This is a genomic window from Microcoleus sp. EPA2 (genome assembly GCA_020882975.1).
In the GTDB taxonomy this organism is placed as follows: domain Bacteria; phylum Cyanobacteriota; class Cyanobacteriia; order Cyanobacteriales; family Microcoleaceae; genus Microcoleus.
On record JAHRFD010000009.1, the window covers coordinates 107,264 to 157,858 of the forward strand.

General features: G+C 44.2%; 31 protein-coding genes. 18 read left to right on the forward strand and 13 right to left on the reverse strand.

From position 1 onward, the window contains the following. Positions 1–206 (reverse strand): hypothetical protein (locus AAFP14_RS11030; protein WP_341732305.1); only part of this gene is annotated, 206 nt, incomplete at its 3' end. Here AAFP14_RS11030 and AAFP14_RS11035 point away from each other — a divergent pair. The 3 genes from AAFP14_RS11035 (at position 187) to AAFP14_RS11045 (ending at position 13,339) form a co-directional block, all read left to right on the forward strand. Next, the gene (locus tag AAFP14_RS11035; protein WP_341732306.1) at positions 187–12,222 is read left to right on the forward strand and encodes a DUF4114 domain-containing protein; all 12,036 of its coding nucleotides are present in this window, start codon (positions 187–189) and stop codon (positions 12,220–12,222) included. The two genes, AAFP14_RS11030 and AAFP14_RS11035, sit on opposite strands and share 20 nt — an antisense overlap. Positions 12,223–12,230: 8 nt before the next feature. Next, positions 12,231–12,392: a hypothetical protein gene (locus AAFP14_RS11040; protein WP_341732307.1), complete on the forward strand. Its 162-nt coding sequence runs from the start codon at positions 12,231–12,233 to the stop codon at positions 12,390–12,392. A gap of 182 nt (positions 12,393–12,574) precedes the next feature. Next, a complete protein-coding gene (locus tag AAFP14_RS11045) occupies positions 12,575–13,339 on the forward strand; it encodes a hypothetical protein (RefSeq protein ID WP_341732308.1) in 765 nt (254 codons plus the stop codon). A gap of 127 nt (positions 13,340–13,466) precedes the next feature. Here the strand turns inward: AAFP14_RS11045 and AAFP14_RS11050 are convergent, their stop codons facing one another. Both AAFP14_RS11050 and AAFP14_RS11055 read right to left on the reverse strand, forming a co-directional pair. After that, complete coding sequence (locus tag AAFP14_RS11050; protein ID WP_341732309.1) at positions 13,467–13,796, reverse strand: XisI protein; 330 nt, start codon at positions 13,794–13,796, stop codon at positions 13,467–13,469. A gap of 50 nt (positions 13,797–13,846) precedes the next feature. Next, positions 13,847–14,353: a XisH family protein gene (locus AAFP14_RS11055; protein WP_341732310.1), complete on the reverse strand. Its 507-nt coding sequence runs from the start codon at positions 14,351–14,353 to the stop codon at positions 13,847–13,849. Between the two features lie 362 nt (positions 14,354–14,715). Here AAFP14_RS11055 and AAFP14_RS11060 point away from each other — a divergent pair, with 362 nt between their 5' ends. After that, positions 14,716–15,159 carry a retroviral-like aspartic protease family protein gene (locus AAFP14_RS11060; protein WP_341732311.1) on the forward strand — a complete coding sequence of 148 codons (444 nt, stop codon included), beginning with the start codon at positions 14,716–14,718 and terminating at the stop codon, positions 15,157–15,159. A 230-nt stretch (positions 15,160–15,389) separates the two neighbouring features. After that, positions 15,390–16,439, forward strand: a complete 1,050-nt coding sequence (locus AAFP14_RS11065) for a GNAT family N-acetyltransferase (protein WP_341732312.1) — start codon at positions 15,390–15,392, stop codon at positions 16,437–16,439. A gap of 189 nt (positions 16,440–16,628) precedes the next feature. Here AAFP14_RS11065 and AAFP14_RS11070 read toward each other — a convergent pair whose 3' ends face one another. Continuing rightward, on the reverse strand, positions 16,629–17,189 hold the full coding sequence (locus AAFP14_RS11070) for a type II toxin-antitoxin system Phd/YefM family antitoxin (RefSeq protein ID WP_341732313.1): 561 nt from the start codon (positions 17,187–17,189) through the stop codon (positions 16,629–16,631). 91 nt (positions 17,190–17,280) lie between these two features. Here AAFP14_RS11070 and metH point away from each other — a divergent pair, with 91 nt between their 5' ends. Further along, on the forward strand, positions 17,281–20,844 hold the full coding sequence (gene metH, locus AAFP14_RS11075; protein ID WP_341732314.1) for a methionine synthase: 3,564 nt from the start codon (positions 17,281–17,283) through the stop codon (positions 20,842–20,844). 295 nt (positions 20,845–21,139) lie between these two features. On the opposite strand, the gene AAFP14_RS11080 is transcribed toward metH, so the two are convergent. After that, positions 21,140–21,763 (reverse strand): hypothetical protein, encoded by a 624-nt coding sequence (locus AAFP14_RS11080; protein WP_341732315.1) that lies wholly within the window; start codon positions 21,761–21,763, stop codon positions 21,140–21,142. A 349-nt stretch (positions 21,764–22,112) separates the two neighbouring features. Continuing rightward, positions 22,113–22,439, reverse strand: coding sequence for a YbjQ family protein (locus AAFP14_RS11085; RefSeq protein WP_341732316.1), 327 nt, complete (start codon positions 22,437–22,439; stop codon positions 22,113–22,115). A 153-nt stretch (positions 22,440–22,592) separates the two neighbouring features. On the opposite strand from AAFP14_RS11085, the gene AAFP14_RS11090 reads away from it, so the two are divergent. Further along, entirely contained in the window at positions 22,593–23,693 is a 1,101-nt protein-coding gene (locus tag AAFP14_RS11090; RefSeq protein ID WP_341732317.1) for a tetratricopeptide repeat protein, read from the forward strand. Positions 23,694–24,062: 369 nt separating this feature from the next. After that, positions 24,063–25,760, forward strand: coding sequence for a beta-carotene ketolase CrtO (gene crtO / locus AAFP14_RS11095; protein ID WP_341732318.1), 1,698 nt, complete (start codon positions 24,063–24,065; stop codon positions 25,758–25,760). Between the two features lie 173 nt (positions 25,761–25,933). On the opposite strand, the gene AAFP14_RS11100 is transcribed toward crtO, so the two are convergent. Then, positions 25,934–26,392: a HEAT repeat domain-containing protein gene (locus AAFP14_RS11100; RefSeq protein WP_341732319.1), complete on the reverse strand. Its 459-nt coding sequence runs from the start codon at positions 26,390–26,392 to the stop codon at positions 25,934–25,936. A 243-nt stretch (positions 26,393–26,635) separates the two neighbouring features. On the opposite strand from AAFP14_RS11100, the gene AAFP14_RS11105 reads away from it, so the two are divergent. The 5 genes from AAFP14_RS11105 to AAFP14_RS11125 all read left to right on the forward strand — a co-directional run bounded on the left by AAFP14_RS11105 (position 26,636) and on the right by AAFP14_RS11125 (position 32,957). Beyond that, positions 26,636–27,730, forward strand: coding sequence for a saccharopine dehydrogenase family protein (locus AAFP14_RS11105; RefSeq protein ID WP_341732320.1), 1,095 nt, complete (start codon positions 26,636–26,638; stop codon positions 27,728–27,730). Positions 27,731–27,830: 100 nt separating this feature from the next. Further along, entirely contained in the window at positions 27,831–28,178 is a 348-nt protein-coding gene (locus AAFP14_RS11110; protein WP_341732321.1) for a hypothetical protein, read from the forward strand. 350 nt (positions 28,179–28,528) lie between these two features. Further along, complete coding sequence (locus AAFP14_RS11115; protein ID WP_341732322.1) at positions 28,529–29,050, forward strand: hypothetical protein; 522 nt, start codon at positions 28,529–28,531, stop codon at positions 29,048–29,050. Positions 29,051–29,357: 307 nt separating this feature from the next. Continuing rightward, the gene (locus tag AAFP14_RS11120) at positions 29,358–30,692 is read left to right on the forward strand and encodes a hypothetical protein (protein WP_341732323.1); all 1,335 of its coding nucleotides are present in this window, start codon (positions 29,358–29,360) and stop codon (positions 30,690–30,692) included. 378 nt (positions 30,693–31,070) lie between these two features. Beyond that, positions 31,071–32,957 (forward strand): PAS domain S-box protein, encoded by a 1,887-nt coding sequence (locus AAFP14_RS11125; protein ID WP_341732324.1) that lies wholly within the window; start codon positions 31,071–31,073, stop codon positions 32,955–32,957. Positions 32,958–33,489: 532 nt separating this feature from the next. Here AAFP14_RS11125 and AAFP14_RS11130 read toward each other — a convergent pair. Beyond that, positions 33,490–33,807: a hypothetical protein gene (locus tag AAFP14_RS11130; protein ID WP_341732325.1), complete on the reverse strand. Its 318-nt coding sequence runs from the start codon at positions 33,805–33,807 to the stop codon at positions 33,490–33,492. 112 nt (positions 33,808–33,919) lie between these two features. On the opposite strand from AAFP14_RS11130, the gene AAFP14_RS11135 reads away from it, so the two are divergent. From AAFP14_RS11135 to AAFP14_RS11155, 5 genes are all read left to right on the forward strand, one after another. Then, the gene (locus AAFP14_RS11135) at positions 33,920–34,819 is read left to right on the forward strand and encodes an ion channel (RefSeq protein ID WP_341732326.1); all 900 of its coding nucleotides are present in this window, start codon (positions 33,920–33,922) and stop codon (positions 34,817–34,819) included. 126 nt (positions 34,820–34,945) lie between these two features. Continuing rightward, complete coding sequence (locus tag AAFP14_RS11140; protein WP_341732327.1) at positions 34,946–36,121, forward strand: metallophosphoesterase family protein; 1,176 nt, start codon at positions 34,946–34,948, stop codon at positions 36,119–36,121. An 82-nt stretch (positions 36,122–36,203) separates the two neighbouring features. After that, on the forward strand, positions 36,204–39,245 hold the full coding sequence (locus AAFP14_RS11145) for an SMC family ATPase (RefSeq protein WP_341732328.1): 3,042 nt from the start codon (positions 36,204–36,206) through the stop codon (positions 39,243–39,245). 49 nt (positions 39,246–39,294) lie between these two features. Further along, positions 39,295–40,464 (forward strand): pyridoxal phosphate-dependent aminotransferase, encoded by a 1,170-nt coding sequence (locus tag AAFP14_RS11150; RefSeq protein ID WP_341732329.1) that lies wholly within the window; start codon positions 39,295–39,297, stop codon positions 40,462–40,464. A gap of 3 nt (positions 40,465–40,467) precedes the next feature. Then, positions 40,468–42,351 (forward strand): aminopeptidase P family protein, encoded by a 1,884-nt coding sequence (locus AAFP14_RS11155; RefSeq protein ID WP_341732330.1) that lies wholly within the window; start codon positions 40,468–40,470, stop codon positions 42,349–42,351. A gap of 362 nt (positions 42,352–42,713) precedes the next feature. On the opposite strand, the gene AAFP14_RS11160 is transcribed toward AAFP14_RS11155, so the two are convergent. From AAFP14_RS11160 to AAFP14_RS11180, 5 genes are all read right to left on the reverse strand, one after another. Further along, positions 42,714–44,447, reverse strand: a complete 1,734-nt coding sequence (locus tag AAFP14_RS11160) for a GUN4 domain-containing protein (RefSeq protein ID WP_341732331.1) — start codon at positions 44,445–44,447, stop codon at positions 42,714–42,716. Between the two features lie 10 nt (positions 44,448–44,457). Further along, entirely contained in the window at positions 44,458–45,579 is a 1,122-nt protein-coding gene (locus AAFP14_RS11165) for a CoxE (RefSeq protein WP_341732332.1), read from the reverse strand. Continuing rightward, positions 45,576–46,517: an AAA family ATPase gene (locus tag AAFP14_RS11170; protein WP_341732333.1), complete on the reverse strand. Its 942-nt coding sequence runs from the start codon at positions 46,515–46,517 to the stop codon at positions 45,576–45,578. Before AAFP14_RS11170 ends, AAFP14_RS11165 begins: the two co-directional genes overlap by 4 nt. Next, on the reverse strand, positions 46,502–48,343 hold the full coding sequence (locus AAFP14_RS11175) for a CHAT domain-containing protein (RefSeq protein WP_341732334.1): 1,842 nt from the start codon (positions 48,341–48,343) through the stop codon (positions 46,502–46,504). Before AAFP14_RS11175 ends, AAFP14_RS11170 begins: the two co-directional genes overlap by 16 nt. 172 nt (positions 48,344–48,515) lie before the next feature. Next, positions 48,516–50,405, reverse strand: a complete 1,890-nt coding sequence (locus AAFP14_RS11180; protein WP_341732335.1) for a ThiF family adenylyltransferase — start codon at positions 50,403–50,405, stop codon at positions 48,516–48,518. Positions 50,406–50,595 lie beyond the last annotated feature (190 nt).

Genomic DNA, 50,595 nt, shown 5'->3' on the forward strand with positions numbered 1-50,595 from the left:
GCGATCGCACCTGTTTCTCCTGGTACTGAATCTGTATCGAAAACCGAAGTTGTTACTTCAGATAAGGCTGTAACGCCAGCGGTGAAGATTGAAGAGGACAAAAAGGCGATCGCACCTGTTTCTCCTGCTACTGAATCTGTCGATAAAACTGAGGTTCTTACTTCAGATAAGGCTGTAACAACTGCGGTGAAGATTGAAGAAGACAAAAAGGCGATCGCACCTGTTTCTCCTGCTACTGAATCTGTGTCGAAAACCGAAGTAATAACTTCAACAAAACTCACAAACGAGGGTTCAGAAACCGGGTTTTTATCGACAAATACTTCGTCACAGCCAACTGATTCGCTAAAAAACCCGGTTACTTCAGTCGCAGCAGATCAACCGTCTTCAGAAACAGCTTTAACTGAAAGTTCAACAAAAACTAATACAAATCAGTCAACATTAGAAACTACTAACGCTCAAAATCCAGTTATTCTGCCAAACATAGAAATTACTCAATCAAATTTAAATATTCCTACAACTAACTCATTGTCGAATCTCACGCCCGGAGTATGGACTGTTGGCGAAACGGGTCAAGTCAGCTTTGATTTCCTCGTTGATGCCGGTCTTTATGAGGGAGAAATTGCGATCGTTAATTTATCGGGAATGGAGCAATATTCGCTCGATTCCGATGCTTTTAAACAAGAAGCAATTAAACGTGCTTTAAGTAATTCAGAATTGGGTTATATTGCGATTAGCGATCGCCTGGAAGGTGCGAGATTTAGCGGTGAATTTGGCGAACCAAATGTTAATCATGGTCAATACCAAGGTATCAAAACTTTTGCGATGCCACCAGGGGCAAAATTTGCTGTGATGTTAGTTCCTAATAGCACCGTGCAAGAGATATCGGAATCTCCCAGTCTTTGGGCGGATAAAACTCCCCTATTTTCAATTCCAGCAGCCAATCCCGAAAGTCAAGGAATGCTGGCTGATTTCACTGGCAAAGGTAATACTTTTGGTTGGGAAGATATACCAGGAAACCAGGCCGATCGCGATTTTAATGACTTGATTTTTGCGATCGATGGCGCGACTGCAAACGTACCAGAAATCGCAGCAAATGTCAATGCTAATACTCAATGGCTGGAGTCAAAAGCAGGTCAAGAAGTTCTCAATAAAGCCCTAGTTAACGATCGTCCTCCTGCGATTAAACCCGTTGCAGATGTGGCATTAACTCCCGCACAGCCTACACGCACGATCGACCTCACTCAAGTATTTGTCGATCCGGAAGCTAGCACTTTAAAGTATGAATTAGTTGAGGGTAACAGTTCGTCTTTAGCTGTTAGTTTGCAGGGCAATAATTTACAACTTACAGGATTGCCACAATCGGGAATAACAGATGTCGTAATTCGAGCAACGGATGCGTCGGGTAATTCTGTCATTCATAACTTTGCAGCTACTACTAGCAATCTTCCTGGGGAATCTATTGCCAATATAGATAATGCCCTGACAGATTTTACAAAAATTCTCAATCAAAGTTCGCAAACTTTCAGCGAAGTTTTGAGCAGCGATGCAGGAGTAGAATCTCTGGGAAAACTGGCAACTGTATTAGAACAATATCCCGATGCTCTATCGTTATTTAATAAGCCAGATTCCCTCGCTAAACTCGGCATCAGTCAGAGCAATCTGCTGACAATCAAACAATTGCTGCAAAGTCCAGAAGTAGCGGCGGAATTCGGGCTATCAGTGTCTTTAGGGGAAGCTTTGAGTCATCCTGATTCGACGGAACTGGATGAGTTTTTGTTGAATGCTGATGAGGCGATTTCTCTGCTTCCCTCTGATGCTCAGCAGCCGAAAATTGGGTTTATTGATTTTACTGAAGGACAGCACATTCAGCGGGTGACTTCGGCATTTTCTTCGATAAATTCTCTGGCTAAATACGATACTTTTGCGGTCGATCGCGGGAATTGGGCGGAGCAATTGAGGCGGTTTGTAGATGGAGTGAAAGCCAAGGGTGAAAATCGGGCGATCGCCAATTTAAGTTTCGATTTATCCCAATTAGATGATATCGGCATTACGACTCGTTACGAACTCACTCCTGAAGAGCAAACCGCGATTCAATACGCCCGCGAAAATAACGTTTTGCTAGTTGTTTCCGCAGGTAATACTGGCGGTGTAATGTCAGCTTTGGGGCAAGCTAGCAAGCAATTTGATAACATTATTACTGTCGGTGCTGTCAATCAATTTGAGTCGAAAACTGACTATTCTGCCTACGGTGACGGACTTGATTTAATGGCTCCTGGGGGTTCGTGGAGCAACGATGCTAATGCTTTTGTCGGTACTTCGCGATCGGCATCCTATGTAACAGCAGCAGCTTCTTTAGTTTGGGCGGCAAATCCAGCATTAAGTTTGACACAAGTCAAGCAATTGCTGATAGATACCGCAGCGGATTTGAATGTACCTGGATGGGATAAAGAAACGGGATCGGGATTGATAGATGTGAAAAGTGCGATCGATCGCGCTTTGTCACTTGAACCAAAACCCCTAGAGCCAGTAAAACCAGGGTTGCAGGTAAGTTTATTCAGCGGAGAAGGCCGCGTTGAAACCTTAGCAAGAGCGGCATCGGAGCCAACTCAAAAGGCGATTTCTGAGTTAGAAAAAGCTCAGCAAGATTTACTCGAACAGTGGCAAGTATTAGCAGATTTGGGCAATCCTTCTCTCAGTTTATCAGATTTGCAAGCTGACTCTGTTCAGAAAATTGCTGATGCTTTGAATAAGTATCGAGAAGTTAGTACGCAGGCTGGAATTACTGACGCTCACCACCAGCAAAGAGTAGAAGAATTAGCCCTTGCAACAAGTCACTATCTGATTGAAAACGACCGACTGCAAAAGCTTTTAGCCCAGCGCAAGGAACTTGAGGAAAGATTAGCTAAACTTGGGAAAGATAAATCGGCTTTAGAGGCAGAAACTCAAAAACTGTTAGAAGCCATTCAAGCACAAATTGCCAAAGCTGAAACAGATTTGACAAAAGCTCAAGCTAAATTGCTCAATCCTTTTGCCAATGTTGGCGATAATTTGCAGACAGATCCCGCACCTTGGCGCGAAGCTGCAAATAAACAACAAGAATTTGCCTCTAATTTCCAGGCTCAAGCTGCGATTCAAAATGCAGAAGCGGCGAGATTTAGTGCGATTTCCAACAGCATTAACCCCACCCGCTGGCAACCTGTTGGTTCAGAAAAGGGCCTATCGGGCCGCCGGCGAGAAATTTGGGGTTGGGCAAATGACCCAAACTTGTCAAGACAGAAAAATCAATCGCAATGGCAATCCCAAATTGCTACTCAAAATTCTCAAAGTTTACAGCAGTTATCACAGAAAGCAGCACAGCAGCAAGGTGCTTTAAATCAGTACGCTCAATTCCTAGAAGCAAAACCAACTAATCTCGGTGAAGAAGGTCTCGATAAAGCTGGTAAAGTGCTGCAACTTTTGCAACAACAGGCCGCAGAACAAGCAAAGATTGCTGAAAACTATACCAATTTAGCGGCTATTGCTGGGTCGCGCCAGCAACAAAATCAAATTCAAGCTAATTGGCACAATTCTCAAATTAATCGTAGGGAACAAGTAGGTACTAAACGGACTGGTAGTTCTGGAAAAAATACCGAACCTGTTTATGGATGGGTACACTATCCCGAACATATTGGGCCGCGGGATATGGCTCAACAATTAGCCTATGGAGCAGCTTCGGAGTCCCAAGCTTACGCACAGTTAGCGCAACAAGCACAGCAACAAGCAAGGGCGCTGCAAGAACAGGCAAGAAAGTTAGAAACTGGAATTAAAGATTGGCCAGTTTTGAAACAGGGAATCGACTATGAAATTGCGGCGGATGCCTTGCGATTACAAGCGGAAAAAGATTTGTTGGCTTTGCACGATCCGGTACAGCAGCAAAAGTTAGAAACGCTGCTTCAAGAAATCAATTTAGCTGAAAAAGAACTACAAAGACTGGAAAATGAAAAGATTCCCGCGCAACAGCAGTTAACCGATGCAACCGAAAATCGGTTGAAAGCAAGTCAGGCTGAGTTAGAGGCAATTCAAGCTGAGAAAGCCGAAGCTGCGAAGAATTTGCAAAACTTCTTAGAAACTGCTGGTTTCTTGTTGCCCTATCGCGAGAGATTGTTGGCGGTTGACAAACAAATTGAGAAATTAGAATCGGAACAATTGGATGCGTTCAAGACAGTTTTAGAGTTGCAGAATCAATTGCAGAAAAATCCTAGCAATAGCTTGCAGCAACAATTGAACAACTGGCGAAATTATTTGCAGAATTTAGAGCAAGAATTGACTTGGGCGAAGTTGCAACGCGACCAATTAGCAATGGCTTTGGCTGATTCGCCGGAAAGATTGGCAATAGCTGACTTAATCAAACAATTAGAAACCGCACCTGCATCTCTCAATCCTCAAGCTAAAATTGCATTCTTGAAGTCGATCGAGGGTAGTGGCGCGAATTTCTTAGCTGGGTTTGATAATTTAGCTAGTCGCTTAACTCAAGGGAAAACTGAGCAAGCACAAACTGAGAAATCTCTCGCAGCACTCCAGAAAGAATATCGCGAATTGGGTTTGAAGAAAGCCGATTTAGAAGATGTTCAGATTCCGGCTAAACAAAAGCAAATTGTTGATAAAGACAAGGAAATTGAAGGGACGGAAAGTGCGATTTCCCAAACCAAATCGAATCTATCGACAATTTCCGCAGCACAACTGACGGATATCCCAAGTGCGATCGCCTCTACAGATACCGCTATTCAGCAGCAAAAATCAGCCGTACAAGGCTATCAAAATCAAATCAGCCAAGCTTTTGCTGCTGCTAATTCATTGGAACAGCAACGGCAAGCTAATCAAAATGCAGCTAATTACTGGAACAGTCAGATTTATGTGTTTAATGCCGATGCTTATCTAGCTTATAACCCTGATGTTGCAAAGGCTTTTGGCTGGAACCCAAAATTAGCTTATCAACACTATCTCTCCTATGGCAGATACGAAGGACGATTGCCTAATCCACAAGCAGCCGTGTATCGAAATAATCATCAAGCTACTGCTAATTATTTGGCACAACAGCGAGATTTAGCTACCTCAAATGCACAACAACTAAATGCCACTTTGCAGCCTCAAATTGCCACGGCTCAAAAGCAAATAAGCACACTGGAAACAGATAGGAAACTCTTAGTTCAGCTATCACAATTAAATACTAAACTGTCCCAACAACAACAGCAGCGGGATAATCTTGTCAAAGATTTAGAAAAGCTGAATCAACAAAAAGCTGATACCGAACAAAAACTGATTGACAAATATCGGGAAATTGAACTTACCAGTCAATACTTGGAGCAAGTTGAAGGTGAAGTCGATCGCCTGCAAAGTCGCCTCGATGTTCTCAATCGTACTGGTGTTTTACAAACTAAGTATCAGCAGGATTGGAACGCATGGCAGCAAGCAAATCAAACTCAAGTAACTGCCACAGAATCTTTATTAGCCACCCGTCAAGCTGGAGCAGCAGACAGGCAACAATTGGCAGATTTGCAGTCACAATTAAAGCCCGCTCAAGAGAATTTGCAAAAAGGTCGATCGCTCCAAACATCCCTTGCTGATACTCAACAAGCCCTCGCTTTTACCAACTTACAAATCGGCAACCAAAATTTAGTAATTCAAAGTGCGATCGATAACGATGCCGGCCTCGCAGCAGCGGAACGATATCAATTGAATTTAGCTGATGCCAGTCGGCAAAAAACCTGGTATTGGAACGGCAGTGCTTGGGCTTACAATGCTGGGGAAGCGGCCGCATATCGCAGTCATTTGCAAGCAGCTTCATTTATCGCAGATGAGCGGAACAAATTGTGGCAGCGCCGTCAAGATGCAGCGAAAAAAATTAACGAATTAACTCAGAAAGCGGCAGATCAACAGTCACAAATTGCCAGTTTTAACTCCCAGTTACAAGCCTTGGGAGGGATGACACAACTTGAGGCAGGTTTTAATGCGGTACAAAGTGCGATCGCATCTGTGAATCAGCGCTTGCAACCCCTGCAAAATCGCGAAAATCAACTGATTCAAACCATCAAAAATGCAGCATCTCAGGCCGCAAATCTGGCCGCAGAAATGGCGCAAACAACTCAATTAAAATCAACTTCACTGCGTCAGCTAATTGGTTTGGGAATGCTGGCTTCCGAATCCGATGTTGATTTCTTCGCAACACAAGTCGAGCCGCAAATCAACACTCATTTGGAAAAATTGCGCGGTCAAGGCCAAGATTTGACAAATCAAATCAACAGCATTAATGACTTAGTTGCTAATTGGGAACAACAACTTGCCAATACAACCGATCCGGTGAGTCAGGAATATCTGAAGAATTTGATTCAACTATCAAAATCTCAGCTTAGTAGTTTAGAAGCATTACAAGCATCGAGTCAAACTGCCGCTGACGATTTAGAAAAATTGCTGAAACAAGCAACAGAAGCGCTGCTTCCCTTGCGCCAAAAGCAAGAATTAGAAATCCGCCAGAAGCTAGAAAGCAATGAAAATCGCCTCAATGCTTTGCAGTCTCAGCTCAATTCCGAAAACGCGGCTGAAGCGGCAATTAAAGATGACACTGTGCTAGCTCATGCCCAACTTACCGACCAAGTTCGCCAAGATTTAACTAATAGCGTCAACAACAAAACTCAAGAGCTATTAGAGGGCAACCCGATGACTAAAAAATTGGGTGATAATCAGCAAAAATTGTCTGAATCTGTTGATACTTTGATATCGGAAATTGATAGTGAATTTGCCGATCCCTACGGCGCATATCAGCGGAGTGAGGCGAATCTGGAGGATGGGATTAAGACTCTTGGGGTTGTGGAAAATCGTGCGGATGCACTGGATGATAGTGTTACTTCTACTGAGGGGGCGATCGAGCGAATTAAACTCCGCATTCAGCAGGATGAAGAGTTGTGGCAAGAAATTGCTCCGATTGCGATGCGTTACGGTGTTGAGTCGCAGGAATTGAAGGATTATCAGCAACAGTATCAAGCGATATTAGAAGCTAAATCACCTAAGTTAGCTCAAGCTCAGACTTTACTCACCAATGCTGAATCATTGCAGAAACAGGCTGCATCGGAGTCCAACCGCTCTACAATTCTGACTCAGCAAATTACAGCCCTAAAAAATACACTCCCAACACAAATCAGGAATTTATTGGAGCAATCGAACCAAATCAATAATGTTCAGGGGATATCTCCTTTTGGTCAAAAGTTAAACATCAATCTGGCCAACCAATTGACATCAATTTTGAAGGCTTATCCTTATGCTGACATTATCAACCAGATAAATTCGCTGCAACAACAAGTTCAAGCGGCTCAAAATCAATCTTCAGCCCTAACTCAACAAGCAACTAACTTGCAGAAACAGGCTGATATTCTCAAAGAACAGGCTAATGATGATGTTAACGCAGAAGTAAAAACATTGCGTTCAAAATTCTTAGAAGAGCATCCAGACAATGGCACTGCGATCGATTTATTGAAAGGATCAACTTTAGAAGGACGCAGCCCAAATCAGCACATATCCAAATTGTTAAATTCAACAGTGGATGAATTGTTAGCTGCTGAAGCTGTCGAAGGGCGAAATCCAAATCAAGCGCTATTTGATAAAGCAAAAGCCGAACAAGCATCTCACGAAGCGCAAGGTTATGCAGCTTTAGCATACGCAAATTGGCTCGAACAACGAGCAGCTTATCATTGGTCTGTCAGTCGCAAAAATGGGCCTTACTGGTACGAGCAACGCTGGGTTAAAAGACGCTCTGGGAAAGGTTATTGGGAGACTGTTACTCACGTCGATCACGATTGGATTCTTTGGAATAACTATTCTCAGCTATTTCCCCAGGTGCGGCAACAAGGAATTGCACATCTCGTAGAAGCCGATAAATGGCGCAAGGAAAAAGAGCGCATCGAACCGCTGGCGAAACAGTGGACTGACGCAAATAATGCGGCAAATCAAGCCCAACCTCCTGTTAAAGAAGCCCGCGATTTATTTGCACAATTAGAAGAGGCTCGCAAGTCGATTCCAGGTGACAAAATTCAACTAGAATTATTAGAAAATCTGTTGCCAACGCTGAAGCAACAGTTAGAACAAGCGGAGTCTGAAGCCGCAGCCCAAAATGCTAAAGTGCAACAACAATGGGAAGAGTACGATACTAATTCTGAGGAGTATCGCGCTGCTGTTGCTGATATCCTGGAACGTCGCGGCGAACTGAACAAACAAGCCATAGAAACTCAGCAAGAAATTGCCGAATCCGAAAAATGGGTTGAGCGGCAAAGTGTAGCGCTATCAGCGGAATTAGCAGGCACAAAAGCACTAATTGATTCGCTGAAACAGCAACAGCAAGCAATCACCAATCAAATAGCAAAATTTGTCCAACAAGGTGCTACTGTAGACGGTTTGCAAGACTTATATAGCAAAGAAGCACAGTTAAAACAAACCTTGCAGCTAGTGACAAATAAAGCTGCAATTCTCACCGCACAGCAAACCACCCTGACCCAAAAACGCACGCTGTTAACAGCACAAAATGAGGTAATTATTGCCGAACAAAGGTTACTTGATGCCTACACCAAAGACCCCGATGCCGACACCAGCAATTTACAAAAACAATTGCAAGATGCCCGCGCTGCTTTAGCCGAAGCCCAGCGCTTAGCAGAACAAGCTGAAGCTGCTAGCAAGATTCTCACCGCGCCATTGCAACAGTTGAAAGAAGATTTGTTGGTGCAAAATGACGAACATCTCAAGCAAGCAAGGGAAAATCAACAGATTTTGAAAGCGTTGGTAGAAGCAACTCAGGCGAATGCTAACTACACCATTCAAGCAGCACAAAAGCAGCAAGAAGTCAATAACTTTGAGTTCCAGATTTTGCAGCGATTGCAGCAAGCAACTGACGCGGGTTTCAAAGAAGCGAAAGCGCTGTTAGATGTGGCCAAGAACAACGACATGGCGACGGCGGCAGAGATTTACTATCGCGATTACAGCGACTTAGCGAGCGATCGAGGTAACAAAAGCAGTCCCGGTTTAGCGCAACCTCAAGACCGAATCTTAGCCGATCGCTATTATCAGGAAATGCTGAATAACCGGGAGTTGCAGCGCCGTGCTCAAGCACAAGCTGATGCCTTTGGAGCAGCGAGAAAAACTGCTGAAGCACAGATGAAAACGCTGCAAGCACAGCAAGAAACGGCTGCTAAAATATTGAGCGATTTAAATGACAAAATTGCCACTACCCAGGAGGAAAGGGAGAAAAAAGAACAGGAATTAGCCATTGCACAAGCACGTTTGGATGGGATTACTCGCATCCGCGAACAAACGGAACAAACTTTTATTCAGTTAGTAACCATCGAAAAACTGAATTTAGCCCAAGCGCAATTAGAGCAAGAGATTGCCGAATCGCGGCAGAAGGGAATTGATGAAGCAGTGCAAGCGAGGATGGAGCGAGACAGAGTAGAAACGGCACGTCAGAGAACAGAAACTGTTGCCAAAATCGAACTGTTGCGGCAACTGCAAGCGGAAGACAATCTGCGGCAATCGTTAAATGAGGCGCGGGGAAATCTGGGAATGACTACCCTCGAAGCAACGGACGATCCGGTGCAATTGCAAACACAATTAGCGGGACTTCTGGCATCGCTGAAAGATTTGGAAACTCAGCAGGAATCTGATTTGCCGGCGGATTTGAAGGCGTTGTTAGCAGAAGCGCGGGGCGATATCCATGAAGCGCTGCAAGGCAAAGAAGCGGCGAATATTCAGGAAAATCTGCTGAAGGCAATGGACGGTTTGATCGGGCAAATTGAGCAGTACAAAACTGAGATAAATCGCATCGATTTAGAGGAACAGTGGGATACTCAGTTGTTGCAAACTGCCCAAACTGATTTGCAAGGTGCTTCTCAACAATTGTTGAAAGAGTTGCAGCGTGCTGAGGAATTATCGGGTGAAAAGCAGGTGATTGAGCCGCTGTATATGGAGGCTTTGACTAAGGTTGCTTATGCGGAACAAGCGGTGGGTATTTCTGAGGATTTGGCTAAGCAGTCGAAGGAGATGTTGGAGCAAATTATCAAGCAGCGGGTTGCGGAACGGAAGGCGCGGAAGAAGGCTTTTTGGAATAAGATATTGGGCATTGTTTCAACTGTTTTGTCGCTCCTTGGTGCGGTTCTGACTTTTGTTCCTGGTGCTAATTTGGTAGGTCTGGCTTTGGGTGCGATCGGTGGTGCTATTAATGTGGTGCAAGCTGCTATTAATGGCGACTGGATGGGAGCGATCTTTAGTGCAATTATGGCTGGCGCAAGTTTTGTTGGTGGTGCGATCGGTAATGGAATCAAAGCAGGTCAGGCAATGGTTATGGGTATGACTAAAGCCGTTGCTCAAAAAGTTTTCACCACTATAAAAGCTTTCCAATCTTTGGCTTCAGGTGCTTTCAACGGCGTGCGAAATCTCTTGTCTGGTGACAAGATTATGGGTTTCCTTCAAATCATGGGTGGACTTGCTGGTGCTGCTACCAGTGGCATTTCTGGCTTCGTTCAAGGTGGATTAAGTGACCTGAGTGACATTGGAAAATTTGGCTACAAAGTATTAGAGTCCCTATCTAAAGCTCCCACTTTAATTTATGGAGGGATTAAAGCGATTCAATCAGGAGATTGGGTTGGCGGGATTGGGAACATGATTAAAGGTGTTGTCTCGTTAGGGAAAACTTGGACGAATGATTTTAATGATGGTAGTGAATCTCCAGGGGAGAAAATTGCCAACATCTTAGAAAACGTTAGTTCTGTTGGTATTGGTGTTAGCAAGTTCATCACAGGTGGTTTAGAGGGAGTGTTAGAAGGGTTAGGTGATATTCTGGATGGATTGGGGGATGATATTCAGAAGTGGGTTGAGAAGATTTTAATTCCTAATTCGGAGGAATATCAACAGTCTCAAATTCCATCTGAACAAATGACTGAGGAAGAATATTTTAAGTGGTTGGGAGAACATCCTGAATTATTAATGTCTAATTTTCTACCAAATCAGGAATCTGGCGAGCAACAAGAAGTTTTAAATCAAATCATCAAAGTAGTTTTAGACGAAGGAGCTAAGGAGCTAAATAATCTCATCGGTGGTACTCCAAACTGGGAAATGCTCAAAGAGAGTAACCGTGAACAAATCAAAGAAATGTTGGTTAAGTATCTAGTTATAAGTGATTTGTTGGATATCAATCAGAAAGAATTTTTCACGGAAATGTTATCCAAAAATTCACGCTTGGAAAAAAATATAAACCAACTATCTGAAAAAGATCCAGAAATAAAAATGCTACTCGGTCAGCAAAATTTATCTGGAGTAAAAGCAAACCTTTTGAGTATTTATCATGTCCCGCAGACTAAATTTGGACATCGGAATCCCTCGCAGAAAAGTCCAGCTTTAATGTTTCTGAATGGTAAATTAATTTCAGATGCGTGGATTAACTCTTCAGGTAGCGTTCAAACAAATGGTGTTAACAAGACTAAGCTCTTCAATGCTTTAAAAGGTATGGGGTTGTTAAATGCTAATTCTGTTTTCTATCGAATTCCAGGATATACATGGAATACCCAGAAGGTTGTAGATGGAATTGAAAAATTCTCTGCCCTGGATTATCCCGAAATACCAGGTCAGAAAGGAAATATCAATTTGATTGTCACTTACAATGCTATTCCTAGTAGTAAAGGTCATTATAATACGGCTGAACGATTTGCCGATGATGCTGGTAAATATCTTGCTGAACTCACCCAAGCATTTTACGATAAAGGAATTTCTCATCAGTACGTTACAGGTCATAGTTTAGCTAGTGTTGTAACACTTTCAGCGATTAGTAGTAATGCAAAAATTGAGAAGGCATTTATCTATCAACCTGCCGTTCCTCAAAAGGATATTAAACCTGCTAGCAAGTATGGTATAGGGATAGAAAATAATAATTATTTTCAACGTTTTTATTACACAACGAGTTCAACAGATCAAGTTCTCCAATTAGCGCAATCAACAGCGAATTTGAGTAGTGCATTGGGTAGGGGCGATCAATTCGGCAATGGCCCAGTTAATAACATTTCTTCAAAATTTAATTATAGTTCCGATATTTCACATCAAGTTCAAGATCATGGAGGATATATTAATCCTCAAACAGGAGGCAAACAAGAATGGAGTCAGTCTAGCGATCTTCAGGAAAGGATATTGGAAATATTACAGTCTAATCAGCAATGAAGGTAATTATGTCTTCTCAAAACATCCTGCAACAATTCAAAAAACTTCCACTTCTTTTTACAAGCGATTCTCGATCGCCCCCAGCACCCTACGCGATCGCCCTTAGCAAAAATCTCAACAAACAGAAACCTGTGCGATCGCACCTAATTCCTTCAACTTATCGCCCATAAAAGAGGTATAACCCGATGATTTATTTGCCAATTACCTAAGCCCAGATAAAAGAGCGATCGCCATTGCAAAAGATATGCGATCGCTTTCTCGCCAACCCTCTATTTCTAGGCTTGTGCGATCGCCTTAACAAAACTTAGAGATTAGAGGAATAATCGTTCAAAACTTATCTGAAGGAATTTATATGTCTCTTCTCAAAAACTCCAAAATTATGTTGATAGCAGCTTTCATTTTGGGTATGGCCGCTAAACCCAGCTTCTCTGCCGTTTTCAACGTTGCCTCTGACTTTTCCCTAACTAATAATCCCAACGGCGCTTGGCGTTACGGCTGGTCATCAAGCCTTGGATCTAACTTCAACCTGTATAGCAACGTAGGAAAGCTGACTCCTACCATTGACTTGTGGTACGATTCTGCAAAAACTGGGTCGCCTTTTGTCTCCCACAACTCAACCGCAACCGAAGACAATTCTCATCCGACAATAACGTACCAACCCAGTCAATTAAGCTTTCACCCCGGTTATTACGGAGAATATAGCATTGTCCGCTGGATTGCGCCTGAAGCGGCAACCTACTCACTTGCTACAATGTTTACCGGCCTCGATCGTGTTGGGCCGACTACAACAGATGTTCACGTTCTTCATAACAATATTGTACTTTTCAGTAACTTGATTAACGGCTTTGGTGCTTCTAGTAGCAAATCATTTGCGACGGCTGGGACAATTCAAGCTGGTGACACAATTGATTTTGCTGTTGGTTATGGCAGCAACCAGAATTACTTGTTCGACTCGACGGGTCTGGATGCCACTATTTCAACGACACCCGCAGCCGTTTCTGAATCCGTACCCGAACCTTCTACTGTATTAGGTGGATTGGCGTTTAGTGCTTTTATTGCCAAAATGCGGATGAAACGCAAACGGCAACAGAAAACCCTGGAATCCACTGGTAGTTGATAAAAAATCGCGCGGTCGCACCTCTCCCAGAAACCGGGTTTCTTTGATCACCTTTGCATCCTACCGAAATATTTAGGAAGAAACCCGGTTTCTTGATCCTACGCGATCGCCCCTTCAGAATCAACATTCAAGCCACTGCAAACCCTGTAAACTGTCGCACATAAGGCCCTCGAAATCCCAAAACAATATCCGTTTTCGGTACACCTAATTCCACCAATTCGTTAGCAATTCCTGCTTCAGTTAAATCGCGCTGAATCCAAATTTTCCCATCTTTGATATCCACATGAACCACGCAACCATAAACCCGCTCTTGATTTTCCCAACCTACATGAACCAAAAGATAGCGATCGCTCTCTTTATCAAGAATTAACTCTTTTTCTGTATCCTCAGATAAATGATTGGCTGTATGTCTTTTTAAGACAGTCTGGACTAACTCTGAATAGTTTATTCCTTCCATAAAATAATCTCCTGTTGGCTTGGCTCAAAAACAAGTAACTTTAACCGATGTTAGGCAATAACTTCCTGAATAAATTGGATTAGAAAAAATTCCCGATAAACTTCAGAAGGAACAGCTAAATATAAAAGGCGATCGGGTTGTTTTTTTCTCAGCGCTGAACGATAGTTAAGCGTTTGTCCTAAAGCTGTATGAAATTCACTCACCTCCGACTTACCTACAAAAGATTTAATCTCTACTGCTATTTTTTGCCCCTCCTTCTCTGCTGCTAAAAGTCGTTCGGCTGCCAAATCGATATAAAATTCAATTCCATCAACTGTAATTGACAGCGGATCGTGAGTAATCTTCCAACTATCTTTTTCTAAAGCTGAACGAACTACACCGTGAAATATATCTTTTGCTGGCATAAAAAACAAAATTAAAAGCGATCGCCTGGATAATTCTATTTTACTAAATTTTTTAGACTTTTCGCGAAAGTAACCGAGATTGTTAAGAACTCCCGGTTTCTTTCTCCGCGCGATCGCACCCCAGAAACCGGGTTTCTCCAATAACTTTTGCATCCCACCGAAATATTTAGGAAGAAACCCGGTTTCTTAATCTACGCGATCGCCTCTCAAATCAGCAGCTTAATTAAGTTAGAAATTGAATTTGGACAAATTTTTCATAGAATGCTATAATCTAAGCTAGATTTAATCCGGGAATCAAGACCTATGAACATCACCTTAAAACCCGAACAATCCGAGTTAATACAACAAAAACTCAACAGTGGTAAATACAACAATCTAAAAGACTTGTTTGAGCCAGATGCAGATGAATAATATTTAAACAACGAATACCTGGTTTCAAAATTAGTTCGATCGCCCATCAAAACAAGTTACAATTAAAGGATGTAATCACTCCAACTATTCAGTAGGAGACAAATATGCAAACTCAAACCAACAAAGCAATGGGAAAAGTCTTCGCCACTCTGACGATCGTTAACCGCGCTGACCAAATTCTGGCAGAGGCCGGGGTGAAATCGGAAGACCAAATTCGATCGATAACTCTCAAAAATGTATTAGTAGACACGGGTGCAACTACCTTGTGTTTGCCACAAGATACGATCGCCCAACTCGGACTGAAACTCCTGAAAGAAGTAGACGTAGCCACCGCAATGGGGATTGGCAAAGCCCGAATTTTCCGAGATGCTACCATATCCATGTTCGATCGGGAAGGAACCTTCGAGTGCTTGGAGTTACCAGGAGGTAAAGATGCTCTTTTGGGAGTCATACCTTTAGAAGCTTTGGGGTTAGAAATCGATTTGCAAAATCAAATTTTAAAACCGTTACCCATCAGTCCAACAGAAACTTATTTGACGATTTTGTAGCGAGATTTATCCAGGATTTACGCACTCCGATCAAAGAAACCGGGTTTTTGGCGGTTTTTGCGTCTGTAACTAAGTTTTTTCGTAAAAACCCGGTTTCTGAGTCCCCATTTTAAGTCCTATATATTAACTTTTATTACAAAAACTCGCCCTTTGCGTAAAAATCCCCCGCAAAATCCCAATACACAATAGAAGGCTTTCACCTTCAATGCAAATTCACCCACCAAAAACCGATGACAGCCACAACTATACCGATCGCCCCCATCGCCCCTTACAGCCACCGTCTAGCCACCGTAGCAGACACAAAGGCGATCGCCCCCCTCTGGCAAGCATTCGCTGCTGAACGCGAAGCGATCGACCCCTCAATGCTCGTCAAACCTAACTTCGACTTTGAAAAATACGTCACTAACCAAATCGAAAAACCCCTTTCTTTCTGTTGGTTATTAGAACAAAATAACAGCATCATCGGCTGTCTATTTATCTACTATTACGACGAAGCCCCGCCCGCTAATATCCCCGAATACTTGATTCAGCAACACCACATTGAAAATCCCTTTCAATCCCGCCGCGTCGGTTCCGTTTTGGGGATGTACGTTCAGCCAGAACATCGGAAATCAGAAGCAATTCAAATGCTAGCAAAAGCTGCGATCGCCCACGCCAAAACTATGAAAATTAGCGATATAGACTTACTAATTGCTGCCGACCAAACGGGTATGCAAGCCATGTTACAGCGGGCTGGATTTACCAAAGCAGCCGTGCAATATACCCGCCATTATGAGATGGCAATGGATGCTGAATTACCGAGTTTGCACCCGCCTCATCCCGAATTGCCCGATGTCGAATTGCCCGCACCGAGAGCAATTCCGCTGCGCCATCCGCAAACTAACGAACTCCTGCGCGATTCCCAAGGAGAACCTGTTTTCTTGATGCCCTTAGTTGATGATAATGGTGAATTGCTGAAGTCATCTAACGGTCAACCTATTTACCCGGAATTGTTGCTAGATCCGGCTACTAATTCTTGGGTTATTGATGCGGAGGATAAATTAGTTACTTGTCCGATTTTGCGGGATGAAAATGGAGAAATGGTCGAGCATCAAGAGATTGTTCAATTTTATCGCCCAGCGTACCAAATAGTTGACGGACAACCTATCTTGATGCGAGATGAAACTGGCAACTATGTATTTTGTGATGTTGAACGAGACCCCCACGGTAAAATCTTGAAAACTCCTGATGGATTTCCGATTTTTAAACAGCCGCAAATCGAGATTAGGACTTACGCCTAAATACAAAAGAAACCGGGGGTTTTTCCAGTATGGAAAACAGGGATGCTATGTTTTATAAAAAACCCGGTTTCTGCATCCCAGAAGATCATGACTTACGCGACGAAAAAAACCGGGTTTTTACCAGTTTGGAAGACTGGGATGCAATATTTTTATAAAAAACCCGGTTTCTGCCTCCAAAACTATACTTATTCACATCAGGATTGCCTGTCGTTCAGCTAGGACGTAATCCGCCACCCAAAATCTATCTACAGACATCACAATAGCAGCCGACATAAAAATATCAATATCCTCTCCCATCTCTTTAGTTGGTATTAAACCAAATAATTCGTCAAATTCATTCACATCTGCTAAGACATTTTCTAAATCTTCCAAAAATTCATCTAGATAAAGGCAGTGAATTGCTCCTTCATCTTCATAATATGCTTCTTCTTCAGGCATGAATTGTGAGGGCTTGATTTCTGCCATCAAATAATCTAGTTTGTGAAATTCTGCTTCAGGAACGATCGCACCTACGTCTTCCCCCGCTTCCTGTAACAGAATCCGATCGCCCTGAAACATGACTCGTTTCATAATCTCGATCGCCTTTTCCCGAAAAGCCTCCAGACTTAAACGAAAAAATCCCTCACCTACGATCGCCTCTTTTTCCGTCACAGTCGCGCCCGGAACAAAATTTTGACAATTATCTGGCGCGATCGGTAAAATTACAGGTACGATCGAACTATTGTCAGCAGCATTAAATCCTTCAGTCATCAGCCGTTCCCCAAGATTTACATAACTGTTGAGAATATTGCACAATAGATGAAATTGTAAATATATAGCACCTCAGTTTTTTTAACCGCCGATGAAAAGCCTGTTCCTCGATCGACTCCACCACCCCTCGCGCCCCGTCATCGTCTTCGACGGCGCAATGGGCACCAACTTACAAGTCCAAAACCTGACAGCAGAAGACTTTGGTGGCAAAGAATACGAAGGGTGCAACGAATATCTCGTCCATACCAAACCCGAAGCCGTCGCCAACGTCCACCGAGGCTTCCTCGAAGCAGGCGCCGACGTCATCGAAACTGACACCTTTGGCGCTGCTTCCATCGTCCTCGCCGAATACGATTTAGCAGACAAGGCCTATTATCTCAACAAAACAGCGGCAGAACTCGCCAAAAGTATCGCGGCCGAGTTTTCCACACCAGAAAAACCAAGATTTGTTGCAGGTTCGATCGGACCTGGCACCAAATTACCAACTTTAGGACACATTGATTTTGACACACTCACCGCCGCTTTTACCGAACAAGCAGAAGGACTCTATGACGGTGGCGTTGACTTATTTATTGTCGAAACTTGTCAAGACGTCCTGCAAATAAAATCAGCATTAAATGCCATTGAAGAAGTATTCAAGAAAAAAGGCGATCGCATTCCATTAATGGTATCAGTCACCATGGAAGCCACCGGCACAATGTTAGTCGGTTCCGACATCAGCGCCGCCCTAGCCATTTTGCAGCCCTATCCGATCGATATCTTAGGATTAAATTGTGCCACCGGCCCCGATCGCATGGCCGAACATATCAAATACCTATCCGAACATTCACCCTTCGTCATTTCCTGCGTTCCCAACGCCGGCTTACCCGAAAACATCGGCGGCCACGCGCACTACAAACTCACGCCCGTAGAATTAAAAATGGCGTTGATGCGCTTCGTCGAAGACTTAGGCGTGCAAGTCATCGGCGGCTGCTGCGGCACCCGCTACGATCACATTCGCGAACTATCAGAAATTGGCAAAACTCTCACCCCCAAAATCCGCGAAATTAGCTGGGAACCAGCGGCGGCTTCAATTTACACCGCCCAACCCTACGAACAAGACAATTCCTTCTTAATAGTCGGCGAAAGACTCAACGCCAGCGGTTCCAAAAAATGCCGGGATTTACTCAACGCTGAAGACTGGGATGGTTTAGTTGCAATGGCGCGGGAACAAGTGCGAGAAGGCGCGCACATTCTTGATGTCAACGTCGATTATGTCGGCCGCGATGGTGTCCGCGACATGAAAGAATTAGTTTCCCGCGTTGTCACAAATGCCACTCTCCCTTTAATGCTGGATTCCACCGAATGGGAAAAGATGGAAGCCGGATTAAAAGTTGCTGGTGGCAAATGTTTGCTAAATTCTACTAACTATGAAGACGGAGAACCGCGTTTTTATCAAGTTTTAGAAATAGCCAAAAAATACGGTGCCGGTATAGTGATCGGCACCATTGATGAAGACGGGATGGCGCGGACTGCTGACCAAAAATTTGCGATCGCCCAACGCGCCTACAACGCCGCCATCGCCTACGGAATCCCCGCCCAGGAAATCTTTTTTGACACCCTAGCCTTGCCAATTTCCACCGGGATTGAAGAAGACCGAAAAAACGGCAAAGCTACCATCGAATCCATCCGCCGCATTCGCCAAGAATTGCCAGGATGTCACGTAATTTTGGGAGTTTCTAACATCTCCTTCGGCTTAAATCCGGCGGCGCGGCAAGTTTTGAATTCCATGTTTTTGCACGAAGCAATGCAAGCCGGGATGGATTCAGCCATTGTCAGCCCCAATAAGATTTTACCCCTAGCCAAAATCGACCCAGAACACCAAGAAATCTGCCGTAAACTGATTTACGATGAACGGGAGTTCGACGGCGAAATTTGCGTTTATGACCCCTTGGGCGAGCTCACGACCGTGTTTGCGGGCAAAACTACCAAGCGCGATCGCACCGAAGACGCTAACCTCCCCGTAGAAGAACGCCTGAAGCAGCACATCATCGATGGCGAACGCATTGGACTAGATATCCAACTAGCCAAAGCATTAGAAACCTATCCGCCTCTCCACATTATCAATACTTTCCTCTTAGACGGGATGAAAGTAGTCGGAGAATTGTTCGGTTCAGGACAAATGCAACTGCCGTTTGTATTGCAATCAGCCGAAACCATGAAAGCCGCAGTTGCCTATTTAGAACCGTACATGGAAAAGTCGGAATCTGGGGACAATGCCAAAGGCACATTCATCATTGCCACTGTCAAAGGCGACGTTCATGATATTGGTAAAAACTTGGTTGATATTATCTTATCAAACAACGGCTACCGCGTGATTAATCTGGGAATCAAGCAGCCAGTTGATAATATCATTGATGCCTACGAAAAGCACAAAGCTGATTGTATCGCCATGAGTGGCTTGTTGGTAAAATCCACAGCGTTTATGAAAGAAAACTTGGAGGTATTCAACCAGAGAGGAATTACCGTTCCGGTAATTTTGGGCGGTGCAGCTTTGACTCCCAAGTTTGTCCATGAAGATTGCCAAAACACTTACAATGGTAAAGTAGTTTACGGCAAAGATGCGTTTTCCGACTTGCATTTTATGGATAAACTGATGCCAGCTAAATCTGCTGGTAAATGGGAAGATTTGCAAGGATTTTTAGGCGAGTTTGCTGAAAATGGCAATGGGGCGGTTAAATCAGCTAAGACTTCTGAAGAAATCGCTGTTGAGGATGCGAAACAAGCAGCTAAAGCCGAAATTCCGGTTGTTATAGATACTAACCGTTCGGAAGCAGTGGCAGCAGATATCGATCGCCCAAATCCTCCCTTCTGGGGAACTCAGTTATTGCAACCGGAAGATATTCCCTTTGAAGAGATTTTCTGGCACTTAGATTTGCAAGCCTTAGTTGCTGGACAGTGGCAGTTCCGCAAGCCAAAAGACCAATCGCGGGAAGAATACGATGCTTTCTTAGCTGAAAAAGTCTATCCGATTTTGGAACAGTGGAAACACAAAATAATCACTGAGAAACTGTTGCATCCCCAAGCAATATACGGCTATTTCCCCTGTCAAGCTGAAGGCAACTCTTTGTATGTGTATGACCCGGAAATTATGAAGGGCGGGCAAGATGTATCGACACCCGCAGCAACATTCATATTTCCCCGCCAAAAATCGGCGCGGAGGCTGTGCATTGCGGACTTCTTTGCACCCAAAGAATCGGGTAAAATCGATGTATTTCCGATGCAGGTAGCGACAGTGGGAGAAATTGCCACAGAGTACGCCCAAAAGCTATTTGCTAACAATCAATATACCGATTATCTCTACTTTCACGGGTTAGCCGTACAGACAGCCGAAGCAGTGGCAGAATGGACTCACGCGCGGATTCGCCGGGAATTGGGATTTGGTAGCGAAGAACCGGATAATATTCGGGATATGCTGGCCCAAAGATATCGCGGTTCGCGCTACAGTTTCGGCTATCCTGCTTGTCCGAATATGGCGGATCAGTACAAGCAGTTGGAGTTGCTCAAGTGCGATCGCATTAATCTGTATATGGATGAAAGCGAACAACTTTATCCAGAACAATCCACCACCGCAATTATCACCTATCACCCAGCGGCAAAATACTTTACCGCTTAATTTGTAGAGTGCGCCCGCGCACTTTCTACTCGTTCCCAGGCTCTACCTCTACTCGTTCCTAGGCTCTGCCTGGGAACGCATTTCTTGAGGCTCTGCCTCTCTTTTTTTTCGACGAGGCAGAGCCTCTGGATCTGCGTTCCCAGGTAGAACCTGGGAACGATAAAAACGAGAAAACGAGAAATGCGCAATTTTTTTTTCGACGAGGCAGAGCCTCTGGATCTGCGTTCCCAGGTAGAACCTGGGAACGATAAATTTTCGAGGGAAAATGCGCAATTCCCAGTGCCCGAACTCCATCTTAAGAGTGAGTGCGGGGAGTGCGCGCGCCAGCAGATGCTCCAGCCATTGACGCCACTAAACCCAACAGGGAACCGAACAAAAACGACCAACCAGCTTTCGCAGCATTACCAGCAATATCGCGAGCATTCTGAGCGGTAACGTTAGGTGCTTGGTTAGGTAAATCCACCCCGCCCTGCTGCGCTTGATTAATCGCTTCTCCCGCATTAGCAGCAACTACTCCAAAAGTACCTGCTACTCCATTTGCTAACAGCCAAGAGCCAATTGTTAAGGTAGTTGCCCACAAAATTGCTCCGTTCAACAGCGCTGTATTGCGGTTCATTGGCCCGCAAGCGCGAGCAGTTACCCAACCGCCAAGACCCAAGCTAATTAATAAACTGATTATTGACCAGATTCCGACGCCTGTACCGACGCTGCCGGCTATACTGCGGGGAGCTCCTGAATTAGCAATGTTACTTAAGCCGATCGCAGCACCCAAAGCACTTAATACCAATTGCGAGCCGATCGCAATTACCAAACCTGAAAAAATCGGACCCCACCGGACTCGATCGTGGTATTCCATGACTGAATTCACCACAATTGGTTCGGCAACAATGTTATCTACAGGTCTATTTGCGTATGCCATAGTTTTTTCTTTTCTGGTGTTTGTTTAGATTTGATTTAGGTTTTAACAGCATCCCATCTAAATATTGATTGTTGCCCAGATTGAGAGAAACTATATCTGCCTGCGGAAATAACCAGTATCTATGTCTCAAGAAATAAACGAAAAAGTCATTAGTCATTAGTCCACAGCTAATAGCTATTAGCTAAGGACTAAGGACCAATGATTAATGACTAATGACCAATAACCAATAACCAATGACCAATGACCAATAACCAATGACTAATAACCCATAACCAATGACTAATGACCAATAACCAATGACTAATCGATCCAGTTATAAAAATTGACGGATGTATAAAGAAAGGACTGCTTAGCGCAGTCTTACCGCTGTCCCAACAGCAGTAATCAGCAGCAAAGCCCCCTTGGCGTCTACATTAATCGTGCCGGTGTCAATTTCCACCCCGATTACGGCGTTGGCTCCCAGCCTCTGAGCTCGTTGTTCCAGCTCTGCGAGGGCATCTCGCTGTCCTTTGAGGAAAACTTCCTCGTAACTGCCTGTGCGCCCACCAATGATGTCCCGAATGCCCGCAAAGAAATCTCGCAGGGCATTGGTGCCATAGACCACCTCAGCAGTTACAATTCCCAGGTAAGATTGGACTTCCGATCCTTGAATGACATCAGTTGTTGTTACAATCATCTGTTGGCCTCGATCGCGAATATTTTGAGTTGGTCTAGTTATGTAGATTTACTACATCTGGTCTCTCAAACATTCCTGGTTAATCCTTAGTTGTCTGTTTAGCAAACCGATACTAATTCGCTCTCTCCTTCCACCACACACTCTTTGAAACAAATGGCCGTGTACAAACAAAGTCTCTTGGTATTCAGTACGTTGTTGCTAGCGGGATTTGCTGTCTCAGCGCCACTGCGAGCACTCTGTGCGGAAACTTCTGTTCAAGTCAATCCTGAAAATAATTCTAATTTGGACGCTTTGCTGCGAAAAGGGCGCGAATTGGTAGATTTGGGAGACTACGGTAAGGCGATCGCCATTTATGAGCAAGCAGCCCGTTTAGATGCCGAAAACCCGCGGATTTTTTCCGGTATTGGTTATTTAGAAGCGCGTCAGGGCAACTATCAAGCAGCAGTAGAATTTTATCAACAAGCCATCAGTCTCCAACCCAACAATGCCGACTTTCAGTACGCCCTAGGATATGCGATGGCGAATTTGCAAAACTATCCGGCCGCTGCTACCGCCTACCGCCGCGCCGCCCAACTCGATCGCAAAAATGTGAATGCTCTGATCGGTCTGGGCGTGGTACTCTTTCAGCAACAAGATTACAGTGGCGCTTTTAAAGCCTACCAACAGGCGATCGCCATCGATCCTAAAAGTTGGCAAGCTTATTCTTCAATGGGTTTAGTATTAATCCAGCAGGGCAATTTTTCCAGTGCCATTGACATCCTCCAGCAAGCCGCTAAACTCGCACCCAAACAAGCCAGCGTACAGTTAAAATTAGGTACTGCTTTACTGCGTAATGGCAACACAGCCGAAGGGCTGGCCGCTTTTGAAGAAGCTGCGAAACTAGAGCCTCGCAATCCAGATGTGCAGTTAGAAATCGGCGAACTTCTCAAAGGTCAAAACGACTTAGATGGAGCCCTTGTAGCTTATCAGCGGGCTGTGGCGGTGCGACCAAATTTAGTGCAAGCACACGCTGCGATCGGGGAAATTCAACTGAAAAAACAAGATTTCTTAGGAGCGATTCTCACTTTTCGGCGCGTTATTCAGCTTGAGCCTAACAGAGCCGAAGCTTATTATAATTTGGGTACTGCTCTCCAAAGGCGCGATCGCACATCCGAAGCAGTTGAAGCTTTTCAGCAAGCCCTCGATAATTATCGCCAGCAAGGTAACAATGATGGTATCCAAAAAGCTGAGGCCGCCTTGCAACAAGTGAAGTAATTAGTTATGAGTTATAGCCTTTCTCAGTTAGGTGAGGTACAGGCCTTCTGGGTAATGGCGAACCCCCCTTAACCCCCCACCCCCCCCAAGGGGGGCATGGGCATAAGGCATTACCAATTACCAATTACCTATTACCAATTACCAATTACCAATTACCTATTACCAATTACCTATTACCAATTACCTATTACCAATTACCTATTACCTATGATATAATGCAGTCGCTATCACCATGCAGTTAATATAGGCTCCATCTTTTGTCAGATACTAAAACTATTCCCCATGATTAATCTATTTCTCCTGGTAGAGTTGGTGAAAGTGTTAAGATTTGTAAAATGACTAAAATATCCCATTCTCAGAGCTTCATCTATGCAAACCTATGATGTGATTATCATCGGAGCAGGTCATAACGGACTGGTCTGTGCATCTTATCTCCTCAAAGCGGGATATACCGTCCTCCTGTTAGAAAAACGTTCGGTTCCCGGTGGTGCTGCAACTACTGAAGCTGCGATTCCCGAATTGCCGGATTTTAAATTCAACCTGTGCGCGATCGACCACGAATTTATCCATTTAGGGCCTGTCGTAGAAGAATTAGAACTGGAAAAATACGGTTTAGAATATCTTTATTGCGATCCAGTTGCCTTTTGTCCCCATCCCGACGGCAAATATTTCTTAGCGCACAGTTCCGTAGAAAAAACTTGTGCTGAAATTGCCCGCTACAACGAGCGCGATGCTAAAAAATATGCCGAATATACCGATTTTTGGCAACGAGCGTTAAATGCGATGATTCCGATGTTTAACGCGCCGCCAAAGTCGATTGTAGATATTGCGGGTAATTATAATATTGCCAAACTCAAAGATTTATTTTCAGTCATCGGTTCCCCAGACAAAACCCTGGACTTTATACGCACGATGATTACCAGCGCTGAGGACATTCTCAACGAGTGGTTTGATGAGGAATTTCTGAAAGCACCCTTAGCCAGACTAGCCGCAGAACTAGGCGCTCCTCCATCCCAAAAAACCATTGCCGTTGGTGCCATTATGCTGGCAATGCGTCACAATCCCGGCATGGCAAGACCGCGCGGAGGAACGGGTGCATTGGTTCAAGCACTACTCAATTTAGTAAAAAGCTATTCGGGTGTGGTGCTCACCGATCAGCACGTCGAAAAAATATTAGTGGATGATGGCCGCGCTGTCGGAGTTCGAGTTGCCAACGGCACAGAATATCGTGCTACCAAAGGTGTTATTTCTAATATTGATGCGAAGCGTTTGTTTTTGCATTTAATGGATGATAGTGATGTCGATGCTGCTGACCCGAATTTGCGGGAAAGATTGGAGCGCAAAATTGTGAATAACAATGAAACTATTCTCAAAATAGATTTAGCTCTCAATGAAGTACCCAAGTTCGATCGCTGGAATCATCGAGACGAATATTTAATGGGTTCGGTGTTAATTGCCGACTCCGTAAAACACGTTGAAATTGCTCATACCGAGCCTGCTATTGGCAGAATTCCCGATTCTGACCCCTCGATGTACGTGGTGTTTCCGACGGTACGAGACCCGTCAATGGCTCCTCCGGGACACCATACAGCTTGGATTGAATTTTTTGCTCCTTACCAGATCGAAAATGCTGAGGGAACCGGCCAGCACGGTACGGGTTGGACGGATGAGCTCAAAAACAAAGTTGCCGATCGCTGTATTGACAAATTGGCAGAATATGCACCCAATATCAAGAGGTCTATTATCGGCCGTCGGGTGGAAAGTCCGGCGGAATTGGGAGAGCGTTTGGGGGCGTTGAAGGGAAATTATTACCACGTTGATATGACGCTGGATCAGATGATATTTTTCCGTCCTTTACCGGAGTTGGCGAATTACAAAACGCCGATCGATGGTTTGTATCTCACCGGGGCCGGTACCCATCCGGGCGGTTCAATTTCCGGGATGCCGGGGCGCAACACGGCTCGCGTTTTCATGCACGCACAGCAGCCGATCGCCCAGACTTTGGCGGATGCTGCTAATTCTTTGAAATCGACTGCTAAGTCGGTGTTTGGTGGGAATGAGAAGTAAGCTTTTTAGCAAGCGCAGATAAACGCAGATGGGCGCAGATGAATCACATCTGCGTTTTTTTTAGTGATTTATATCAATTCCGGTTGTATCGGAATGATTTAACCACGAAGGCGCGAAGGACGCGAAGGAAGAGAAGAGAGAGTTTAATAATTCCGATGCTAACGGATTTGGTATTATCTGTGTGCGAGTGCGATAATTTTTTCTGGTTGATTTCCTGTGAAGGGAAAACGACGAGCGATCGCCCTCAATACCGTTTCTAAATCGGGAGCATCTTTCACCAATGTTGGTGACGGTTCCCGTTCCGTCAAATCTGTTAAAATATTCAGGACGATCGTTGCTAAATGTTCATCAGCACTATCCAACAAACTCAATAGCTTCTCGATATCTTCTTTCGCGCCCAACCAGTACCTAGCTCCCAGCAATTCAGCTTTTACTGATAAAGGAAGCTCTAATTTTAGATACTCTGCAAGTTTTGGCAATAGCTGCGGCGTACCTAAAAGCCCGCTCGAATTAGCAGCATACCCTCTAACTGCTTTATCCTCATCTACAAGCTGTATCAATGCTTCTGTTTGCAGGGCATAATCATCAGAATCGCAATAATTTAGCAGTGTTTCAGTTGTCAGCTTATCCATAATTTTTGCACCTCCCTAAATTTTAGTGCTTCCAGCCATCGAACCTTGTCAATAAAGGATTTTAAACTTGGGTGGGGTTTATTTAACTTGTCTGCAATTAGGTTGATTTATTGGCTTTCCGCGCTTTTCTGGGGTTAGGGAAATTGGTGGAAGATATTAGGGATCGCAAATTCATACTTTGTGTAGATGCAAACCATCACCTAAAATTCAAATACTCATATTACCGTTACCCATTTTTGAGCAATGGCAAACCGAGTTTTGATTATTGGAGGCCGGGGACGAATTGGCAGCAGCGTCGCCCAAGACCTTGTTACCCATACCGATGCCGCAATTACTGTGACTGGACGAGAACCTGAAGGGTCCATAGGGGATGGATTGCCGCCGGAGAGGGTGCAGTATTTGCCTTTAAATATTGCGGACAGTACAGTTCTGCGAGAAGCAGTTTCATCCTCTAACCTGGTCATTCACACTGCTGGGCCTTTTCACTACCGAGATGCTAGTGTACTGAAAACTTGCATAGAAGCTGGTGTTAATTATACGGATGTCAGCGACAGTCGCAGTTTTACTCGCCGAGCGTTAGACTTGCGCGAAATGGCCCAAGATGCTGGGATTACTGCGATTATTAATACTGGCATTTTTCCGGGAATTTCTAATAGTATGGTTCGCCGAGATGTGGAGCAGTTAGATACAGCGGAACATATTCATTTGAGTTATGTAGTTGGCGGTTCTGGTGGTGCGGGTGTCACCGTCATGAGAACCACTTTTTTAGGTTTGCAAACGCCTTTTGAAGTTTGGAAAAACGGCAATTGGCAGCAGGTAAAACCCTACACCGATCGCGAAACAATTGAATTTCCACCACCCTACGGCAAAACAGGGGTTTATTGGTTCGATATGCCGGAAGTTATGACTTTGCCAGAAACTTTTCCTGTCAAAACAGTTATTACTAAATTCGGCACTTTTCCTGACCTTTACAATCATCTTACCTGGTTTGTTGCTAAATACTGGCCCCCTAGCTGGCTGAAAAATAAAGGAGTGATTGAATTTCTATCCTATGTTAGTTATGGGATGACTGGTGTTACTAATAGTTTTAGTGGGGTTGGGGTGGCGGTGCGATCGCAAGTGAGTGGCATTAAAAATGGCAAACCAGCTCAAGTTTGCTCGATCGCCCTACATGACAATGCTGCTGCTGCTACGGGCATCGGTACTGGCAGCATCGCTCAATTAATCTTAGAAGGCAAATTGACCAAACCAGGGGTTTGGTCTGTAGAACAAGCCCTTTCTACGGAGCTATTTGAACGCTCCATGGAGAGCCGTCACCTCAAAATAGATCGAGTTTGATTGGTTAATCTATCTTCAGATAGAAGTCAGTGTAGCAATCAGCGTCTTACTATAATTGCTAGCACAATAACTAATTCTTAAAATACCAGGAGAAATTGACATGAAGCGCGTTTTAAAAACTTTGGGACAAACATTAGGTCGCTGTATTTTTTTGGGTTTGATGCTGGCTTTAATTGGTTTAGCTGTAGTACCTACTCAGACTGCTCGCGCCGCAGGCATATATAACAATCAAGTACCACAAGACGCTAAAATTACTGACCCCGCAGAAAAATTTGAGGATTTGAATCCCCAAGCAGCCTATGATGACATTGTGAAAGCTGCTCAAAATCCTGCAAAAGTAGAGCAGGTTTACGAAGAAAGCTTGGATGAGTACAAAGCAGAGCATCCAGAAGAAAGTTTAGTGGAAAAAGCTGAAGATTTTATCGAAAAGGTCACGGGGAACGAATAAATTAACAAAAGTTAATCATCGGGCATGGGGTACCGGGCATGGGCATTGGTGTCAACTTAAGACTGAAACCCTTGATAAATCTCGTTTTTACGTTAAGTCTAGATCCCCCTAAATCCCCCTTAAAAAGGGGGACTTTGAGTGCTTCCGGTCCCCCCCTTCTTAAGGGGGGTTAGGGGGGATCTAGCCTTAATACTCAAACAGTAGTCTCTGAAGGAGTTTGACCTTTTAAATTATCAACCATAGGCAGAGTATACAAATGAGTATAACCAGCCTTAAGGAAGATGAATAAATAGCAGTTTTTCAACTAGATTTAGTCATAGTTAGAGTGAAAGAAAAAGGAAAAAAATATCATGGCAAATAATGAAAAATCTGTGAAAAAACCTGATGCCAATCTCGACCCGATTTCTGGGGAAACGGGAGCACATCCAGTGGGAACTGGTATCGGTGCCGCTAGTGCGGGTGCTGCGGGTGCTGCGATCGGCGGTGCTGTCGGCGGGCCCGTGGGAGCTGTTGTCGGGGCTGTTGTCGGCGCGTTTAGCGGTGGTTTGGCGGGTAAAAGTGTCGCAGAGGCGATCGACCCTACCGTAGAAGATGCTTATTGGCAAAATAACTACACTTCTCGCCCTTACGCCGACACCAGCGCTACTTACGAAGATTATCAGCCGGCCTACCGCACTGGTTATGAGGGATACAGCCGCTACTCCGGTACTGGTAAGAGTTTCAATGAACTCGAAGACGATTTGCAGCGCGATTACGAAACCAATCGTGGTAAGTCTAATTTGCAGTGGGAAAAAGCTAAGCACGCTACGCGAGATGCTTGGGACCGGGTGGAACGGGCTATTCCTGGAGACATAGATAAAGACGGCCGCTAAGGGCGATCGCGACTATTTCGGTTTTTCGGTGTACATTCTTTGTCACACAAGTTTAGCCAAATTATGCGAGTTTTAAACCCCTCTCTGTTTCAGGGAGGGGTATTTTTAAGCTTAGTTAAAAAAAGATTTTTTGGGCAACATGACGACACAATTAGCACTATAGCCTTTCTAAATCATTTGTGAATTTATTGCTCCCTCCCCTTAATAAGGGGAGGGTTGGGGTGGGGTAAAAAACTTGCGACTCCTGCAAGGATTACTATATCATTAAACTAATTCAGAACAGACAGTTCAAACATAGGTATAACTTGTGAAAGAATTATTGGCACAAGCTTGGACTCTCAAGCAAAATTTAATTGACTTTGTACTCGAAGCAGAGGGAGAGTTGGCGGTAGCTTTGGAAGCTTATGTTGCCGATCGCTCTTCGCGGGAACGCTATGATATTGCTCATCAAAATCAAATAATTGACAGCTTTACCGTAGAAGGTAAAGTGGGAATAAAAACGCCGATCGACCTGTTTGTTGCCAGTCAGTCAGATTTAACCGAGGGCGATCGCAATTTACTAGACAGTTGGCTGCACAGAAGCTTCACAGGCTTGTTTGAAATCAGTCAAATTGCCCCCGATAGCTTGGAACTAATGAATTGGTTGACCGCCAAACACTACACTGTCCAAGCCAACAGTCCTACTTTTGAGCAAGAAATATCTCGGTTTAAGTTGGGAGACATTTTGCTAACTCGCATTGCACCTCTGACAGATAACTCCTGGATACTATCGGGCCCTCCCATACCGATGGGGAAATTGGGTAAGCCGAAATTGGCAGTGGCGATCGGCAATTTTAAGCAGAATTACAAAAATCAACTCTACAGCGATGCGCCGGAATTGTTAGAGCAAGCTTGGAGTTCCGTAGAACAGTACCACAAGGATTTTACGGATTTTTTTGGTAGCGATGAATTGACTCTATCGGGATATCATCTCAATAAAAAACTGGCAGAATTTCAGGAAGTAATTACTAAAAAACGCTTAACTGACGCAGGCTTGGACGAAACCAAGTCTCTCGCCGAGATAGTGGAAGATGCGGGAATGGATCGAGAACAAGTCAAAGCAGCAGCGATCGCAGCTAGCGGTGCCGATGCCCAAGTAGTTGAAGTGGCGATCGACAGTAATGCTAACTCAAAAATGGTCATGCCTAAAGTCGAATTGCCCGATCGCTTCAAAAAGGCTGAACAGGTTACAGCACTTTCTCATCCCCGCTGGGGCCAAACATTTTTATCCACCTATACTCAATTTACCGCCATCCTAGCGGCAGCAGACTTGGCTAGCATCCCCGATGCGCAAAAGTTGGTTCGCAACTATTTAGAAGATCCAGCTATTAATGCTGGGATTTGGCATCGGCTAGCTAAATTTGACTCTGCAAAATTAGAACAAGTGTTGCAAACATTTTTGGAACGGCCTGATTTTCAGATCGATCGGGATTTAGATCCCTTGCTGCAAGAATTCAAAAAACCCTTAGAACCGGAATTGCCGGAAATAGCCAGCGTTCCCCAGCACCTGCACAATTTATTCCAGGAAGCTTTAGGCGAAGTCCATAAGTCAAAATCCAAACCCCAGGACAAAAAGAAAACCTCCAAGGGCTTTAAATCCTGACGGTGCAACACGGCGGCACTACCCCTACAAAATGATCTTTTTGGTGAGAATCAAACAGCCCTGCTTTTGTGCGGGGCGATACCCCGTCATTGTCCCGATCCCTGGGCATCCTACGTAAGTCCTGTTAATATTTGGTGACTCAGGTGGAATTCAAGCTTGAACAATCACAACTATTCTCAGTAATCTAACGGATCAAAAGATTTTTGTGAGCGATCGAACCGATTGTCAATCTGTATCATCCCGGACAGATTAGTATCGCAATTGCATCTCTACGGCTGATTTTCAAGATTTATTTCTATTGCCACTTGACTCAAATTAGGTGCTATGATACTTCCCATAATCAAACAATAACCTTCATAAGTTTCCACAACAACTACAATGATGCAAAATGTCTTGAAACAGTTGCAACACTTGCATGGAACGATCGCGCAACTACCTGTAGAGCAACAACAGATTTTCGCCAGCAATTTCGAGCAGTTGTCCGCATCTTTACAAGAATTGGCTGCGGAGTTTGAGTCGCTTTTATCATCGAAAACAGATAAAATAAACTTAGAAAAAATTAACCGTAACTTAGAGATTAAATTTAGGGAACAAGCTGCTACTCTGAGAAATTTAGATCGGCAGTTAGAAAGAAGCCAAATGCTTTACAAAAGAGTGAGTCAGGCCCTCACTAAAGGAGAAGCTAGACTACAAACTCTCCTGCGAAACTCTTCCGACTTAATCGCAATTCTCGAAGCAGATGGACGGATTCGAGAACAAAGTTCCATCGCATTAGAGCGAATTTTAGGCTACAATCCCGAACAAAGAATTGGCAAATTTCCAGAAGATTTACTCCACCCAGACGATGCACCTATTTGGCAAGCCTATTTGGCCCAATTACTCAAACACCCAGGGATTGCACCGCCTTTAGAATATCGGAAACGCCACGCTAACGGTTCTTGGGTGTATTTAGAAGTGATTGGTAACAATTTACTTCACGATTCCAGTATCAACGGCATAGTGATCAATTCCCGCGATATCACAGAGCGCAAGCTCTCCGCCGCAGCCCTGGAAAAATCGCAAAAGCAAATCGTTAATATCTTAGAAAAGATTACAGATGGTTTTTTCACTCTCAACAGCAATTGGCAGTTTACCTACGTCAACCAAAAAGCAGAGCAGTGCTGGCAAAAAAACCGCGAACAACTTATAGGTAAAAATATTTGGGAGGAGTTTCCCGCTACCGCCGAGACCATTTTTTCCCAGCAGTTTTACCGCTCGGTAGCCGAGCAAGTGAATGTTAAATTTGAAACCTATTATCCGCCACTAAATGCTTGGTTTGAAATAGAGACTTATCCGTCAGATGAAGGTTTATCGGTGTTCTTTCAAGATATAAGCGATCGCAAAAAAGCCGAAGCAGCCCTGCGAGCATCAGAATCCCGCTACCGTATTATATCGGAAATCACCTCCGAATTTGCCTATGCTTTTCAAGTATTGCCCGATCGGACCTGGCTCTGCGAATGGATGACTGAAGCGGTGACTAATATTACGGGTTATACTAAAGAAGAAATCAGAACGTCCGGCGGTTTACAATTCCACTGCATTCATCCCGACGATGTAGAAATGTTATTGGAACAAATGCAGTTTCGTGTATCGAGTGGCAAGGAAGTTAGCGAGTATCGAATTATCACAAAATCCGGTGAAATCCGGTGGATTTGGGATTGTCGGCAAGTGGTGTGGGATGAAGTAGAAAAGCGCGTTGTGGGCATTTATGGTGCTTGTCAGGACATCACCAAACATAAGTTAGCCCAGGCTAAATTGTGCGAAACCAATCAAGTTTTACAAGGTTTAATGAAAGCTTTGCCCCTACCCGTTGTCGGGGTTGATACTAATGCCTTGGTGACGGTGTGGAATCCCGCGGCGGAGCGAGTTTTCGGCTGGAAAGAGTCTGAGGTTTTGGGGGAGCTGTTGCCCATTGTTCCAAGCGATGGAAACGTAGATTTTCATGCCATGTTTGACTCGGAATTGGCGGGGGAAAGTCAAGTTGCTAGGGAATGTCGGCGACGACGGAAAGACGGCTCATCCATTGATATGTCTCTGTGGAGTGTACCGATGCGAGATGCTCAGGGTTTGATTTCTGGGAGTATCAAGATATTTTCGGAGATTTCCGAAGCAAATGGCAGCGAAGAAACTGTCGGGCGATTGCTATCTCGCAAAGATAAACTAGAGCCATTTTGGGCCCGTTATGTCAACCTGCCTACAGGCATTAAAAACTTACAAACAATTTGAAATTTTTGTGAGGTGGGCTATAATCTTGACCCAAAATATTGTAAAATTGGCACCGGTGCATTTGTGTTTTGCAAATATAGCAATCCTAAATCATTTGCGAATTTCTTACTCCCTCCCCTTCATAAGGGGAGGGTTGGGGTGGGGTAAAAAACTTTACGACTCATTAGACATCTCCTAAAAAGATTCTAGAAGCATTGCCCTATATGGACAAAAACCTAATTTTGGGAGATGTCTATTTAGGACTGCTATATATTCCTAGGGGCGAAGCATCACCGCTGTAAACCTCTGGTTATCATTAATAAATTGTCTGCGGTCATGCTAGAGCATCGTACAAAATCGGGATGCTCCCGTTGGCACTCCTAGGGCGTATTTTCAAACTACTCCTTAAGATTTAGATCCCCCTAAATCCCCCTTAAAAAGGGGGACTTAAAGACTCTTTCCCCCCCTTTTTTAAGGGGGGCTGGGGGGGGGATCTTTGGGTTTGAAAACACGCCCTAGCCCGCGCCTCGCATCAAATTTGAATAGATATAGTTTAATCTTTAACTTGTCGAACAGCCATCCGTTGTAGCGGCAGACTGAGGATGCTGGAAACAGTCAACAAGTAAGAAAGAACCGTCGTCAGCTTTAGGGTAGCAAGCAACCAGTGGTCTTCTGACAGGGGCATCTTGAGCCCTAGGACAGAGATGGAGTAGACTATAGAGTACAGAAAACTCATCTTCATCAGCATTTCTTCATTTAATGTGCGATCGTCCGTGGACTCAGAGTGGCGATCGCCCAGCAGGACTAGACCGACAATAGAAGCGACAAAAGAAACCATGACCAGATAGTCGTGCAGGCTAAGCTCAACCATTTTCCAACTTCCTTGTTATCCTACTTTTTAGAATCAAACCTCAGTCTAAAGGATCTGTTTTCTGCTACCTAGCAATAGTTACAAATTGACACAGCCACATTTACAAATCTTTATGAAAACTAATCGCGATCGACAGCCACACCGTTTAGTCAGCAGAAAAGGACAATTCGCCCTGAATGTGGTTAGGCTAGGCTTACCTCGCCTGCATTTGGCCGACCTTTACCACGGACTCCTAACTCTTTCTTGGCCAAAATTTTTTATTTTAATTAGTCTGCTTTATGTCCTTACAAATTCCTTATTTGCAATAGCTTATTTAGCCGGAGGAAATTGCATCGCCAATGCTAGACCTGGTTCTTTCCCAGATGCCTTTTATTTCAGCGTGCAAACAATGGCTACCATCGGCTATGGTTCCATGTATCCGCGTACTGATTATGCTAATACCATAGTTGCGGTCCAAGCATTTTTTGCTTTGTGGGGAGTGGCGATGGTGACGGGACTTGCTTTTTCGAGATTTTCTAAGCCGACAGCTAGAGTTATATTCAGTCGCGTCGCTGCGATCGCTCCTTTTAACGGTGTTCCGACTCTCATGTATCGCACTGCAAATCAGCGCTTCAATCAAATTTTAGAAGCACAGCAACGAGCTACTTTGATTCGCGATGAGGTAACATCGGATGGCGATTATATGCGGCGTTTTTACGATTTGACTTTGGTGCGAAGTCAGTCTCCAATTTTTGCGTTAACTTGGACGGTGATGCACGTAATTGATGAGAATAGTCCTCTCTACAAACTTAGTGCCAAGGACTTGATCGAGCAGCAAGCTGAAATTGTAATTACGCTAACGGGTATTGATGAAACCGTATCCCAAACTATTCATGCTCGCCATTCTTTTGTCGCTTCGGAAATTCTCTGGAATATGAAGTTTGTAGATATCATATCGAGAACTCCACAGGGAAAACGGGTAGTTGATTATACTTGTTTCCATGAGGTCAAGCCTATTGAAGATAAGTTGTAGGGGCTCACAGGCCCCGTGGTTGCCCCGCTTATGCTGGGGTAGGCACAGGGGCACTACCCCTACAAATCCTCATGAATGATTTACGATCGCCCAAAGTATTAAAATAGATAAAAGACTCCTGGTACTATGCGAATAATTCATACTGCTGATTGGCACTTAGGACGACGTTTTCGAGGAATTGACCGCACTCCCGAAATTGCGATCGCCCTGGAAGAAATTTTGCAGGCCGCCAAAACCTGGGATGTGGATGCTGTGCTCATCGCTGGGGACATTTTCGATGTACCCAATCCCACTGCTTATGCCGAACGCATTGCTTATCATTTTTTCTGTGAATTGCAAGCGGCGGGAATTCCAGCCATTGCGATCGCCGGGAATCATGACTCGGCATCCCGGATGGACAGCATTGCTCAATTGCTTTCCCTCGCCGGAGTTCGTGCTTTGGGTAAACCCAGGCGATCGGCTGATGGTGGCACAATTCATCTTAACACAAAAAGTGGCAAACTTTGCGTGGGAGCCATGCCTTTTGCTTCGGAACAAAAGCTATTAGATGCTAATGCCTTGTGGGAATCTAACGATGGCGAATTCCGAAAAGATTACCGAGAAATGGTAGCAGATTTACTACAAAACTTAACTCAGGATTTTCGAGACAATACTGTGAATATGCTCCTGGGACACATGAGTATTGATGGCGCTAGATTAGCTAAATCTGAAGTCGGTTATTACACGCGAGAAAAATACCTGCTTTCACCCCAAACCCTGCCTGGGGAAGCTCAATATATCGCCCTCGGACACATCCACATCCACCAGCGCCTAGCCCATAATTCTCCTGCTTATTATTCGGGTTCTTTGATTCAGTTAGACTTTGGAGAAGCGGGACAAGAAAAAGGATTTTGTTTGATTGAAGTAGAGCCGGGAAGTCAGCCCAAAGTGGAATTTAAACCTGTGACTTGCCATAAGCCCTTAAAAGTGCTTCAATGTCATTATGACAATCTAGATCAAACTCTAGAAGCTCATCGCTATCATCCCGGTTTTTTGAAAGTAATTGTTGAAATAGAAAGTCCACAAATCGGACTTGCCGATCGAGTGCGCCAAATCTGTTCTCAAGCGCTGTTAATTGAACCGCGCTACCCAGAATCATTCCTAGAATCCACAGACATCACTCACATCGATCCCAATAATTTCGATCCAGCAGCCGAATTCTGCAATTATTATCAACATCGATTGGGAACCACACCCCAACCAGTAGTCTTGAAAGAATTTGATAATTTGTACAAAAAGTTTAAGGAAAAAGTTAATACTTAAATAATTGTGTAACTCCCTTACCACGATTTTCCTGGTAACGAGTAAACGAGTAAAAGTCCCAAATCCCAAATCTAAAATTAGTATGCGTCCACTTGAACTTTCGATCGAAGGATTTACCAGTTTCCGCAACGAACAGCGTTTGGATTTTTCTGAACTGGATTTATTTGCAATTACTGGTCCTACCGGTGCCGGTAAATCTTCCTTGCTAGAGGCGATGACTTACGCTCTTTTTGGTACGACAACTCGTAGCGGAAAACAAGTAAGTGATTTAGTAAGTCAAGGGAGCGAAAATTTAAAAGTTCAGTTGCGTTTTGTCGTGGGTTCCTCCCAGTATCGGGTGACTAGGAAGTGGCGCTACCGTCCTAAATCTGCTGAAACTAAGGTGATTTTGGAAAGTTGGCAACAGGGTGAATGGGAAACTTTAGAAACCAGTATTGTTGCTGTTCAAAAAATTATTGAACAGATTTTGGGAATGGATTTTGATACTTTTACACGAGCGATTATCCTACCTCAAGGTAAGTTTGATGAATTCATTAAGGGTGATAAATCCAAACGTCGGGAAATTTTGCGACAGTTAGCGGGATTTGAGATTTTTGAGCAGATGCGGAAGGAAGCAACTGAACTGGCGAAGTTGTTGAAACAAGAGCGGGAAATGGTGGAACGTCAGTTAGTTGAGTTGAGCGCCCCCATAGCCGAGGAATTAACGCAAAAGCGATCGCAACTGACGAGCTTAGAGCGGCAATTGCCAGAATTGGAACAGGAGTATATTAAATTACAAAAGGCTCTAGAGGAAGAAGAACAACTATTTTTACAAATCAGAAAACTGGAGAGTTTGCAACAGCAATTAACTCAATTAACAGCTAATTCTCAAGGGATAATAGTGCTGACGCAGCGCCTGGAAAAGTCGAAGACAGCCAATAATTTACAGCCAGATTGGGCTTTGGTTCAACAAGCTCGCGGACAATATGTCACCGCAGAAAATAATGCTAAGTTGGCGCAAGAAAAATTAATCAAATCTCGCTCGGAATTAGCAGCCCAACAGCAGCAACTAGATGCGGCAAAAGGTAGACAAAAGGAAATAGCAGTTAACATTAAAGCGCGTGAAGATGCTCTGGCTACTGCCAAAGTATATGAAGAACAACGCTGTCAATTAGAAAAAGAAGTGGCGATGGTTCAAAAAAAGGTACAGGAAAAATTGCGTAATTTAAAAGTAGCAGAAAAAGAGCTGGAAGCTGCTAATCATAAAATGCAAACTTCTGGCTTCCTGCTTACTCAAACAGTCGCACTGATGCAACAGTTTTCGGCGGGGGGAAAATATTTGGAAAAGTTGCAGCAAGCATCACCTTTATTGATCGAATTTCAGTTATTACAAAAACAGGCAAAAAATCAACAGCAACAGTTAAATAAAACTGTTACGGAACGGCAAAATCTCCAAGAGAATTATAGTCTGGCTTCTGAGAAATTAGCAGTAGCAGAAGTTAAGCTGAAAAAGTGCGTTGAGGAGTTAGAAGCAGCGGAAGTAGCTAATGCGGAAGCTGCGGATTTAGAGCGGGTGGCTGCTGTCAGAATGTCCTTGAATGCCGGGGATATGTGTCCGGTATGTGGGGGGGTACATCCTGAGAGCGATCGCCTGCCCTATATAGCCAACTCAAAGATTGTCGATCTCGCTCCTTTCCGTGAAAAAATAGCTACATCCACTCAGATTGTTAAGGTGATTCAACTAGCGACAAGTGAAGCTAAAAGCTCTCTTTTAGCCAGTGAAAAAAAGGAGGCGGAAATTGCTCAGGGATTAAAAGAAAATCTGAAGATAGTGACAAAAATACAGGAAAAAATTAATGAGATAATGGATGCTTCTGACTGGGAAGCTGCTAAATTGCAGCAGGAGTTATTAAGTTTAAAAGAGAGCGATCGCCAATATCGAGAAACTGAACAACAGTTTCAACAAGCATCAATTGAATATGAAAAAAATCAACAATTATTGACTTTTTTAGAATCGACAACAGCAGCGAAACAAGAAGACTATCAAAATGCGATCGTCGAAGCCGACCTCCGACAGCAGCAGTTACGAAATTGCGCCAATGCGCTTTATCGAATTACGGAAGATCGACCTTACGATAATTTAGCAAAATCTCTAGAACAAGACAAACAAAACTTAGAAACCTTGCTCAAATCCGCAGAAAATGATTATCAAAAGGCTTATGCTAATACAATTCAAGCCATAGAAATACATAAACAAGCCACCACGATGCTGGAAGCAGCTATTACCCAAAAACAGGAAATTAACGGAGATTGGCAAAAAAAACTAACCGAGGCTAATTTTACAGAAGATACTTTTGTCGCAGCAGTTGTCCCACCGAAAAAACAATCTACCTGGGAAAGTGCCATTCGCGACTATCGGGAATCCAAAATCCAGTTAGAGACCAGGGAAAAAGACTTGAACGAGCTGATTGCAGGCAAGACTACTAATGAAAATATCCTAGCACAGATGCGATCGGCAAAATATGCCACCCAAGAAAACTTAAAACAAGCTAACAACAACCGTGCCGAACTATTAGTTTGGATTAAAGTCGCCGAAAAAAATCTCGAACAAGCCGAAAGACTGTCGCAGCAAATCATCAACTTAACAGAACAAGAGCAAACTTATCACACCTTAGCCAACAATCTCAAAACCAACGAATTTCAATCCTACATCTTAGAACATTTAGAATCAGAATTAGTCGGCAGCGCCACCTTAATTTTACAAGAATTAACCGAGAATCGTTACACACTAAAAATCCAAGAGGGCGAATACTGGGTAGCAGATAATTGGAATGGTGGGGAAGCCAGACGAGTGCGAACACTTTCCGGTGGCGAAACCTTTGCTACTTCCTTATCAATGGCCTTAGCTTTGTCGGAAAAGCTGTCTCAAGGTGCTCACTTAGGTAGTTTGTTTCTAGATGAAGGATTTGGCACTTTAGATGCAGAAACTCTCGAAAGTGTTACCCTAATCTTAGAATCTTTGCGGCAACAAGAAAGGCTAATTGGAGTCATTACTCATGTTCGAGGATTGGGAGAAAGATTACCAGCACAGGTGAAAGTTTACAAATCTCCAAAAGGCTCTAGAATTGAAGTAAAAAAACTTTAAAAATCGGAAAGTTCGGCGACGGATAACACATCAAAAAAACCAATATTATATGAAAATCAACCCCACTAGAATGGAATCCGTACAGTCGCCAATTATTCCTGTTGTCGGCGAATTAATCCGCCAAAATCCCGGAACCATATCTTTAGGACAAGGCGTAGTTGCTTACAATCCACCGCCACAATCCTTTGCAAAAATTCCCGAATTTCTCGCAAATCCCGACAATCACAAATACAAAGCTGTGGAAGGAATTCCAGCGCTACAGGATGCCATAGCAACCAAACTAAAAGCAGACAATGGTATTGAAATTAATCGCCACAATTCCATTGTGGTGACAGCAGGTAGCAATATGGGATTTATCAATGCTATTCTTGCTATCACGGTGGCGGGAGATGAAGTGATTATTCAATCACCCTATTACTTCAATCATGAAATGGCGATTATCATGGCAAATTGCCGTCCCGTCATCGTAGCCACTGATGAAAATTATCAACTAAATTTGGATGCAATTAAAACCGCAATTACTGACAAAACGCGAGCCATTGTCACGATTTCACCAAACAACCCAACCGGCGTAGTCTATAGTACCGAATCACTCCGGGAAGTGAACGAGCTTTGTCGCCAACACAACATTTATCATATCAGTGATGAAGCCTACGAATATTTTACCTATGACGGGGTTAAACACTTTTCACCTGCTGCTTTTCCCCATAGCAGCGAACATACAATTTCCCTGTTTACCCTTTCCAAAGCCTACGGTTTTGCTAGTTGGCGAATTGGGTACATGGTAATTCCAGAAAACTTATTAGTTTCTGTTAGGAAAATTCAAGATACAATTCTGATTTGTCCCCCAGTAATTTCCCAGTATGTCGCCTTGGGAGCCTTGCAAGGGGGGCGAGAATACTGCGATAATTATGTCAGGGCGATCGCCTCCGTGCGACAACTCGTATTACAGGAACTCAATCACCTGGAAAACTACTGTACAATTTCGACGGCTGCGGGAGCTTTCTACTTTTTCTTGAAAATTGATACCCAAATCGATACAATGGAATTAGTGGAAAAATTAATTCGCGAATACAAAGTGGCGGTGCTTCCTGGCACAACTTTTGGTATGGAGAATGGTTGCTATTTACGCATCGCCTTCGGTGCCCTGGATTCAGAAACCTGTGTCGCAGGAATTAGCAGATTAGTTACAGGTTTGAAAACAATTTTAGGAGCATAAAAAATGGTAGCAACTAATGTGAATCCCACTACAAAATCTCAGGAATTAACGGCATCCAAACTGGCTGAATTGCGGGTGTTCATGGCAGAGCATAACTTGGATTGCTATTTCGTTTCAGCGGTGGACGAACACTTGAATTTATCCGTTGCACCAGCTAAGCAAAGACGAGCTTGGATTAGTGGGTTTACTGGTTCCGCCGGCGATTTGTTGGTGGGTAAGAATTCGGCTTGGTTGTTTGTGGATTCCCGCTACTATGAACAAGCAGAATTGCAAATCGATCCGGGACTAATGGAAATATGTAAACTGGGTTTAGAAGGTCATTTAAATTTAAGTGAAACTTTAGAAAAACTAGCAGCAGAATCGACAGCGACTCAACCTAAATTGCGTTTAGGTTTCGATCCATTTACTCTGTCGGCGGAGTCTTATCAAAATTGGCAGAGTAAATTGACGCAGGCGGGAATTGAACTGATACCAGTATCGGATAATTTAGTAGACAAAGTGCGATCGCACAATCTAGCACAAACAGCAGAAACTTTAGCGGCCATTGACGAATCTCCCCTATTTAGTTTACCTGTATCCCTGACTGGAGAAAGCACGGAACAAAAATTAATCAGAGTCAGGGAAGCGATGAAGCAAGCAAATATTGATGTGCTACCGATTACCAACCTCAATCAAATAGCATGGCTGTTCAATCTCCGAGGCTCGGATATTCCTAACATTCCGATTTTTATATCCTATGCTATTGTCACTGCCAATATAGCTTTTTTGTTAACTAACCCCCAGCGAGTTGCAGCAGAAGTTAAGCAAGAATTGCCTGGGGATGTAACTTTACTACCCTACGCAGAATACCAGTCTACTTTAGAAAAGTGTGTCAGTGCGCTCCAACCAATTAGAGTGCTTTTAGACCCCAAACATACTACAGCAGGGACCTATCAGTTAATCTTAAACCAGCAAAAAGTACAGAAAGATGCTGTGGAAATAGTTTTTCAGACTAATCCCATCGAAGGGATGAAAGCTCGGAAAAATCCTGTGGAAATCGAGCAGATGAAAGCTGCAAACTTCAAAGCAAGTAAAGCTAAAACTCTGACTTTTAAGTGGTTGACAGAACAACTTGAAAATGGTAGTATATTGACGGAATTTGATGTCAAAGAAACCGTCGAAAGGTTTTATCAGCAGGAAACAGACTTTCAGACTTTAAGTTTTAGAACGATCGCCGGTGCGGGAGTCAATAGCTCGATCGTGCATTACGGCACTCCCAGTCCAGAAGTGAGGCTGCAACCAGGGGAACTACTGTTGCTGGACTCAGGAGCGCAATATTTAGGGGGTACAACGGATGATACCAGAACTGTGGCGATCGGAGAACCAACGGCGCTACAAATAGAACACTACACGACGGTTTTGATGGCACATATTAACTGTGCAATGCAGCAATTTCCCAAGGGGACAACCGGTGCGCAATTAGATGCGATCGCCCGTGGTGTATTATGGCAACAACAACTGGACTACGGACACGGGACTGGGCACGGAGTCGGGGCATTTTTAGCCGTTCACGAAGGGCCAAACGGTATCAGCAAATCGGTACAATACGCCCTAGAACCGGGGATGGTAACTAGCATAGAACCGGGATATTATCAACCGGGATGGGGCGGAATTCGCATCGAAAATCTCTATGTTGTCAGAGAAATGGGGTCAAATAATGATACGGTTTGGTATGGGTTTGAACCGCTGACCTATATTCCCTTTGACCGGAAATTGATTAATGTCGATCGACTGTCACAGACCCAACTGGCATGGTTAAATAAATATCATAGTGCGGTAGTGGAGAAGCTGGCAACGGTGTGCGACACAGCAACTGTGGAGTGGTTAAAAAAAGCCACCGCAATCTAATTTGCAGTTAGTTAATTTGTAGGGTGCGTCGCTGGGGGAAATGGACTCGAATGTGGTGATTGACTGATGGCGACGCACCTTACTTGCGTCGCCAGATTGTGTTTACCAGGTATACAGGGAATTCGTGCGATCGCACAATTAGTCCTGAAGGGAAACATGAAGAATCGCAACATTAACCTCAAGGGCTCGCGCGAGCCGCACGATAACTGCTTGTTGGTGCGTTTAAGTCTGCTATGCTACAGCATTCTGGAGTCAAAAAGGCGCTCCCTAATTGCGAGGTGGGATTGTGAATCAAGCAGATTTGTTGAAGGCGCTGGAGTCTAATCGAATTCGGTGATGATTTCGACTTATACCGTTTTATTTTAGAGTTCCAATTCTGAACGAGAGAGTAACGCAGCAGAAAATTCATCCACTACCCAAACTCCACCGGCTTCATAAACTCTCAATACTTGAGCCGGGTAACATCCCTCTGGTGCATTGAGACTGAAATCTAAATAAACATAGAGTAGCCATTTATTGTCCCTGCGCCAACCAACGCTTTCGCCAAATTGTTCCCATATTTTTCTATTATATTCTCTAGTTCCGCCCAAACTTTGATAAATACGTTTTTGTACACTCAACCCGAAACGGGCGTTACTGTAATTCACCCAAAGACTATCAATCGTGCGGAGGACTTCACCAGGAATTTTGTAAATTTGAGAAACAGCATCAAAGTAGCCTTCTTTCTCTCTACCTGCAACACGCAGCATCAATTTAGTAGTTTCCTCATCGGCTGCTTTCCAATTATTTTCTTCGAGAACAATTTTTAACTGACTATAATCCAGACTAGCCGCACTTTTCAATGCACTCATCAAATCTGTTACTAAGACATAAAAGCGAAATGGAATATCTTTAGTTGATAAATTATTACTTGGATAAAGTGCTATAGTAACCTCTTCAACAGTCGTTTTGCAACCTATTAAGTAAGCAGCAATTTCAGTAATCATAGCAAAAGCTGATTCTTCTGATGATAACCTAGCCGCTCCTGTAGCTAAAGCTGGAAAGGCTATTGACCGAAAGCCTAAGTTATTACAAATCTTAAGGCACTTTTTTGTTACCTCTCGAATTATGTCTATAGTCGTTGCTTGAATTCTATTATAATCTAAAACAGCAGCATGAAAAATTTTATGTGCTTGAATTTTGCCAGCTTTTGTGATAGCAACATCTCCCAAATGAATAGGAGCTAATTCTAGAGCTTCTTGCCATATCTCTTCTCCCCCAACATTGAGAATTGCACGGGAAACACCCCCTCCCATAGAAAGGCGAGTGTCATCTGAGCTAACTACTACATCAACTCTTAATGCAGTGATATCAATATATTTGACTATTAATTTTGAGTTGCCTATTTCTTCTTCCATGATGGGAGCGTGAGTTGCAAAATATAAGATATCCCAATTTTTATCCCATAATTGTTCATCGTCCAATATAGATTGGTTATTTTTAGTAGTCACCTTTTCTAAGTTATTAGGAGCTATTTTACTCATCTTTTCCGCATAAACTAGCAGTGGCTTAAATTCTGCAAGTGGCTCCGCAAAAGTTTTTACTAATGAAGCTATCCGTACCTGTTCTGACTTATCCTGCTGGTAAGCTCTTGCCAGGGCAAATGTCAAATCCTGCGCCGCCTCACTCGGTCTGGTATAGGCTAAAGCAGTCCACCGCTGCGCCTGAGCAAAATCCCGCACCTCTTGGTCATTACTTTGAAGTTGCTGCCGCACATAAACTAATAGAAAATCCGACAACTCGTTAATCCGCTGCTGACCAAAATTCTCATCCTCTTTCAATCGATTCAACAGCGAATTTCGCACCGCCGTATCCATCTCATAAAGTTCTCGCCCTACCTCCTCGCACAAACTCGAAAGTAGCAAATCTGCCACAGCTACCCAAGGAATTCCTAACACAAATCCGTGAATATCTCGCTGGAAATTTGCCCACAACTTATATAATAAATCCGGTGTCAAAGCCAAGGGAAACGCCGCATGACACGCAAAAATTAAGTGCGTTTTTCCAAAACGCCTCTCGAAAGCTTCAATTCGTCTGCGGGCTACTTCAGGTTTCATTTCATCCCCCTTATTCAGTCCCAACAAAAACCGAACTCTGACTTTTTCCGCGCAACAAGCCGATCGCATCTTGCAATCCCCGCCGCGCCATCTCAAACATCGGCACTAAACGGGCCACCTTACCCGCAGTCGTCCCCTCCCAGCGCGACTCCGGCATCGGATTTAGCCAAGCTACATACCGCACCTTTGCCTTAATTTGCTGGAGAAACGCCGCCGTCAACTCCACCCTTTCCTCACTGTAACCCCCGCGAGCCGCCCCAGCATCGCTAAAAATTAACATAGCAGACTTCTCAGGCCGCAGGTTAGCCAGCAAGCGATCGATTTTCTCTGCTTCCAACTGATAAGGGTCATGGTATAGATAATCCACCGGACAATTCTGAAAATAATAAATGCCAGCATTCCCCAAACGCCCGCCTCGTACCGCTGTTTCCGCCAACCGCTGGGACAAATCGTGGAAGGGTACCATCGAACCGTCGCGATCTATTAATAACAGTAATTGCGATCGATTTACCCGGCGTGGCACCAACACCGGACTTAACAAAATGCCCTGTCGCCCAATCTGGTTAACTGTGGCTTCCACATCCAATTCTACAGGCGGCCCTTCCCGCACGGGACGGCGCAAGTAACGCCAACTTTGCTTCATCTGTCGGCGCGTCACTGGGAAATATTCGGATGTCAGGATAAACTGGCGATCGGAAATTGCCTCATATTTATTAGTAGCTTGCATCACTGCTTTTGCAGCTTGCACCTCATCTTCTATTGCCTCTATTAATTCAGGATGCGGGGCAGAGATAATTCGTTCGCTTGTTTGCTCAGTTAGTTTTGGTGCTGTTTCAATTATACCAGAATCCTCTGTTTCCGGTGCAGAAATCTCTGGTTTTTCTGGGATTGCTGGTATAGCTTCCTGACTTTCTTTGACAATTAGTTCAAAGTGATAGTCAAATAGGCGCTTATCCTCAGCAGATTTTACCCATAAAGTTTTGCACAGGCGGTATAAAGAAGTGCGATCGCTCGTTCCAAACCCCTTTTGTAAAGCTTCCAGTAACAGCTTATATTCATCGATTCCAAGGGGAAAACCAGCCTCCCGCAGTTGACTAAAAAGCTCAATTAGGGGCAGTTCATCCACAATCATAAGTCACCCCCAGCCAGCCTTTGCTTAGCATAGCGATTGTAATCATCCCAGCTTTTCAGCAGTACGCCCGGATACAAAAGTTTCTTACCCAATTCATCCAGAACTTTATCTTCAGGATAGTGGCGCAGTATCCGAAACCAATCCATTAATTCACTGGTACTCACTTTTTTTCCAGCTTCTCCCTTATCTTTCCGCATCTCCTCACGCAACTGCAAAAACCTGTCAATAATTGCATTTACTAGCGCTTCAGGAGATGCCACAAAGTGAGCATTGATAATCTCAATTAACTGCTGGCGCTTGGGAAATTCAAGATAATGAAACAAGCACCGCCGCAAAAAAGCATCGGGCAAATCTTTTTCATCGTTGCTAGTAATAAACACAATCGGTGTTGCCTTAGCTTGAATTTTTTCTCCCGTTTCTTCGATGGCAAACCGCTGTTCGTCAAGTTCCAAGAGCAAATCATTAGGAAAGTCAATGTCAGCCTTATCTATTTCATCAATCAGCACCACGGTCGTTTGTTCCTTCAGAAAAGCTCGCCCTAACGGCCCCCATTTAATGTAAGTCTCAGATTTATCAATTGCCTGAATTTTATCCTCGCTGAGGCTGCCGGCCGCCGCTAATTGAGCATCCCGCAAACGCCCCACAGCATCATAAGTGTAAAGTCCATCTTTTGCCCTGCTTGTAGACTTAATATTCCAAGTTTCATAAGGTAGTCCCAACTCATAGGCAACAGCACGGGCTAATTTAGTTTTGCCACACCCAGGTTCTCCTTTAATCAGCAGGGGACGTTCTAATTGAATTGCTAAGTTAACAGCTTCAACTAAATCTTCTTCAGGAAGATAAGGATAAAGCATTTGACCGTTTTCATCGATTTGTCCTAGTTGAGGCTGTACTTTACCTGTGTATTTAAAGGCTTCTCTGTTCAGTGTTTCAGCCATATTTTCTCCCATTCATACCAATTACAATCGCACAAATCACAAATTCTGTACAGAGCTAGTTGAGGCAAGCCGCCTTCACTGCTTTCAAGAATGTCTCGGACTGATTCCTCAACTTGAGTAGTCAATTTAAGGGGCAAGTCATCAAGACCATTTTCAATCCAAAATGTCAAATCTTGTTCGCGTAGTAGAGTAATTTTGGGCAACTTAACGGGGATGTGGGGTTCCCAACAGGGGGAGAATGTCTCAGCAAAATCGACATTGTTCCATTCTTCAACACACCCGCTATGGTCAATTAAAAACATTAGTAAGCGAGAAGAAGATTGAGTTACGTCAGACACGCTTTTTACCAAGGGCAACCAAAATTGTCCAATAAATTGACTCATACATTCCTCTGGCATCTGATCGAGTCGGTCAAAGATAAAAACCACAGTTCTATTTTGACATAATTGAGCAACTTTATCTATAATTTGTGTCTGTGAAGGTTGATTAATTAAACCGACACGACCGCCTAGTTCTTGCCACAAAGCTTTCGTATAAGTAGCGCGAGATTTTCGACTGAGTGTGACTGAAATTACTTTAGCATTTGTCGAATCAGGAACCTGCTTCATCAGCCGATTCAACAGCCATTTTTGACCGCTTTCTTCTTCGCCATGAATCAAATAAGCACCGATAGGATGCTGTTCAACAAATGTTCGGAAGAATTTAACTTGATGAGTATAATTTAACCGCTGTAAAGCTTGGTGAAGTTTATCATAAGATTGTTGAGATTGAGGTAAATTGGTTAGCGTTTTTGTTTCTTCTGCGGTCTTTTTCCGCAATTGTTTCCAAGTTGGGGAAGCTTCAACAGCAAAACATTGATCGTACATCACTGGCAACCAACTGGCTAGAGGATATTGTCCCTCTAATCCTTGGAGATTTTCTCTAGCCTGTCGCAAGGCTAAATATAAAATTTTTTCATTTTTTACAAAAGCTTCTAGAAAAAATTTCAAAAATTTGTGTGCGACTTCATCAGGTATCGGTGTCCGCATGACAATAACTTGGGGAACGTTCCAACTAGCTAGAGTTTTTGCTAAACCCAAACCATCGCAAGAGTTAAAAATAGCTAGTCTCAACCCTTTGCTAACGGCTTGTTTGACAGCATTTTCTAAATCTTCAATTTTGACTTTATCTGTTTGATTAATAGAAAGAATACCTTGTCCGTCTGTTGTTTTGCTATGCCCTGCAAAAAATAAAATATCCCAGGATTTTTCATCCCTCAATTCCCTAAAAATAGTTTCCTGGTCTTTTTCTGGCAAAAAGCAGGTGTTTGGGCATAATAGCTTAAGTTCTCGTTCATCTACGGTATAGTCAATTCCTTGACTATTTCCCATAATTGCTAGAATTCTGACTTCTGTTCTGGTTGAGTAACAAGGCTGAATTTTGTATTCTGACAAGCTAAAAGCCATCTCGGCTAGGGGATGATTTTCAAATAAATTCCAGAGATGCCAGGGAAGCTTTGCCAAATCGCTCTCGGAAGTTTGGAGAATAACTCGAATAATATCGTGAGATGTGCAATCAGTTTTTAATTCGTGCCATTTTTCGAGAAATTGCGAAGATGAAAGCCAATCATTAAGAAGTTTTTTAGCATTTAAAGGCTTGTATTTGAAATTAGCTTTAAAGCCGTGTTCCTTTAAGTTTTCATAAAATCTGTCTAGTTCTGGATCTGGAGGTAAACGGGCATCTAGCTCATTGTGGTACGGCTTGCCATCTTCCGCAATTCGCAGGAAAACTGGAAAACCTATCTTGAAACTCCCTTCACCCAATCGGATAACAATTAATTTTCCCATAGATTAACTTTTGTAAGCGCCGATGACAAAAAAGTCCGATCGCCCTTTTTACCCAATTTTTCAAACATTCCCCCAAACCTCTACAGTACCAGACGATCGCAGCAGAAAGCCCCAGAGGAAAGCATTTGTTCCCCTGGGGCTTTCTATCGCATCAATAATATTCAGCTTCGACTTAAGAACGAGAAGCGTTCAATGCAGCCCGAATTCCATCAACTTGCACACTCCGCAGCGCGATCGCTCGCGGGTCAACCCGATGGTGTACAGTACCGCAGACGGGACATTCCTCCCGACTTTTTGCTGTCAACCAAACGCTTTGATAAGCGTACTGTCCCGGCGTATCTCCAAACACGCCTGGATAAAACCAGTAATCGGGAACCATCGACAGCGTGAGATAATTTAATCCCCCATCGATCGCCGGATTCAAGAAACCTTTAAGCTTCACCTCAGCATCCTCCGGCAACAGCAGCGACAGCGCCATTTTCACCGCGACACTGGTAACATGATGAATATCCGCTGCGATCGCCACTTCACCCATCACTCGACCGTTATTCCCGTAGTCTGCCTCCACACTCACCCGTCCCAAATCTGCTTCTGCTTTATGGCGGTTGGCCGTAGCACAAAGATAGCAGGGAGTGCGATCTGGGATAGTCACAATTACCTCTCCTCCTTCGGCACCTTTGTAAAGCCCCACAAACAAAGCAGGTTTGCCGTGAAAGTAAGCAAAGCGGTTGAGAATCCGCTGGGCGGCGGGGTCATCGGTAGTAGCCACAATCAAGTCGGATTGTTGCACCAAAGCGTCGAAGGTTTCAACCTCATAATCCAACAAACTTTTAGGCTGTACCGTCAACTCCAGCAGCGGGTTGATGTGCAGCAGTCGCTTCGCCAGGGCTTCCACTTTCGGATTGCCCAAATCGGTAAAATCGTAGGTAGTGCGACAGAGATTCGCTGTTTCAACGGTTTCTGGATCGATGAGAGTGAGAGCACCGACACCGCTGCGAACCAGTTGTTCGGCGAAGTAGGAACCGACAGAACCTGTCCCCGCAATCAACACTCGTTTGCTGCTGATGTGCTGGCTGAGAATTCCTTGACTGCGCGCAAATAATCCTTGCTGGATTTCGGCGGCGGCAATTTTGGGGTCAACGCCCGAATAGCAACCACTCCAGCCAGCCAAGCGCGCGCGATCCGCGTCGGCTGTAACTGAGGACTTTCCCAAAGGGCCGTACACCTTCTGGTAGGGGCCAGAACCTGCGATCGCACTTTTGACTCCTGTTAGCAAACGGTCTTCTGGTGGTATTTCCAGCGACCAATCTAACTTGATTTCTTCTGTGTTTCCCCCCTCTGGTGTCACCATCAGCAGAGGTGGCGTGACGGGATAAGACTCGCTGACGAGAAACAGCAGTTCCAAACCGCCGTCGAGAATAACGCGACCGGCCGGCATCGCCTTTCCTTCCATTTCGGTGATAAATACTTCCGGTGGTTTACTGCTACCAAAAGTACGGCAAAGTTGCTGTAGGTTTTCCAACAGCGGTATGCGTTTGGGTGCAGCCGTCGGTAAGAGTGTTTGCAGGATACGGGGTAAATCGCGATCTGACACTTCCTTGACTGGCATCATTTCTACTCGCAAATAATTGCGATCGCGGGAAGCGACATAACAGGAAATTTTACCTTGTGCCATCGGCAATTCATGTTCGCGCAATTGCCCCCAAGGACGCTGTAAAGTCACAATCGGAGCTATAAAGTAGGGAATGTGAGGATTGAGATTCAGCCCTTCCAGCATCGCAGTTTCATCGGGGCCGGAAGGTCGGTCTAGACCGCCTGGGTGTGAGTGGATAACGCCTTTAAACTCCAATCCTTGATTGAGTTCTAGCTGCTGCACCCGTTGAGTTAATTGCGGGGATGGAAGATAGCTTGCACCGCTGGTATGGGCTTCTTCGTCTAGGAGAAAGTGGGTGATAATTGACTGACCTACGGGGCCTATAATTGCCCCTCCGCGTTCGGGAGGATGGTTGGCGATCGCAGTTTCAATGTCGTGCAAAACTGACTCGGAAATGTATAGCATCATAGTTTTCAGTTAATAGTTGATAGTTGACCTGTGGTAGGGGCGGTGCCCCCGTGCCCGCCCTCTTAGTTGACCTGTGGTAGGGGCGGTGCCCCCGTGCCCGCCCTCTTAGTTGACCTGTGGTAGGGGCGGTGCCCCCGTGCCCGCCCTCTTAGTTGACCTGTGGTAGGGGCGGTGCCCCCGTGCCCGCCCT

What these genes read in the sequence shown, in the direction of transcription:
- AAFP14_RS11040 (WP_341732307.1), top strand. Translation starts at nt 12,231, where the DNA reads ATGTCTTCTCAAAACATCCTGCAACAATTCAAAAAACTTCCACTTCTT.
- AAFP14_RS11045 (WP_341732308.1), top strand. Translation starts at nt 12,575, where the DNA reads ATGTCTCTTCTCAAAAACTCCAAAATTATGTTGATAGCAGCTTTCATT.
- AAFP14_RS11050 (WP_341732309.1), bottom strand. Translation starts at nt 13,796, where the DNA reads ATGGAAGGAATAAACTATTCAGAGTTAGTCCAGACTGTCTTAAAAAGA.
- AAFP14_RS11055 (WP_341732310.1), bottom strand. Translation starts at nt 14,353, where the DNA reads ATGCAAAAGTTATTGGAGAAACCCGGTTTCTGGGGTGCGATCGCGCGG.
- AAFP14_RS11060 (WP_341732311.1), top strand. Translation starts at nt 14,716, where the DNA reads ATGCAAACTCAAACCAACAAAGCAATGGGAAAAGTCTTCGCCACTCTG.
- AAFP14_RS11065 (WP_341732312.1), top strand. Translation starts at nt 15,390, where the DNA reads ATGACAGCCACAACTATACCGATCGCCCCCATCGCCCCTTACAGCCAC.
- AAFP14_RS11070 (WP_341732313.1), bottom strand. Translation starts at nt 17,189, where the DNA reads ATGACTGAAGGATTTAATGCTGCTGACAATAGTTCGATCGTACCTGTA.
- metH (WP_341732314.1), top strand. Translation starts at nt 17,281, where the DNA reads ATGAAAAGCCTGTTCCTCGATCGACTCCACCACCCCTCGCGCCCCGTC.
- AAFP14_RS11080 (WP_341732315.1), bottom strand. Translation starts at nt 21,763, where the DNA reads ATGGCATACGCAAATAGACCTGTAGATAACATTGTTGCCGAACCAATT.
- AAFP14_RS11085 (WP_341732316.1), bottom strand. Translation starts at nt 22,439, where the DNA reads ATGATTGTAACAACAACTGATGTCATTCAAGGATCGGAAGTCCAATCT.
- AAFP14_RS11090 (WP_341732317.1), top strand. Translation starts at nt 22,593, where the DNA reads ATGGCCGTGTACAAACAAAGTCTCTTGGTATTCAGTACGTTGTTGCTA.
- crtO (WP_341732318.1), top strand. Translation starts at nt 24,063, where the DNA reads ATGCAAACCTATGATGTGATTATCATCGGAGCAGGTCATAACGGACTG.
- AAFP14_RS11100 (WP_341732319.1), bottom strand. Translation starts at nt 26,392, where the DNA reads ATGGATAAGCTGACAACTGAAACACTGCTAAATTATTGCGATTCTGAT.
- AAFP14_RS11105 (WP_341732320.1), top strand. Translation starts at nt 26,636, where the DNA reads ATGGCAAACCGAGTTTTGATTATTGGAGGCCGGGGACGAATTGGCAGC.
- AAFP14_RS11110 (WP_341732321.1), top strand. Translation starts at nt 27,831, where the DNA reads ATGAAGCGCGTTTTAAAAACTTTGGGACAAACATTAGGTCGCTGTATT.
- AAFP14_RS11115 (WP_341732322.1), top strand. Translation starts at nt 28,529, where the DNA reads ATGGCAAATAATGAAAAATCTGTGAAAAAACCTGATGCCAATCTCGAC.
- AAFP14_RS11125 (WP_341732324.1), top strand. Translation starts at nt 31,071, where the DNA reads ATGATGCAAAATGTCTTGAAACAGTTGCAACACTTGCATGGAACGATC.
- AAFP14_RS11130 (WP_341732325.1), bottom strand. Translation starts at nt 33,807, where the DNA reads ATGGTTGAGCTTAGCCTGCACGACTATCTGGTCATGGTTTCTTTTGTC.
- AAFP14_RS11135 (WP_341732326.1), top strand. Translation starts at nt 33,920, where the DNA reads ATGAAAACTAATCGCGATCGACAGCCACACCGTTTAGTCAGCAGAAAA.
- AAFP14_RS11140 (WP_341732327.1), top strand. Translation starts at nt 34,946, where the DNA reads ATGCGAATAATTCATACTGCTGATTGGCACTTAGGACGACGTTTTCGA.
- AAFP14_RS11145 (WP_341732328.1), top strand. Translation starts at nt 36,204, where the DNA reads ATGCGTCCACTTGAACTTTCGATCGAAGGATTTACCAGTTTCCGCAAC.
- AAFP14_RS11150 (WP_341732329.1), top strand. Translation starts at nt 39,295, where the DNA reads ATGAAAATCAACCCCACTAGAATGGAATCCGTACAGTCGCCAATTATT.
- AAFP14_RS11155 (WP_341732330.1), top strand. Translation starts at nt 40,468, where the DNA reads ATGGTAGCAACTAATGTGAATCCCACTACAAAATCTCAGGAATTAACG.
- AAFP14_RS11160 (WP_341732331.1), bottom strand. Translation starts at nt 44,447, where the DNA reads ATGAAACCTGAAGTAGCCCGCAGACGAATTGAAGCTTTCGAGAGGCGT.
- AAFP14_RS11165 (WP_341732332.1), bottom strand. Translation starts at nt 45,579, where the DNA reads ATGATTGTGGATGAACTGCCCCTAATTGAGCTTTTTAGTCAACTGCGG.
- AAFP14_RS11170 (WP_341732333.1), bottom strand. Translation starts at nt 46,517, where the DNA reads ATGGCTGAAACACTGAACAGAGAAGCCTTTAAATACACAGGTAAAGTA.
- AAFP14_RS11175 (WP_341732334.1), bottom strand. Translation starts at nt 48,343, where the DNA reads ATGGGAAAATTAATTGTTATCCGATTGGGTGAAGGGAGTTTCAAGATA.
- AAFP14_RS11180 (WP_341732335.1), bottom strand. Translation starts at nt 50,405, where the DNA reads ATGATGCTATACATTTCCGAGTCAGTTTTGCACGACATTGAAACTGCG.